The 57408-nt window shown below is 52.6% G+C and carries 55 protein-coding genes and 1 tRNA gene (1 of these 56 only partly in view); 37 read left to right on the top strand and 19 right to left on the bottom strand.

All coding sequences use genetic code 11. The annotated features are described in order from the left end of the window. The 3 genes from EU556_RS00280 to EU556_RS00270 form a co-directional block, all read left to right on the top strand. Positions 1-476, top strand: partial view of a polyprenyl synthetase family protein gene (locus tag EU556_RS00280; RefSeq protein ID WP_135429855.1) — the end only. 496 nt of this gene lie to the left of the window's left edge; 476 of the gene's 972 nt are visible here — the last part of the coding sequence; the start codon falls outside the window, past its left edge; the stop codon is at positions 474-476. 87 nt (positions 477-563) lie between these two features. Next, the gene (locus EU556_RS00275; protein ID WP_135429853.1) at positions 564-1202 is read left to right on the top strand and encodes a rhomboid family intramembrane serine protease; all 639 of its coding nucleotides are present in this window, start codon (positions 564-566) and stop codon (positions 1200-1202) included. A 110-nt stretch (positions 1203-1312) separates the two neighbouring features. Further along, positions 1313-1591: a PLD nuclease N-terminal domain-containing protein gene (locus tag EU556_RS00270; RefSeq protein WP_135429851.1), complete on the top strand. Its 279-nt coding sequence runs from the start codon at positions 1313-1315 to the stop codon at positions 1589-1591. A gap of 72 nt (positions 1592-1663) precedes the next feature. On the opposite strand, the gene EU556_RS00265 is transcribed toward EU556_RS00270, so the two are convergent. Beyond that, positions 1664-2287: a DUF2939 domain-containing protein gene (locus EU556_RS00265; protein WP_135429849.1), complete on the bottom strand. Its 624-nt coding sequence runs from the start codon at positions 2285-2287 to the stop codon at positions 1664-1666. Between the two features lie 125 nt (positions 2288-2412). On the opposite strand from EU556_RS00265, the gene EU556_RS00260 reads away from it, so the two are divergent. From EU556_RS00260 to EU556_RS00250, 3 genes are all read left to right on the top strand, one after another. Then, entirely contained in the window at positions 2413-3243 is an 831-nt protein-coding gene (locus tag EU556_RS00260; protein WP_135429847.1) for a glycerophosphodiester phosphodiesterase family protein, read from the top strand. Between the two features lie 356 nt (positions 3244-3599). Continuing rightward, the gene (locus tag EU556_RS00255) at positions 3600-3998 is read left to right on the top strand and encodes a helix-turn-helix domain-containing protein (protein ID WP_135429845.1); all 399 of its coding nucleotides are present in this window, start codon (positions 3600-3602) and stop codon (positions 3996-3998) included. Positions 3999-4308: 310 nt separating this feature from the next. Continuing rightward, positions 4309-4806 (top strand): acyl-CoA thioesterase, encoded by a 498-nt coding sequence (locus tag EU556_RS00250; protein ID WP_135429843.1) that lies wholly within the window; start codon positions 4309-4311, stop codon positions 4804-4806. Positions 4807-5230: 424 nt separating this feature from the next. On the opposite strand, the gene EU556_RS00245 is transcribed toward EU556_RS00250, so the two are convergent. Together EU556_RS00245 and recF are read right to left on the bottom strand one after the other, a co-directional pair. Further along, positions 5231-5554 (bottom strand): DUF721 domain-containing protein, encoded by a 324-nt coding sequence (locus EU556_RS00245; protein ID WP_135429841.1) that lies wholly within the window; start codon positions 5552-5554, stop codon positions 5231-5233. A gap of 77 nt (positions 5555-5631) precedes the next feature. After that, positions 5632-6744 (bottom strand): DNA replication/repair protein RecF, encoded by a 1113-nt coding sequence (gene recF, locus EU556_RS00240; protein ID WP_135429839.1) that lies wholly within the window; start codon positions 6742-6744, stop codon positions 5632-5634. A gap of 66 nt (positions 6745-6810) precedes the next feature. Between recF and pdhA the strand changes: the two genes are divergently transcribed. From pdhA to recJ, 12 genes are all read left to right on the top strand, one after another. Beyond that, a complete protein-coding gene (pdhA, locus tag EU556_RS00235; RefSeq protein WP_135429837.1) occupies positions 6811-7980 on the top strand; it encodes a pyruvate dehydrogenase (acetyl-transferring) E1 component subunit alpha in 1170 nt (389 codons plus the stop codon). A 49-nt stretch (positions 7981-8029) separates the two neighbouring features. Continuing rightward, on the top strand, positions 8030-8803 hold the full coding sequence (locus tag EU556_RS00230) for a tetratricopeptide repeat protein (protein WP_135429835.1): 774 nt from the start codon (positions 8030-8032) through the stop codon (positions 8801-8803). A gap of 175 nt (positions 8804-8978) precedes the next feature. Next, on the top strand, positions 8979-9455 hold the full coding sequence (gene ribH, locus EU556_RS00225; protein WP_135429833.1) for a 6,7-dimethyl-8-ribityllumazine synthase: 477 nt from the start codon (positions 8979-8981) through the stop codon (positions 9453-9455). A 273-nt stretch (positions 9456-9728) separates the two neighbouring features. Further along, positions 9729-10112: a TraR/DksA family transcriptional regulator gene (locus EU556_RS00220; protein WP_135429831.1), complete on the top strand. Its 384-nt coding sequence runs from the start codon at positions 9729-9731 to the stop codon at positions 10110-10112. A gap of 165 nt (positions 10113-10277) precedes the next feature. Then, positions 10278-12149 carry a pseudouridine synthase gene (locus tag EU556_RS00215; protein ID WP_135429829.1) on the top strand — a complete coding sequence of 624 codons (1872 nt, stop codon included), beginning with the start codon at positions 10278-10280 and terminating at the stop codon, positions 12147-12149. 160 nt (positions 12150-12309) lie between these two features. Next, positions 12310-13053: a type III pantothenate kinase gene (locus tag EU556_RS00210; protein ID WP_167855390.1), complete on the top strand. Its 744-nt coding sequence runs from the start codon at positions 12310-12312 to the stop codon at positions 13051-13053. Beyond that, positions 13040-14383 (top strand): OmpP1/FadL family transporter, encoded by a 1344-nt coding sequence (locus tag EU556_RS00205; protein WP_135429825.1) that lies wholly within the window; start codon positions 13040-13042, stop codon positions 14381-14383. Before EU556_RS00210 ends, EU556_RS00205 begins: the two co-directional genes overlap by 14 nt. A gap of 7 nt (positions 14384-14390) precedes the next feature. Continuing rightward, positions 14391-14966: an LPS export ABC transporter periplasmic protein LptC gene (gene lptC, locus EU556_RS00200; RefSeq protein WP_135432526.1), complete on the top strand. Its 576-nt coding sequence runs from the start codon at positions 14391-14393 to the stop codon at positions 14964-14966. A gap of 9 nt (positions 14967-14975) precedes the next feature. Next, positions 14976-15248 carry a hypothetical protein gene (locus tag EU556_RS00195; RefSeq protein WP_135429823.1) on the top strand — a complete coding sequence of 91 codons (273 nt, stop codon included), beginning with the start codon at positions 14976-14978 and terminating at the stop codon, positions 15246-15248. Between the two features lie 249 nt (positions 15249-15497). Beyond that, positions 15498-17627 (top strand): peptidylprolyl isomerase, encoded by a 2130-nt coding sequence (locus EU556_RS00190; protein WP_135429821.1) that lies wholly within the window; start codon positions 15498-15500, stop codon positions 17625-17627. Positions 17628-17784: 157 nt separating this feature from the next. Beyond that, positions 17785-19605: a tetratricopeptide repeat protein gene (locus EU556_RS00185; RefSeq protein WP_135429819.1), complete on the top strand. Its 1821-nt coding sequence runs from the start codon at positions 17785-17787 to the stop codon at positions 19603-19605. Positions 19606-19946: 341 nt separating this feature from the next. Beyond that, on the top strand, positions 19947-21668 hold the full coding sequence (gene recJ / locus EU556_RS00180; RefSeq protein WP_135429817.1) for a single-stranded-DNA-specific exonuclease RecJ: 1722 nt from the start codon (positions 19947-19949) through the stop codon (positions 21666-21668). A 31-nt stretch (positions 21669-21699) separates the two neighbouring features. Here recJ and EU556_RS00175 read toward each other — a convergent pair whose 3' ends face one another. Then, positions 21700-22221: a hypothetical protein gene (locus EU556_RS00175; RefSeq protein ID WP_135429815.1), complete on the bottom strand. Its 522-nt coding sequence runs from the start codon at positions 22219-22221 to the stop codon at positions 21700-21702. Between the two features lie 90 nt (positions 22222-22311). Then, complete coding sequence (locus tag EU556_RS00170) at positions 22312-22956, bottom strand: hypothetical protein (protein WP_135429813.1); 645 nt, start codon at positions 22954-22956, stop codon at positions 22312-22314. Positions 22957-23169: 213 nt separating this feature from the next. Here EU556_RS00170 and EU556_RS00165 point away from each other — a divergent pair, with 213 nt between their 5' ends. The 4 genes from EU556_RS00165 to EU556_RS00150 all read left to right on the top strand — a co-directional run bounded on the left by EU556_RS00165 (position 23170) and on the right by EU556_RS00150 (position 28125). Next, positions 23170-25008 (top strand): M61 family metallopeptidase, encoded by a 1839-nt coding sequence (locus EU556_RS00165; RefSeq protein ID WP_135429811.1) that lies wholly within the window; start codon positions 23170-23172, stop codon positions 25006-25008. A gap of 119 nt (positions 25009-25127) precedes the next feature. After that, positions 25128-25859 carry an LPS export ABC transporter ATP-binding protein gene (gene lptB, locus EU556_RS00160; RefSeq protein WP_135429809.1) on the top strand — a complete coding sequence of 244 codons (732 nt, stop codon included), beginning with the start codon at positions 25128-25130 and terminating at the stop codon, positions 25857-25859. Between the two features lie 199 nt (positions 25860-26058). After that, a complete protein-coding gene (locus EU556_RS00155; protein ID WP_135429807.1) occupies positions 26059-27585 on the top strand; it encodes a GH3 auxin-responsive promoter family protein in 1527 nt (508 codons plus the stop codon). A gap of 114 nt (positions 27586-27699) precedes the next feature. Further along, positions 27700-28125, top strand: a complete 426-nt coding sequence (locus tag EU556_RS00150) for a toxin-antitoxin system YwqK family antitoxin (protein ID WP_135429805.1) — start codon at positions 27700-27702, stop codon at positions 28123-28125. A gap of 395 nt (positions 28126-28520) precedes the next feature. Here EU556_RS00150 and EU556_RS00145 read toward each other — a convergent pair whose 3' ends face one another. From EU556_RS00145 to EU556_RS00120, 6 genes are all read right to left on the bottom strand, one after another. Then, a complete protein-coding gene (locus EU556_RS00145; RefSeq protein ID WP_135429803.1) occupies positions 28521-29303 on the bottom strand; it encodes a TIGR00266 family protein in 783 nt (260 codons plus the stop codon). A gap of 208 nt (positions 29304-29511) precedes the next feature. Further along, positions 29512-29886 (bottom strand): hypothetical protein, encoded by a 375-nt coding sequence (locus EU556_RS00140; protein ID WP_245327339.1) that lies wholly within the window; start codon positions 29884-29886, stop codon positions 29512-29514. A 195-nt stretch (positions 29887-30081) separates the two neighbouring features. Beyond that, entirely contained in the window at positions 30082-31623 is a 1542-nt protein-coding gene (gltX, locus tag EU556_RS00135) for a glutamate--tRNA ligase (protein ID WP_135429801.1), read from the bottom strand. A 172-nt stretch (positions 31624-31795) separates the two neighbouring features. Beyond that, positions 31796-32404, bottom strand: coding sequence for a pentapeptide repeat-containing protein (locus tag EU556_RS00130; protein WP_135429799.1), 609 nt, complete (start codon positions 32402-32404; stop codon positions 31796-31798). Beyond that, the gene (locus EU556_RS00125; RefSeq protein WP_135429797.1) at positions 32404-32598 is read right to left on the bottom strand and encodes a hypothetical protein; all 195 of its coding nucleotides are present in this window, start codon (positions 32596-32598) and stop codon (positions 32404-32406) included. Before EU556_RS00125 ends, EU556_RS00130 begins: the two co-directional genes overlap by 1 nt. An 81-nt stretch (positions 32599-32679) precedes the next feature. Continuing rightward, entirely contained in the window at positions 32680-33066 is a 387-nt protein-coding gene (locus EU556_RS00120) for a RidA family protein (RefSeq protein WP_135429796.1), read from the bottom strand. Between the two features lie 60 nt (positions 33067-33126). Here EU556_RS00120 and EU556_RS00115 point away from each other — a divergent pair, with 60 nt between their 5' ends. Beyond that, entirely contained in the window at positions 33127-33807 is a 681-nt protein-coding gene (locus tag EU556_RS00115; RefSeq protein WP_135429794.1) for a 3-hydroxyacyl-CoA dehydrogenase family protein, read from the top strand. A 55-nt stretch (positions 33808-33862) separates the two neighbouring features. On the opposite strand, the gene glmS is transcribed toward EU556_RS00115, so the two are convergent. From glmS to EU556_RS00100, 3 genes are all read right to left on the bottom strand, one after another. Beyond that, positions 33863-35698, bottom strand: a complete 1836-nt coding sequence (gene glmS, locus EU556_RS00110) for a glutamine--fructose-6-phosphate transaminase (isomerizing) (protein WP_135429792.1) — start codon at positions 35696-35698, stop codon at positions 33863-33865. A 104-nt stretch (positions 35699-35802) separates the two neighbouring features. Further along, the gene (locus tag EU556_RS00105; RefSeq protein WP_167855388.1) at positions 35803-37275 is read right to left on the bottom strand and encodes a DUF4270 family protein; all 1473 of its coding nucleotides are present in this window, start codon (positions 37273-37275) and stop codon (positions 35803-35805) included. Further along, positions 37259-38071, bottom strand: coding sequence for a glycogen/starch synthase (locus EU556_RS00100; RefSeq protein ID WP_135429788.1), 813 nt, complete (start codon positions 38069-38071; stop codon positions 37259-37261). Before EU556_RS00100 ends, EU556_RS00105 begins: the two co-directional genes overlap by 17 nt. 119 nt (positions 38072-38190) lie before the next feature. Between EU556_RS00100 and panC the strand changes: the two genes are divergently transcribed. The 7 genes from panC (at position 38191) to EU556_RS00065 (ending at position 44310) form a co-directional block, all read left to right on the top strand. Further along, a complete protein-coding gene (gene panC / locus EU556_RS00095; protein ID WP_135429786.1) occupies positions 38191-39042 on the top strand; it encodes a pantoate--beta-alanine ligase in 852 nt (283 codons plus the stop codon). A gap of 75 nt (positions 39043-39117) precedes the next feature. Beyond that, positions 39118-39465, top strand: a complete 348-nt coding sequence (gene panD / locus EU556_RS00090) for an aspartate 1-decarboxylase (RefSeq protein ID WP_135429784.1) — start codon at positions 39118-39120, stop codon at positions 39463-39465. 61 nt (positions 39466-39526) lie between these two features. Then, the gene (locus EU556_RS00085; protein ID WP_135429782.1) at positions 39527-40579 is read left to right on the top strand and encodes a lysylphosphatidylglycerol synthase transmembrane domain-containing protein; all 1053 of its coding nucleotides are present in this window, start codon (positions 39527-39529) and stop codon (positions 40577-40579) included. Next, positions 40569-41054: a D-glycero-beta-D-manno-heptose 1-phosphate adenylyltransferase gene (gene rfaE2, locus EU556_RS00080; protein WP_135429780.1), complete on the top strand. Its 486-nt coding sequence runs from the start codon at positions 40569-40571 to the stop codon at positions 41052-41054. The genes EU556_RS00085 and rfaE2 overlap by 11 nt, the downstream gene beginning before the upstream one ends. A gap of 12 nt (positions 41055-41066) precedes the next feature. After that, the gene (locus tag EU556_RS00075) at positions 41067-41762 is read left to right on the top strand and encodes a zinc metallopeptidase (RefSeq protein WP_394346100.1); all 696 of its coding nucleotides are present in this window, start codon (positions 41067-41069) and stop codon (positions 41760-41762) included. A 328-nt stretch (positions 41763-42090) separates the two neighbouring features. Then, complete coding sequence (locus tag EU556_RS00070) at positions 42091-43230, top strand: acyl-CoA dehydrogenase (RefSeq protein ID WP_135429778.1); 1140 nt, start codon at positions 42091-42093, stop codon at positions 43228-43230. A gap of 156 nt (positions 43231-43386) precedes the next feature. After that, complete coding sequence (locus EU556_RS00065; RefSeq protein ID WP_135429776.1) at positions 43387-44310, top strand: helix-turn-helix domain-containing protein; 924 nt, start codon at positions 43387-43389, stop codon at positions 44308-44310. 84 nt (positions 44311-44394) lie between these two features. Here the strand turns inward: EU556_RS00065 and EU556_RS00060 are convergent, their stop codons facing one another. Genes EU556_RS00060 through EU556_RS00050 form a run of 3 tightly spaced genes read right to left on the bottom strand, consistent with a single transcriptional unit; the run spans position 44395 to position 46323 of the window. Next, the gene (locus EU556_RS00060) at positions 44395-45174 is read right to left on the bottom strand and encodes a geranylgeranylglyceryl/heptaprenylglyceryl phosphate synthase (protein WP_135429774.1); all 780 of its coding nucleotides are present in this window, start codon (positions 45172-45174) and stop codon (positions 44395-44397) included. After that, positions 45152-45925, bottom strand: a complete 774-nt coding sequence (locus EU556_RS00055) for a hypothetical protein (RefSeq protein WP_135429772.1) — start codon at positions 45923-45925, stop codon at positions 45152-45154. The genes EU556_RS00060 and EU556_RS00055 overlap by 23 nt, the downstream gene beginning before the upstream one ends. 8 nt (positions 45926-45933) lie before the next feature. After that, on the bottom strand, positions 45934-46323 hold the full coding sequence (locus EU556_RS00050; RefSeq protein ID WP_135429770.1) for a phage holin family protein: 390 nt from the start codon (positions 46321-46323) through the stop codon (positions 45934-45936). 148 nt (positions 46324-46471) lie between these two features. Here EU556_RS00050 and EU556_RS00045 point away from each other — a divergent pair, with 148 nt between their 5' ends. Continuing rightward, positions 46472-47767 (top strand): J domain-containing protein, encoded by a 1296-nt coding sequence (locus tag EU556_RS00045; protein WP_135429767.1) that lies wholly within the window; start codon positions 46472-46474, stop codon positions 47765-47767. Here the strand turns inward: EU556_RS00045 and nagB are convergent. Continuing rightward, positions 47691-49610, bottom strand: coding sequence for a glucosamine-6-phosphate deaminase (nagB, locus tag EU556_RS00040; protein WP_135429765.1), 1920 nt, complete (start codon positions 49608-49610; stop codon positions 47691-47693). The genes EU556_RS00045 and nagB overlap by 77 nt on opposite strands. A gap of 439 nt (positions 49611-50049) precedes the next feature. Between nagB and EU556_RS00035 the strand changes: the two genes are divergently transcribed. Next, positions 50050-50418, top strand: coding sequence for a hypothetical protein (locus tag EU556_RS00035; RefSeq protein ID WP_135429763.1), 369 nt, complete (start codon positions 50050-50052; stop codon positions 50416-50418). Positions 50419-50721: 303 nt separating this feature from the next. Here the strand turns inward: EU556_RS00035 and EU556_RS00030 are convergent. Then, positions 50722-50794: transfer RNA gene (locus EU556_RS00030), tRNA-Phe, on the bottom strand. Positions 50795-50958: 164 nt separating this feature from the next. On the opposite strand from EU556_RS00030, the gene EU556_RS00025 reads away from it, so the two are divergent. The 5 genes from EU556_RS00025 to EU556_RS00005 all read left to right on the top strand — a co-directional run bounded on the left by EU556_RS00025 (position 50959) and on the right by EU556_RS00005 (position 57021). Next, positions 50959-52362, top strand: a complete 1404-nt coding sequence (locus EU556_RS00025) for a 4Fe-4S dicluster domain-containing protein (protein WP_135429761.1) — start codon at positions 50959-50961, stop codon at positions 52360-52362. 109 nt (positions 52363-52471) lie between these two features. Continuing rightward, entirely contained in the window at positions 52472-53326 is an 855-nt protein-coding gene (locus EU556_RS00020; protein ID WP_135432522.1) for a (Fe-S)-binding protein, read from the top strand. A gap of 140 nt (positions 53327-53466) precedes the next feature. Then, positions 53467-53949 carry a hypothetical protein gene (locus EU556_RS00015; protein WP_135429759.1) on the top strand — a complete coding sequence of 161 codons (483 nt, stop codon included), beginning with the start codon at positions 53467-53469 and terminating at the stop codon, positions 53947-53949. 113 nt (positions 53950-54062) lie between these two features. After that, positions 54063-55994 (top strand): OmpA family protein, encoded by a 1932-nt coding sequence (locus EU556_RS00010; RefSeq protein ID WP_135429757.1) that lies wholly within the window; start codon positions 54063-54065, stop codon positions 55992-55994. A gap of 739 nt (positions 55995-56733) precedes the next feature. Then, positions 56734-57021, top strand: coding sequence for a DUF4476 domain-containing protein (locus tag EU556_RS00005; RefSeq protein WP_135429755.1), 288 nt, complete (start codon positions 56734-56736; stop codon positions 57019-57021). Positions 57022-57408: the final 387 nt, after the last annotated feature.

Here is a 57408-nt window from a genome sequence, read left to right as displayed (position 1 = left end):
TGAAAACGGCCGTGCTCCTGGGCTTTGCCTTGGAGCTGGGTGCCCTGCTCGGCGGTGCTTCCCGTGAGGATGCCGACCAGCTCCGGCAGTTTGGCGTAGGCATTGGCGTGGCCTTCCAGCTGCGCGACGACCTGCTGGATGTGTACGGCGACGCCGCCACCTTTGGCAAGCGCGTGGGCGGCGACATCGTGTCGGATAAAAAGACTTTCCTACTGCTCACAACCCAGGCTCAGGCCACGTCGGCCCAGCAGGCTATCCTGGCCCAGCACGTAGGCCAGCCTGTGCTGGATGCCGATGCCAAAGTGCAAGCTGTGCGGGCTATCTACGATGAGCTCGAAATACGCCCTCAGACGGAAGCTCTCATCAATACTTACTTCCTAGATGCCTTGCAGCATTTGGAACGCGTGACGGCCTCCGCAGAGCGTAAAAAGCCCCTGCACCAGCTTGCCCTCCAACTCATGGACCGCGAGCAGTAGCTACTTTGTTGTTGATTGTGAGTTGTCAGTTGCTTGCTGTTTCAACCCATCAACAACTGACAACTCACAATCAACAACCAAAAACGCATGCTCAATCTTAGTCCTACGCTGGTGCTGGTTGCCCTCACCTGCGGTATTTCCATGTATGCCTGGTCGAGCCAGGAACTCATGGACAGCTGGATTCTCAATCCCTACGAAGTGCGTAAGCGCAACGAGTGGTACCGCTTCATTACGTCCGGTTTCCTGCACGCCGACTTCGGCCACTTGCTCTTCAACATGCTGGCCTTTTATTCCTTCAGCCAGATTGTAGAGCAGGTCTTCGTGAGCTTCTTCGGTACTACTACCGGCATCCTGTACTTCCTGTTGCTCTACATCGGGGGCATCATCGTTTCGGATATTCCCACCTATCTGCGCCACCGCGACGACCCCGACTACCGCAGCCTCGGGGCTTCGGGCGGGGTGGCCTCTGTGGTGTTCTCGGCCATTCTGTTTGCGCCCACCAGCAAGATTGGCGTGTTCCCGCTGCCACCTAGTCTAGGCATTCCGGGCTTCATCTTCGGCTTCCTATACCTGGCTTATTCCTACTACATGGGCCGCCGCCGGGGCGACAACATCAACCACGATGCCCACTTTTATGGCGCATTGTATGGCTTGGTGATAACCCTTATCCTGGTTCCTAAGGCTGGCCCGTTCTTTTGGCGCCAAATCCAAGGTTTTTTGAGTTAATAAATTGATTATCAAGTAATTAAATATATTTATATCATTACTTGAATATCCATTTGGCAGAATGCGCGTAAAGAGTGTCTGAAATCCCTTTTCACCTACTCTCTTCAACCATGAACAAGATTGCTCCTTATATCAGCCGGCTTGCTTCCGCGGCCCCTTTACTAGCGCTGATGCTCGTTGTTTCTTCTTGCAGCCGCTACAGTGCCGATGGTAGCCTGGCTACTTGGGGATATGTTCTGCTAGCTCTCGACATTCTAGCTCTGTTTGACGTCTTTCGTCAGCCTTGGTCAATTGGCAAGAAGATTCTTTGGGCTGCCATTATCTTCTTCTTCCCGCTAGGTGGTTTGATTGTGTACTACCTCTTCGCAGGTCGCGGTAAGGCTTCCTAGGCCTCTAGACACCCCATTAGAAAGGCCCGGTGCACTTAGTGTACCGGGCCTTTTTGTTTGCGCGTGGTAGCGCTAGTTACTGGTTTGTATTCGCTGCTTTTCAAGGCGAGCAATGCTCTTGACTAATGCGCCAGTATTGGCAATTTCAGTGGCCTGCCAATGGTCGCCTTGCTGGCGCATCTTTACCTCTACTACCAAAGTAGTGTCGTAGCGCGGCTGGCTTATCTCCAAGCCAATGATGGCTTGGTCGCCTTGCTCGTGCGTGTATTTAATGCCTTTGAATTGGCTCCCCGGGCTGGCTACTGCGCCCATCACTCCCAGCACGGGCATCTGAAGAATACCTCCTGTGCTGGCTTGGCTCGATGCTTCTATAGAACCGGTTTCTATGTACCGCTGCACTTCCTTGCGTGCCGCCTCAGTGAGTTGGGACTTTAATAAAGGCAATGTGGCTTTGAGCGCGAAGCTGCGTGGTACGAAGCTGTCGAGGGCTTCACTTTGCTCAACTAGCTGATCAATCATGTTGCCGGCCACGCTTCGCACATCAACGTAGCGCTCAAACTCGGCCATGTTGTGGGTTTGGGTAGCCTTGGCGGCTTGCATAAGGGAGTAAGTGGGGCCAGTGCTCAGGCTGCGGTAGTATAGGTAGCCTGCGAGGGCTAGGCCAGCCAATACCAGCAGGATGATTATTCTTTTCATGTGTGGACGCTAAGGAGGAAGTAAGGGAGTAGTACAAAGGTAGGATGGCGGCCAAGGCTGCTTGTGGTGCGGCAGTGGCCTAGCTAACTTCCTACGTATAACGAGCCCGTTTTATTCCCTGCTTCATGACTAAAAAAACCTTTCCGGCTATTCACGGCCATCGTGGCTGCCGTGGCTTACGCCCCGAGAATACGTTGCCGGCCTTCCGCCATGCCCTAGTGTTGGGCGTCGATGTGCTAGAGCTAGACGTTGTCATTTCGGCTGATCGGCAGGTAGTGGTATCCCATGAGCCGTGGTTTTCATCTGCTATTTGCCGCACTCCCCAAGGCCAACCTATCACGCCCGCGACCGAGCACCAGCACAATCTATACGAGCTTATCTACGCCAATATCCGGCAGTATGATTGCGGCCTTTCCCAGCACCCTGCCTTCCCGCTACAGGAATCCGAGCCGGCCTACAAGCCCCTGCTCCGTGAGGTGCTACACGACTCCGAGCGCTACGCTCAGGAGCTTGGTCGGCCGCCTGTGCACTACAGCATCGAGGTAAAAAGCTCGTCCGCCGGCGACAGTATTTTTCACCCTGCCCCTGCCGACTTTCTGGCACTCGTGCTTGCCGAAATTTCTGCTGCTCAAGTAGGGGAGAGGACCACCCTTTTGTGCTTCGATAAGCGCGTCCTGCAGGTGGCCCGACAGCAGGTTCCGCAGCTCTCGTTATGCCTCTTGGTAGAGGATGAAAAGCCTGCTCAAGTACACCTGCAGGAGCTCGGATTTTTACCCGCTGTTTATGGCATGCACTACCCCTTGCTGACCCCTGGCCTAGCTGAATTTTTGCGCGAGCAAGGGGTAGACTTTGTACCCTGGACGGTAAACCAACTCGACGACATGCGCCGTGTTTTGGCGCTTCAACCTGCTGGTATAACCACCGACTATCCTGACAGACTTTTGGCTCTGCGGTAGTCTGCTATTGCAAGCCCGAAGCTTTACACTCCAGTTATCTAAGCATCGTGTTCCTGCTGGAACTCAGGGTGGCCTAACACTAGACTACTGAAAGCAGCAAGTTCTGTAAGCCCTATTTAACAGCGGCCAGAATAGCTTAAATGAGCTGTTCTGGCCGCTTTTTACATCGTTGTGTTACAATGATACACTGTGTAATGTGACAATATGTTGTTACAACTTGTTATGTGTTACGTGTATCATGTGTAACACATTAATACTGTTACACATGATACACGTGTCTTATGTTACGTAAAAGTGTTTGGCTGTTTGAAACAGTTTTTACATATTTACACTATAAAAAGTAACACCCCCTGCACATGCCAAATCAAGGCGAAATCCTTCAGGAAGCCATTAAAAACAGCGGTATTTCCATTACGCGTATCGTGGAGGAATTGGGTATTACACGTCCGACCATTTATCGTAAGTTCAAGGAGGATACACTTGATTACGCTTTTGTAAATAGAGTCGGTGAAATTATCGGACACGACTTTTCTCAAGACTTTACAAGTTTACAACAGGTGTCTTTGCCATTTGTAACACCTGCTGTATCATCTACTGTATCACCGGTGCCATCTTTGGGTGTAACACATAAAGCTGTTACACCTTCTGTGCCTGAATCTGACCCTGTAAAGCAACTTTTGGCCCTTCAGGCTAAGTATATCGCGCTGCTAGAGTCCTACAATGAACTACTGTTACGGGTGTATGGCCCTAAGTGACAGATTTGTTCCACGTGAAACATTTTTGTTTTGCCTTCCATCCATGGGCGTTTACCGAGAAGGCTATAACAGTAAGTAGGAGGGAGTCGAGGGAGCATACAGATCGGACGACATGTAAGCGACGAGGCGCAGCGAATGACGGAACGCTGAGGCATATTGTGCCACGAATACATAGCCGGTAAGCGGGCTCAACGATGAGCTCAATCCTACCATCCAATTACACCTCTCAACCCGAGCTACAGCAATGGCTAATTCAGTGCTTCCGGACGTACGCCCGGTGTCCTATTCTCGCGTTACTCTTACGGAGCTGATGATCCCTTCATATGCCAACTTTGGTGGCAAGATTCACGGCGGAATTCTGCTCTCGCTGATGGACAAAGTGGCCTACGCGGCGGCCTCTAAACACGCCGGTAATTACTGCGTGACGGTAAGCGTAGACGGCGTGAATTTTCTGCAACCTGTGGAAGTAGGAGAGCTGGTTTCACTGCTCGCCTCCGTGAACTACGTAGGTCGGACTTCCCTGCTAGTAGGCATCAAGGTGATTGCCGAAGATGTGCGCACCGGCACAGTGAAGCATACTAATACTTGCTACTTCACGATGGTGGCCAAAGACGACGCCGGCAAGCCTACTCCCGTGCCAGAGCTGCTACTCGAAACCCCGGAAGACACCCGCCGGTTTCTGGAGGCCATCAAGCGGCGCGAGTTCAATGCCCAGTACCGGGAGCAGTTCGATAATGCCCGCACTAAGCTGGCCGCTGAGGAGCAGCTTCACCTCTTACAGCAAGAGCGGTGTCAGCTCGGGTATTAAATAATTGGAAGGGAATAGACAGTCAACTAGGAGAGGCCTTCCAAGCGGCATAACAGCCTTTGAGGTCAGATGTCTCGCAGGTATCGGCGGGTGCTAGGGATGCCGACCAAGACTAGTGATAGCAGAGTAAGGGCGCAAGTGAGAGACAGGGTATCCTAAGGTACTTGTCTACACTAATAGGATATGGGCAGTTGAGTGTATCTCTACCGCACCTGATAAGCTAGACCATCCTCCTCCCTATACTTGATAGGCCTACTCTATCGAGCTCGGCCGGGCTAATGTGAGCAAGGGTGAAGCGAAGTATCTATGCTTGGTGAGTAAGGAGGGCTCAAGCTGGAGGCCTTGGGTAAAGCAAGATCAAGTAAACAGCTTGCTCGGGGCAGGCAGACGAAACGATGTGGATAGGTAGGATAGAATGGCAGACCTAGAGGAAAACTACCTCCTTAATTACTTCCTCCCCAACTTCAGCATTGATAATTTCAAGGACGCGGGTCTTGGCCATGAACAGCTCGTGCTTGAGTGGGGCCGATGAGAGGCGAACAAAAAGCTTACCCTGGCTGACGTACACCTCCTGAGTCTTCATGGCGACGGCCTTGCCCATTACCCGCTCCCAGCTCGATACTACCACTACCTCGTTGAGCTTGCCCTGCAACCGATATGCTTTCAGCAAAGCCTTAATACCATCCTTCAGCGGAACTATGTCCGACTGACGGGAATTTTCAGGTGAATAAGGTTTTTTAAAAGCCATTTTTGTAAAATAACGCGCGAAGAAACAGCCGTTGCTAGACTACAACGGAACTACCACAAAGGTAACTCTAAGCTAGGCTAGAGCGGTGTCACTTTGCCCGAATCGACCCGGAACCGACGGATGTCATCGGAGAGGGTTGAGAGAATCCGGTCGGTGCGTTCGAGGTGGGTGTCGGTAAGAAAGATCTGCCCGAAGGTCTGGTTCGCGACGAGCTGCATGAGCCGGGTTATTCGCTTCTCATCCAAGCGGTCGAAGATGTCGTCCAGCAGGAGCAGGGGCTTGTGATGCTTGCGGGCAGCCAGCACCTCAAACTGCGCGAGCTTAAGCGCAATGGCAAACGACTTCTGCTGTCCTTGAGAGCCGTAGCTTTTCACCGCTAGGCCATCCATTAGGAAGGTCACATCGTCGCGGTGCGGACCAAGAGTAGTGCGTTGCAAGGAAATGTCTTTGCGCTCTTGCAGGCGGAGCAGCTTGAGGAAGTCGGCACTAGGTAGCTCACTCTTATAGGTTAGCGTTACGACCTCCCGAGCATCCGCTAGCTGCTCATAGTGACGCTGGAACACGGGCTCGAACTCTTGTAGGAACTCTTGCCGACGCTTAGCCAACTGCTCACCTAACGGAGCCAACTGCTCATCCAGCACTAATAGGTAGTCGCGGTCGTACCCCCCTTGCCGGTCGGTGGCCAGCTTGAGCAAGGAGTTGCGCTGCTTGAGCAAATGGGAGTATTTGATCAGAACTTCTAGGTACTCGTGGTCGAGCTGGGAGATGAGGCTATCGAAGTACTTGCGCCGTTCTTCACTGCCCTGCCGGATGAGGTCGGTATCGTAGGGAGAGATAAGCACCACGGGAAAGCGCCCTATGTGGTCGGAGATTCTATCGTAGGCCTGCTTATCGTGGAGGACTGACTTCTTCTGACCGGTGCGCAGGCTGCACTGAATCGTTTCGCCCTTATCCTCGGCAGAAAGTTTAAACCTACCCCTCACCACAAAGAACTCTTCTCCTTGTTTTATGCTTTGTGCATCAGAAGATGTGAAAGCACTTTTGGTGAGCGATAAATAATGGATGGCATCTAAGAGGTTGGTCTTGCCACTACCGTTGTCGCCCACAAAGCAGTTGATGTGGGGGGAGAGTAAAAGGTTTGCCTCGTCGTAGTTCTTGAAGAACAATAAATGCAGGTTTTCTAGAATCATGCGCGGTTCGGAATTGCAATCCTTTTACGTACTTTCGCATCCCAAACGCGAACAACCGAGAGCAAGATGGCGGAGACGAAAGTAAAGGCTGCCTCCAAGGCTTCCAATTCGACGAAGAAATCGTCGACCCCTAAAGCTGCATCCTCTAAGGACACCAATACGGTGAAGCAGCCCGATCCGGTATTGCCGCCAGCGAATGCTGAGGCAGAAGCCGCAACCGGCGCCCCCAAGGCTACTACGCCGGCCAACCCCGAATTCCCAAAGGAGACCTACCTGCAGTGGTATGAGCAAATGCAGCTCATGCGCAAATTCGAAGAGAAGGCAGGTCAGCTTTACGGTCAGCAAAAGATCAAAGGCTTCTGTCACCTCTACATTGGCCAAGAGGCTTGCGTAGCTGGTGCCGTGTCGGCTTTGACTAAAGGTGACAAGTGGATTACGGCTTACCGTGACCACGCGCACCCACTGGCTCTGGGTACTTCGCCTAACGCCATCATGGCCGAGCTGTTTGCGAAAGCTACCGGCTGCTCTAAGGGCAAAGGCGGCTCGATGCACATCTTCGATAAGGAGGTAAACTTCATCGGTGGTCACGGCATCGTAGGCGGTCAGGTTCCGTTGGGAGCTGGTATTGCCTTCGCCGAGAAATATAACAAGACCGGCAACCTCTGCATCTGCTACATGGGTGATGGTGCCGTGCGCCAGGGTGCCCTGCACGAAGCCTTTAACATGGCAATGCTGTGGAAGCTGCCCGTGATCTTCGTAGTAGAGAACAACGGCTACGCCATGGGTACCTCCGTGCAGCGCACCTCTAACGTAACCGAGCTTTACACGTTGGGTGAAGGCTACGACATGCCGTCGGAGCCGGTGAATGCCATGAATGTAGAGGATGTGCACAACGCCGTAGCTCGCGCCGCTGAGCGGGCTCGCGCTGGTGAAGGTCCCACGTTCTTGGAGTTCAAGACCTACCGCTACAAAGGTCACTCCATGAGTGACCCCGCTAAATACCGCACCAAAGAGGAGCTGGAGGACTACCGTTCCCGCGACTCTATCGAGGCAGTTCGTCACACCATCCTGACCCACAACATGGCAACGGAAGAAGATCTGGCTGCAATCGATGAGAAGATCAAAGGCCAGGTTCAGGAGTCAGTGGAGTTTGCTGAGAACTCGCCTTATCCTACCGCCGACGAGCTGTACAAAGACGTGTACGTGCAGCAGGACTATCCTTACATCCGCGACTAGTCAGCGGAAATTTAACTAGCCCCACGTAGCTGCTTTTTAAGCTAACTCCATGTCGAAGATTCCTTTTACGGGCAAGAGTCCCCAGGCTCGCCAGCAGAAGCAGGTAGTGTCCTCGGACCCGCTGCAGCCGGCGGAAGCCTATAACCCGGAGCACCCGCTCCTGGAAGACCCAGACGCACTGGCTATCCGCCTGGCTGAGTCGGAGGACTTCCTGCGTCGTAATAAGAACGTCTTGCTAGGCCTAGCGGCCGTGGTGATACTGGCCGTGGCTGGTGCCTTCGGGTACTATCTGTGGCGGTCTTCACAGGACACTAAGGCGCAAGCTGCCATGTTCCGGGCAGTAAGCTATTGGGAAGCTGACTCGCTACAAAAGGCTATGAAAGGCGACGGCCGCAACCTGGGCCTGGAGCGTGTAGCCTCAGAGTACAGCGGAACGGCTGCCGGTAACCTGGCGAACTTCTATGCGGGCGTAGCTGCCCTGAAAGAAGGCAAGTACAAAGAGGCCGTTGATTACTTGGAAGACTTTAGCTCGGATGACCTGCTGGTGCAAGCTCGGGCGTATGCTCTGCTGGGCGATGCGCACCTAGAGCTCAACCAGCCCAAGGAAGCCGCTGACTTTTACAACAAGGCGGCCAACCACAATGCCAACGAGTACTTCTCGCCCGGCTACCTGCTGAAGGAAGCTACGGCTCGTGAGCTGGCCAAAGACTACGCGGGTGCTGTTACGGCCTACGACAAGATTCTGAATGATTACCCCGCTGCTGCTGAAGCAGGCGAGGCCAAACAGTATAAGGCTCGTGACGAAGCCATGTCTGGTAAATAGACATGACGCGTTGATAAGAACAGAAAAGGTGGCCTAGGCCACCTTTTCTGTTTATGAGCGGCACGGCTAAAACAAAGCCGAGCTGTAATAGTAGGTAGGCAAACCGTGGTCAACTTTCTAAACGCCGCTCATTGGCGCTAGGCCACTTCACTCAGATTTACACCCCCAGAACCCCATGGCAACCGCACTAAAGAATCTCAGCGACTACACCTCTGACAACTTCATTGACATTTCTGACAAACGATTTGGGTTAGTAGTGGCCGAGTGGAACCGCGAGATTACGGATACCTTGGCCCGCGGGGCCTACGAAACCCTAATCAAGCACGGCGCTAAGCCCGAGAACATATTCCGCAATACAGTGCCTGGTAGCTTCGAGCTAACTCTAGGTGCCCAACTGCTGGCCCAGCATGAGGAGATTGATGCAGTCATCTGCTTAGGAGTCGTAATCAAAGGAGAGACTAAGCACGATGATTATATCTGCCACGCGGTGGCAAGCGGCATCACGAACGTGGGTTTAAAATTTAACAAACCAGTAATCTTTGGTCTGGTAACTACTAACACGCTGGAGCAAGCTTGGGACCGAGCAGGCGGAAAGCACGGCAATAAGGGAGTAGAGGGGGCCGTAGCAGCAATTCACATGCTCGGCTTTTAATGGATTACCTATTGCAATATACAGCTGGCTTAGGCGTGTAGATAGGAGCTGCTGAGGCTAATCAGACTGAACTGTAGCTCGATAAGCTACAAAACCGTAGCTTTGCGGCCATAAATGCAGTGTTGGAAGACGCTAAATGGCTAACTAACCTACCGGCCCAGGAAATCCTAAACTAATTTCTTGAGCAAGCTGTTGGGAGCACAAGTAGCTATTCCGCTGTCCTGCAGTCGTTGCTAACTTTTCTTATTATCTCTCTAATCTCCCTGCACCAACATGAGTGACGAATCCCTACGCTATTCCAGGGAAGAACTGGCTGAGTTTGAGCAAATCATTCAAGATAAGCTCACAGCCGCTCGTAAGGAAGTAGCGTTCATCAAAGAAACGCTGAGCCGCAAAAACGATTCGGGTACCGACAACACGGCTTCCTCCTCAAAGGTGCTGGAAGATGGTGCGGATACGGCTGAGAAAGAAAGCCTGAACCAGCTGGCCTCTCGCCAGATGAAGTTCATCCAGCAACTCGAGAATGCACTCGTGCGCATTAAGAATGGTACCTATGGGGTATGCATTGGTACTGGCAAGCTGATTCCGAAGGAACGCCTGCGCGCTGTGCCTCATACGCAGCACTCTATTGAGGCCAAAATGGCCCGTCGCGACTAGCGCAGCACCACACCACATTTCTGCCCGGACCCACGGCCGGGGCTCTTTTAGAGCCGCGCCGCTGGTCCGGGCACTGTTTTCTGCCGCCTGTGGTTTCCACAACTCGGCACCACCTTTTGACACTTCACCCGTACCGTAGCGATACGGCACTTATGCTTTTACTCCATGGGTAAGCAACACAACTCCGACGAAACATCAGGCCGCAACGGCCGCTCCAATTATCGCCCTTCAGGTAGCTCTAGCAGCCCCGAGGGCTTCCGCCGCTCTGGCGGTACAGGTCGTAACCGCGATGACCGCCCTGCTGGCGGTAACCCTCGCTTCGGCGATGCGCCTCGTGGCAACAGTTACGGTGGCCCCAAGAAATTTGGTGGTAGCGGTACTGGCTTCGGTGGGCCAAAGAAGTTTAACTCAACAGGTGGAAGCTTCAACCGCGGCGGCGAAGGCCGGCCCAGCGGTGGTAGCTCACGTCCCTACGGCAACCGTGAGTATGGTAACGACCGTCCGCAGCGTTCCTTCGACCGTGACGCGCCGCGCCGGTTTGATGACCGCCGGGAAGGCCGCTTCGACCGCGACAATGACCGCCGTGATGAGCGACCAGCTCGCCCGTACGAATCTAAGGCCAACTGGCCCGGCCAGCCCTACCGTCAGGAAGGCAAGCCAACGGTACCCCGTGGGGCAGCTGGTGAGCGTAACCGCAAGTTCAATAAGAAAAACCCCTTCGAGCAGGATGCCCCCCAAGCAGACCGCTTTCAGTCGCGCCAGGAACCAACGGCTCCGCGTCGGGACTATGACGCTGGCCCTGACCGGGAAATTCGTCCGGCCCGTCCATTTGATTTCCGGGGCCGTCCAGAAGGGTTAGACTCGGATGAGCGCGCGCCGCGCCGCGAAGGGTTTGCACCTCGCGAAGACCGTTCGGCTCCGCGCCAGGAGGGTGGTTTCACGCAGCGCCATTACGGCGAGCGGAAGGAAGGTGGCTTTGGGGGTGGCAGCTTCGGCGAGAAGCGTACTGCCCGCCCTAGCAGCTTCAACACCGACCGCCGCGATGAGCGGTCCGCTAGGCCAGGTAGCTTCGGTGACCGGGACAGCCGCGGTACTGGCGACAAGCGTTTCGGCGACCGGCGCGAAGAGCGTTCAGCTCGCCCATACGGTGACCGTCCGGAGCGCACCATCAACAAGCGCACTGGCCGCGACCTAGACTCTAATCAGGCTGGCAAGCGCAAGTGGGGAGAGGTAGCCGGCGAAGCCCCCGACTACAAGAACCTGAAGTTTTACGAGGATGACAAAACCCGTGGTAACAAGCGCCGCCGGGAAGAGGACGACTCGCAAAATGACGAAACTCGCTTAAACCGATACATCGCCAACGCGGGCATCTGCTCCCGTCGGGAAGCCGATTCGCTGATTGCGGCAGGTGAGATTAAGGTGAACGGCCAAGTAGTAACGGAGATGGGCTACAAAGTGAAGCCTACCGATACGGTGCAGTACGGCAAAACCAACCTCAACCGTGAGAAGCTGGTGTACGTGCTGCTCAATAAGCCGAAAGACTTCATCACAACCACGGAAGACCCTGAAGGTCGCCGGACGGTAATGGAGCTGGTGGCAGGTGCTTCTAAAGAGCGCATCTTCCCCGTAGGCCGCCTCGACCGGAATACTACAGGCCTGCTGCTGTTCACCAATGATGGCGAAGTGGCGCAGAAGCTTTCGCACCCTTCACACCGCAACAAGAAGATCTACCAAGTAGAGCTTGATAAGCCATTAAGCGAAGAACACCTCGGGCAGATTGCTGCTGGCCTAGAGCTAGAGGATGGCAAAGTGGAAGTAGATGACGTAGCTGTAGTAGCGGGCAACCCGCACTTCGTGGGCATCGAGATTCACATTGGCCGCAACCGCATTGTGCGCCGCATTTTCGAGCACCTGGGCTACGATGTAGTTTCCCTGGACCGGGTGCAGTACGCTGGCCTGACCAAGAAAGATCTACCCCGCGGTAAGTGGCGCTTCCTCACCGAGAAGGAAGTTATCCGCCTGAAGTATTTTATGTAAGCACGCAACCGCTCGGCTACCGAGCGGCTCTCAATGGTGAAGTTGTGTAAGGTGTAGTGGGAGAGGAGGCAGTTCTTTCGAACTCTTCTCTCTTGCTTCAGCAAAACGCAGCTTCACCATTTTTGTAGATCAGCTAGTCTCAACTCTATCAGCTTACCGCTTGCGTACCTTTTCCCTTGATATTGGCAACACGGCCGTGAAGTATGGGTACTTCCAGGACGACGTGCTAGTGGAATCGGCCACGCATCAGACGCCGGACCAGGTACGTGCGGCTGTTCAGCGCCTGCAACCCGAACACGCTATTGTAGCCTCGGTAGCCGAACCTACTGCAACATGGGCGACAGAGCTCTGTGATACGCTACCTGGCCTAGTGCTGGAGTTTGTCCCGGCAAGTACACCACTTCCCATTCAGAATGGTTACGCTACCCCCCACACGTTGGGAGCCGACCGGCTGGCGGCGGCGGTGGGGGCTGCTTGGTTACTACACGGCCGCAACGTGATGATTATTGATGCCGGCACTGCTATCAAATGCGACTTGGTAGATGCCAACGGGGTATTTAGGGGTGGTAGCATCTCGCCGGGCTTGGCTATGCGGTTTCAGGCCTTGCACACGTTTACCGGCCGATTACCGTTAGTAGAACGCCCAGCCAATCTAGTTACGCCGATAGCCTTTACTGGCGACAATACGCTCTCAGCAATTCAAAGCGGTGTGCTGAACGGTGCTGCGGCTGAAGTGCGTGGATTTGTGGAGGAGTACCGAGCCCAATACCCTGGCCTAGCGGTAGTCTTGGCAGGGGGCGATGCGGCTTTTTTCCATGCCCGACTGAAAGGCTCTATCTTTGTCATACCGGAGCTCGTGCTACTGGGGCTTCACCGAATTTTAGTACACCATGTCTCAACCTAATTTCGCCGGCCTCGCTGGTGGTATTTCACTGCTAGGCCTCTTGGCAGCTTCGTCGGTACACGGGCAGGGCCTCGGTAACTCGCCGTATTCACGCCTAGGCCTCGGCGACGCGAACAGCAACCTAGGCGGTATCCGGCAACTGAGCATGGGCGGAGTTGGGATTGCCGCTCCCAACAATGTCAACGTAAACGAGCTGAACCCAGCACTGCTGTTCTACACTTCTCGCACTACGTTTGAGGCTGGCTACACGGCGCAGGTGAAAACGCTACGCAACGGGGTTAGCTCGCAACGGACAGGATCGGCTAACCTTGGTTACTTGGCTTTATCCGTACCAATCAACAGCCGTTGGGCAGGGGCTATTGGTCTCAAGCCGTATAGCACCGTTGATTACGAGTCGAACACTACCACCAATATTGAAGGCGACCCGACGGCGCAGGCTCAAAACCAGTACAAGGGTAGTGGTGGCCTAGCCGAGGCCTATACTAGTCACGCCGTAAAAATTGCGAAAGGGCTTACCCTAGGAGCCTCCGCAGGGTACGTGTTTGGCAGCATCGATCAGCAGGCTAGCACTATAGTCATTAACCCAACGTCTACAATTAATAATACCGACCGCAATATATATCTGCAGCATGTGCACTACTCGGACTTTACTTTCCGGGCAGCTGCGCATTATCGAGGCAAGCTCACTGATAAAGTAAACTTCAACTTGGGCGGTGTATACAGCTTTCAGTCCAACATTGATGGCGAGCGTACCCTTTCGCTAAATCGGGAAGACGCCGAAGGCTTGCCTATTTCTTCGCTAGCAATAGAAACTGATGTGAAAGGAAAGGCCACTGTGCCTGGCCTGACACAGGTAGGTATCAGCCTCGACAATAACAGAAACTGGAGCGTGAACCTAGATGGTTCGCGGCAGGAGTGGTCGAAGTTCAGGGCCTTCAATGAGGCAGGCGGGTCTTCGGGCATTCCGCTCAGCGACACGTACCGGGTAGGCCTGGGCGGTGAACTTACCCCCGACGCTACCTCAGTAGATAATTACTTTAACCGGGTAACGTACCGCTTGGGCTTGAATGTGGCACAGCTACCTTACCGCCCCGGCGGCAACACTCTTTATGACCGGTCGGTGAGCTGGGGCTTTGCCTTGCCATTACCTACGGCCACACCTCTAGAAGCTACTACTATCAGCTTAGGATTCCAGTATGGCCGCCGCGGTAACACTGACTCCCGCACCGTAGGGAGTAACGTGGAGCGCAACGTGCAGGAAAGCTACTTGAAAATGCAGTTGGGCGTAACGCTCAACAACCGGTGGTTCTTGAAACGCAAGATTGAATAACCGAAAGATGAAGCGGCTGGCAAAGTATATACTGGCCTACAGTCTGGTATGTTCAGGACTAATGAGCTGCCAGAAGCAGGAAGAAGTTCAGAAGAAAGTCGTGAAGTATGCGGGCCCCATGCTGGAAACTTCCAACGTGCTTACCCTCATGAGCGACTCCGCCCAACTGCGTCTTCGGCTGAAAGCACCTTTGGAGCAGATCTTCGACAATGGCGACCAGGTGTACCCGAAAGGGGTAAATCTGACTTTCCTTGACAAGGATGGTGTTACGGTAATAAACACCATTAAAGGAAATTATGGTAAGCTGGACAAAACTAAAAACCTCTACGTTGTGCGGGGCGATGTGCAGGTAACTAATGTAGAAAAGCAGCAACGGATGAATACCGAGGAAGCCTTCTACGATAAGAACAAGGCACTTATTTATACCGAGAAAGAAACGGAGGTACGCGTTACCACGCCAACAGAAAGCCTAACTGGGCGAGGACTGACGGCCAACCAAGACTTTTCGCGCTACACCATTCTGACTCCTACGGGCGTATTCGCCGTTGACCCTGCCGCCACTGCCCCGGCACCAACTCGTTAACTTCTTTACATGAAACGTTTCTGGGACCCCGGCATTGAGCGTACTCTGCTGTTTACGCTGGCCATTTTCACCTTCGTCATTGCCACCTATCAAACGTTGGCCGAAGGGAACATGGAAGGGCTCTACCATAATTACTGGCTCTACATGATTTCCTTCGGGGCCATTATTTACTACCGCTACCTCAAACAGCGCCACAAGGAGGCAGTTGCTGAAGCAGAAGCAGCTGCCAAGACGGCCGCTAAAGCTCAAATCAAGTCAAAAGGCAAAACCAAGAAGCGGTAGCATAGCATGGGTATACCGCCTTTAGGCAAATGACCTTGTTCCGTTGGAGCGCGCTGCCGACCGACTGAACAAGGTCATTTCCTTTCCTGACACCAGTAATATTCTCCCGATTCTTCTGGTCTGCTTCTCAATGGCTTCCGCTCAACGGCATCGCTAGGCCACTCGTTAGGCGCTCAGCTTTGAATGTCCGCGGTATTCTGGTTATTTTGCACCTCAATCACCTTTCTACCTGTGCTTTTTTTCAAGTAAATGGCATTAATTAACACGATTCGCGAAAAATCGGGCTGGGCAGTCGGGGCCATCATTATCGGCCTGCTGCTTTTCATGCTGGGAGGAGACTTCCTCTACGGTCGCAATAGCTTTTTCAAAGGCAATGACCGCGTAGTAGGCGAAGTAGCCGGGGAGAAAGTGGAGTACGAAGACTTCAACGCCGCCCTGGAGCAAGCCAAGCAAGGGTTCATTGCCCAGCAGGGTCGTCAGCCCGATGAAAATGCCATGGGCTACCTGCGGGAGCAGGCCTGGAACCAGATCCTGTATCGGATTGCCTTCCAGAAGGAGTTCGATAAGCTGGGCCTAAAGGTGTCGGACGAGGAGCTTACCGACATGGTGCAGGGCGAGAACCCTCATCCCAGCATCCGTCAGGCTTTCACTGACCCTCAGACTGGAAAGTTCGACCGCACGAAGGTTATTGAGTATCTGCGCAACCTCGACAAGTTGCCTCCGCAGAACCAGGATGCCTTCCGCACTTTTGAAGCCAATCTGACGCCAGAGCGTTTGGCTACCAAATACAACAACCTGATCAAGCAGAGCACCTATGTAACCTCGGCCGAGGCTAAGCGCTTCGACGAAGCACAGAACACCAAGGCTAGCCTCCGTTACCTGCTCGTTCCCTACTTCACGATTTCGGATTCGAGCGTGAAAGTAACCGACGACCAAATTCAGGCCTACATCGACAAAAACAAGGGTCGTTATAAAGTAGAAGATGGCCGCGACATTGAGTACGTGACTATTCCCGTCGCTGCTTCTGTAGAGGACAGCGCCGCCGTACGCAAGAACATAGACGAGTTGGCTACGCAGTTCACCACGGCTCCCAACGACTCGCTGTTTGCTAAGCTGAACTCTGACCAACCCTACAACGGTGCGTACCTCTCGCCAGCTGATATGCCCGAGAAGCTACGCAACCAGCTGCCCCTGCAGGTAGGTAAAGTATACGGCCCCTTCGCTGAGAATGGCACCTACTCGTTGTTTAAGGTAACGGGTCAGAAAGCAGGCACGCAGGCTGCGGCTCGTGCTAGCCACATCCTCATCAAGCCCGAAGGCACCACGCCCGAGGCCGACGCGGCTGCAAAAGCAAAAGCCACCGAGGTACTGAACAAAATCAAAGGCGGCGCTGACTTTGCTGCAATGGCTCGCCAGTACGGCACCGATGGCACAACCGCTACTGGCGGCGACTTAGGCTGGTTCCAGCAAGGTCGCATGGTACCCGAATTTGAGAAGGCTGTGTTTGGTGCTACCTCCGTAGGCCTGTTGCCTGCTCCCGTGAAGACTTCGTTCGGCTACCACATCATCAAGATTACGGCTCCCAAGACCACCCAGACGTATCAGGTGGCCGCCGTACAGAAAACCATTCAGCCCACTGATGCAACCCGTGACGCCGCTTACCAGAAGGCACAGCAGCTGAAAGGCCAGGCTTCGAGCATTGAATCGTTCCGCACTGCTATTGCCAAAGACAAGAGCCTGCAGAAAGTAGAAGCCAAAGGCATTGGCCGCGGCGACCAGGCTGTAAATAACTTACAGGGTGCCCGCCAGCTAGTACGTTGGGCCTACGGCGTAAACCCCGAAGGTGGTGCCGAAACCAAAGTAGGCGACGTGTCGGAGGTGTTTGAAATTGGCGACCAATACGTAATTGCCGTGCTGACCGGCGAGCGTAACAAAGGCACCGCCAATGTAGCCAGCGTAAAGCCCGAAGTTTCGGCGCTGGTGCGCAACGAGCTAAAAGCTGAGCAGATCATAAAGAAGCTAAACGCTTCGAAGGGTACGCTGGAGCAAATTGCCCAGGCCTACGGCAGCAACGCCCAAGTGAAAACGGCTGATAATGTGGCACTGGGCACTGGCCTGCTGCCCGGCCTCGGCAACGAGCCCCTGGCTGTAGGCAAAGCCTTCGGTCTGAAAGCTGGTCAGAAGTCAGCCCCCTTCCAGGGCGAGCAGGGCGTACTGATTGTAGAACCCGTAAGCGTACAGAAGCCCACGACTACTACCGACGTGAAAGCGGTTCGTCAGCAACTGACGGCCCAGCGTACCGCCCGTGTAGATGGTTTGACGTATGAGGCGGTGAAGGCTCACGCCAATGTGAAAGACAACCGCACCAAGTTCTTCTAGGCCACTTCAGAGGTCTATTTTTAAACGGACCGCGCCGCAAGGTGCGGTCCGTTTTTGTTGTACCCATAATAGCAGAAGTCAACCCACCGCCAAGATTTCCTGCTTATCTTGAAATGAATCCGGGCTTTGGTCCGTTGCTGCTGAATATCCTGTTTGTATGCGCTGCCTTCGTCCTATTCTACTCTCTGTTGCTCTTTTAACCGCCGCTGCTCCGCTGCATGCCCAGCAAGAGTCAGAAGGCAGTGCCATCAGCTTAGCCCGCGAGTACGTACGCAAGGGTGAGAATGAGAAGGCTGTATATCTGTTCGGGCGGCTGCGTAACGAAGAGCAAACGTCCCCGAACGTTCTACCCGATTATCTAGCTTCATTGCAGGCTTTAAAGCGTTATAAAGACGCCGAGAAGCTTATCAAGCGTGCGCAACGCCAACGCCCCGACGACCCAGTGCTGGGCGTGACCCTAGGCCTTGGATATCTCAAAGCTGGCGACGAGGCAGCAGGGCAGAAACAGTTTGAGCGAGTGCTAGGCCAGTTAACCGCTGCACAAGTGGTGCCAGTAGCCATGGAGTTTCAGCGGGCCGGTCAGCCGGACTGGGCAGTGCGTACCTATTTGCGTGGCCGCGAGCTGGCCAAGAGCGAGACGGAATACTCGCCCCAACTTATTCAGCTCTACACCCAAGCGGGCCAGCAAAGCAAAGTGGTAGTGGAAACACTGCGCCTTGTGCAGGATGACGAGCGACAACTGCCCTTTGTGCGCAACATGTTGCAAAACACCCTGCAGGACGACAAAGACTTTGCGGCGCTGGAAAAGGAGCTGCTAGGCCTCGTGCAAAAGAATCCCGACCGGACTGTGTACAGTGAGCTACTACTGTGGCTACAGGTGCAACGCCACGATTTCACAGGAGCCTTGGTACAGGCCAAAGCCCTCGACCGGCGTAGCCGCACCGAAGGTCAGCGGGTGCTGGACGTAGCCGAAATTGCCCGCCGCAACAAAGACTATGAAAGTGCTATTCAGGGGTATGAGTACGTGGCGCGCGAATACAAGACTCCACCATGGTACGCTATTGCCCGTCAGCGTCTTGTGCAGACTCGTGAAGAGCAGGTTCGCAACACGTATCCCATCAACCCAGCGCAGCTGCAAAGCCTGTTGCAGGAATATCAGCAGGTGCTTACCGACTTGGGCCGCACCCCGGAAACGGCTCCCGTGCTACGGAGCATGGCCTCATTGCTAGCGTTTCAGCTCGATCAAAAAGCCAAGGCCATTACATTGCTGAACGAGGTCATCAACATGCCCCGGGCCAGCCTCGATGTTGTAGATCAGGCCAAGATTGACTTAGCCGATATCTTTCTGCTGCAAGGCGAGCCTTGGGAAGCAACACTGCTATACTCGCAAGTTGAGAAGTCGCATAAGGATACCCCCCTGGGCTATGATGCCAAGCTGCGCAATGCCCGCTTAAGCTATTTCGCCGGAGATTTCAAGTTGGCCCAAAGTCACCTGGATATTCTGAAGCAGGCAACCAGCCGCGAAATTGCCAACGATGCGATGCAGCTCAGCCTGCTCATCACCGATAATACCTCCATGGATACGGCAGGCGTGGCGCTGCGTGATTATGCTGCCGTGGAGCAGCTCGTATTTCAGAATAAAATTCCGGAAGCGTTGCGGGGCATTGACGCGCTGCTGCAAAAATATCCCGGTCATGCGTTGCAGGATGAGTCATGGTACCTGAAGGCTCAACTCCAGCGCCGCACCGGCGACTATCCTGGGGCTCTGGCTACCCTTGAGAAGATTACGGCCAACCCCAAAAGTGACGTCCTCAGCGACGATGCACTGTTTCTGGCGGCCAGCATTCTGGAAGAAAACGTACAGGACCGCGAGAAAGCACAGCAACTTTATAACCAAGTGTTAGTGAAGTTTCCGGGCAGCATTTACGTGGCAGAGGCACGCAAACGGTTCCGCAAGCTGCGCGGCGACGCCCTCTAGGCCACTAGAACTGTCATGCTAGCTGCCGAAAGAAGCTGGGTTACTGGCCTAGAGGTTTGCTCCAGACTTCTTCCTCTGCTCAGAATGACAGAAAGAACTTAGGAAAAGAACAAGAACATCAGGCTCAGAATCGCGAAGAACGCCAGATACATCAGCCCGTCGGTAAGAATATACTGGCGGTATTGCTGATAGAATTCGCGGAGTTTCTTCATGGAAGCGGAGTGGTGAGTGGCAGCGGCAAAATTACGGAAGGTGCAATTCGCGGAGAGAAATAGGCGCGGCAGGCGCCGTTTTTCTTCGTACTTTTGAAGATACAGCCCATAGTTGGCTCTTGGCAGAATATGGAAAAAAGATGGATCCGCAAGCCCGCGCCCGACCCTGATAAAGTCCGGCACTTGGCCGACGCCCTACGCGTCAACGAGGCTATCATTTCCCTGCTCTGCCAGCGCAAAGTGTGTACGTTCGAGGAAGCTCGCGCGTACTTCCGCCCGTCCCTCGACTCCTTGCCCGACCCACTGCTGATGCGCGACATGGACCGGGCTGTAGACCGCCTCGTGCGGGCCCTGCACCTAGGGGAGAAAGTGCTAGTATTCGGCGACTACGACGTGGACGGTACTACCTCAGTAGCGCTCGTATACAGCTACTTGCGTAACTTCTTCGGCCCCGACCGCATCGATTACTACATTCCTGACCGGTATAAGGAAGGCTATGGTGTGTCGGATGCAGGTATTGATTTCGCTGCTGAAAACGAGTATGAATTGATTATTGCTCTCGACTGCGGTGTGAAAGCAGTGGAAAAGGTGGCCTACGCTAACCAACGCGGCGTTGATTTCATCATCTGCGACCACCACTTGCCCGGCACTGAACTGCCGGAAGCCGTGGCTGTGCTGGACCCCAAGCGTGCCGACTGTCCGTACCCGTTCAAGGAGTTATCAGGATGCGGTGTGGGCTTCAAGCTGATGCAGGCGTTTACTCAAAACCAAGGGCTGCCGGAAGAGCCGCTACACGAGCTGCTAGATTTAGTAGCCGTGAGCATTGCCGCCGACATCGTACCCATTGTGGGCGAAAACCGCACCCTGGCCTATCATGGCCTGCGTTTGCTTAACGACCGCCTGCGCCCTCAGCGAGCAGGCCTAGATGCGTTGCGTGAGTTAGCGGGAATTCAGAATGCCGAGCTCAACATCAGCAGCCTAGTATTTGGATTTTCGCCGCGCATTAACGCCGCAGGTCGTATGGGTGATGCCAAGCGCTCGGTGGCTATGCTGCTGGCTGAAAGCACCGAGGAAGCCAAAGAAAAGGCTGGTGTGGTAGACAAGACCAACCAAGAGCGCCGCGGCTTCGACACCAGCATCACGAAAGAGGCGCTGGAGATGATTGAGCAGGACGCTATGCTGCGCACTGCCAGCACCACGGTGCTATTTAAGCAAGACTGGCACAAGGGAGTGGTAGGCATTGTAGCCTCCCGTTGCCTCGATAAATATTACCGCCCTACCATTATCCTCACCGAAAGCAACGGCAAGGCTACGGGCTCGGCCCGCTCGGTAGTAGGGTTCGATGTGCACCAAGCCATCGAAGAGTGCTCAGAACTGCTTGATCAGTTTGGCGGGCACATGTACGCCGCCGGCCTTACGCTGCCTGTAGAGAATGTACCGGCCTTCCGCGAGAAGTTCGAGCGCATTGTAGCCGGCCGGATTTTGCCCGAGCAGATGATTCCGCCGGTAGAAATCGACCAGAAGCTCCAGCTCAGCGACATTACGCCCAGCTTCTTCAACTTGCTTCGGCAGATGGAGCCATTCGGCCCCGGCAACTCTAATCCGGTATTCGAGTCGGAGCAGGTGTACGTCACGCCCGATTCGGCCCGCATTGTGGGCAACTCCCACCTTAAGCTCACGCTTACCCAAGACGGCCGTCACACCGTAGATGCCATCGGTTTTGGGCTGGGGGAGTACCTAGAGGAAATTCGGCAGGGGCAGCCTTTCCACGTGTGCTATACCGTGGAGATGAATGAGTACCGCGGTGTGAAAACGCTACAGCTCCGGGTAAAGGACATCCGCTGGGAGTAATAGCTGTTCCGTACTCAAAGCTCCAAGTGGCCTAGAGGGTTTTAGGTAGGGCATACAGTTGCCCGTTCCAAATAAAATACCCGTCGCGCGTATAGATACCGCCAATGTACTTGTTGGTGGCAGGGTTCTTATTGAACAAGTCTAGGCCACGCGCCAGCTTCATCCAAGTGGTAGTGCCATTCAGCCTTCGCTCTTGCAGAATTTTCTGGTTGTTGACCTGCGCCACATATTTTTCTTTGATCTGCCCATTGCGGAGATAGCGCGTGGTCTGTTTCCAAACATAAAGGCGCTTAACTCGATCTGCGGGTAGCTTATTAGGGTTAGCCGCAAGGGTGTAGCCCTGCACTACATGTCGGCGCAACCCCATGCGAGGGGCTGAAATCTCAAACTTGGTTGTCTGACTTAGCTCTTGGCGGGTGCTAGCCGCCATTTGCAATAGGGAGTCACGGGCAGCGGTGGCTTTGGGTACGTCAGTTACTGCTTGTGCTTGCGTTGCAAGAGGCCGTAGAAAAAAGGCTGTAGCAACAATGAGTAGAGCAGTGGTCTTCTGCATGTAATAAAGGGTAAGGTAGTAATAGAATATACAAGTCTCGTAGCTACTGAAATACGGCACCGCATCGGCTGAGCTTCACCTGCCAGTAGCTTAGCGCACTACCGGTGGCGTAGGATAGTGATAGAACTCGCGTGCTGGCTTTTGCTCTTTGGGTAAAAACAAAGGATTGAACTGACGAGTAATGCTTAGGTAATCACCCTGCACAAACTCAACAATTTCTTTAGGCGACTCCTTAGTAGGAGTTGGTATAAAAGTGAATTTGGCCAAATGCCCGTTCTGATATTCTTCACGGAACTGCTTTTGGCCCCGGTTGAAATAGGTAACTTTCTCCACTAACGCGCCGGTGGTTTTGTGCTTCACCACATGCTTTTTCGCCAAGACAAAGACTGTATTATTCACAAGCATGTAGCTCTTAGTAACAGTGCGCAAGCCACGGATAGCAAAATGGTGCGATTTAAAGCGGGTAACACGGCTACTACCTTCTAATCGGACGGCCGCTACTTGTGCAAATACAGAATCGCGGACGGATAGGGCTTTGGCTGAGGGAGCAGTAGTGGTTTGGGCCTGGGCACTAAGGAGGGAGCCAACACTCACACTTACTAGAGTAATAAGCTGTTTAATCATTTTTCTAAGTAAAAAAGCAATAAAAATAGAATTGCGCGGGCAAATATAGTGGCCTAGCTCAACGGCGCAACGACAAGATATAACTGCGTTTTGCTCATTCAGTAGTGCCATGGGCACACTTAGAAATGTCGACAAACCTACTACTCTTCATAGTGTCCGAACTAACCTGGCTCGAAACATAACATACGCTTAATATGCCCAAGCCTATTGATGGCCGTCTAAATGAGACCATTGCTAGCAGAAGGCCGCTAGGCCACTAGCCCGCCACAATGCGTACCTTGCAGCAGGCGTTATAGCCCCTCATTCACTATCCATAACTACTTGATGAAAACGTTCTATCTGGCCCTCGGGCTTGGGTTGGCCGCGGCTGGAAAGGCCCAGGCCCAGCAGCCGGCCGGTTATCAGATTTCGCTCGACCTACAAAACATCCAGAACGATAGGGTGAAGGTGGTTGTGAATACACCTCCAGTAAAGGAAACGCAGGTAACCTACGTCATGCCGTCGGTGGTACCGGGTTCTTACTCCAAGAAAGACTATGGCCGCTTCGTTACCAACTTCAAAGCTTTCGATAGCAAGGGCAAGCAACTGAAAGTAAAGAACAACGGCCCCAATCTGTTCATCATCGACAACGCCAAGAACCTGGCCCGCCTGGAATATTTGGTAGATGACACCTGGGACGCCAAGCAGGACGACTCCTTCATCTTCCAGCCCGGTGGCACCAACATTGATGCCGGCCGTAACGTGACCATTAACCACTACGGCTTTTATGGGTACCTAGAGGGCTACAAGATGCAGCCCTACCAAGTGAGCGTACAGAAACCTGCCGACTTCTACGGGGCCTCTGCCCTGGATGTCCGCCATGAGTCGCCTACCAAGGACGTATTTACCGCCAACAGCTACGTGACGCTGGCCGATGGCCCGGTGCTCTATAGCAAGCCTGATACGGCCAGCTTCAGCACTGGCGGAGCCCGCATATCAGTGGCAGTACTTTCGGAAGGTGGCCTAGTGAAGGCGGCACAGGTAAGTGAAATGCTGCGGCCCATGTCGGAGGCGTTGACCAAGTTTTTCGGGAAGATGCCGGTGCCGAAGTATCAGTTTCTGATGTATTTCCCCGGCCTGAACTCCCCGCTCAACAGCAAAAACGGTGGCTATGGCGCCATGGAGCATAGCTATTCCTCGCTGTATTTCCTGCCCGAAATACCCGACCCTGACCGCATGCGCAGCATGGTGCTGGAGGTAGCCTCGCACGAGTTTCTGCACATGCTGGCCCCGCTCAATATCCATAGCAAGGAAATAGGTGAGTTCGACTTCCAAAACCCCAAAATGTCGCAGCACCTGTGGCTGTATGAGGGCGTCACGGAATATGTATCGCAGTTAGTACAGGTGCGCGGAGGCCTGATTACGCCCGATGAGTTTCGGGAGCGGATGAAAGACAAGATTGATAAGGCACAGAAGTTCCAGGATGTATCGTTCACGGAAATGAGCCGCAAGATCTTAGAGCCGCCCTACAAAGACATGTACAACAACGTGTATGAGAAGGGCGCTCTGATAGGCCTACTGCTGGATATCCGCATCCGGGAGCTCAGCCAGGGCCGCCAAACTCTGCGCGACGTGCTACTGGCTCTGCGCGAAAAGTATGGTCCCGACCGCTCTTTTGAAGACAGCCAGCTCATTCCGGAAGTAGTGGCCCTCACCAACCCTCAGGTGCAGCAGTTCTTCGACCGCTACGTGATTGGCGCCGAGCCGCTGCCCCTTACGGAATACTTGGGTAAAATTGGCTGGGTGTACGCGCCCGTAGGCCAGGCTAAGGTGAAGGCTTTCGGCAATATTGGCTTCGGCTACGATCAGGCGAAAGACCAGTTCCGAGCAATGAAAACCAAGGCCGACGAGAATGCCTTTGGCCTGAAAGAAGGCGACGTGATTGTGGCCGTAAATGGCCAGGCCGTGAACATGCAAACGGCGGAGAAGCTGTTGCGCCCCCTGGTAGAACCTAAAACTGCCGACCCAGTTCGCGTAAAGTTCCGTAGCGGTGCCACCGGCCCCGAGCAGGAGCGGCAAGCTACGCCGCGAGAGTTTGACGTGGAAGTAAAGAACCTAGTGGAAGCCATCCCAACTCCCACACCTACCCAGCAGGCCCTGCAGGATGGATTGTTGAAGAGGTGAGCCAACTATCCAGCGACGATGTAATGGGGTGAGAAGTAGCACAGGCGTTATCCTTCTTACCCCTTACCTCGTTACCTCTCCACTATTCTCCTCATCAGCTCCCTTACCTTTGCGCCACAATGATATTACGCGCCGAACACCTGGTTAAAAAGTACAAGTCGCGCACGGTGGTGAACGATATGTCGCTGCACGTGGAGCAGGGCGAAATCGTAGGCCTGTTGGGCCCGAATGGGGCCGGCAAAACCACGTCGTTCTATATGACGGTGGGCATGGTGAAGCCCAATGAGGGCCGTATCTTCCTTGATGATCAGGAAATAACAGACCTGCCTATCTACAAGCGGGCCCGCTTGGGTATCGGCTACCTCGCACAGGAGGCCAGCGTGTTTCGCGACCTGAGCGTAGAGGAAAATATTCTTTCCGTACTGGAAATGACAGACCTGCCGAAGCAGGCTCAGCGCGACAAAACCGAAGAGCTACTCAACGAGTTTAGCCTGACGCACGTGCGCAAAAACCTGGGCCGCGTGCTGTCGGGCGGGGAGCGGCGCCGCACCGAAATTGCCCGTGCGCTGGCCGTCGACCCCAAGTTTGTGCTGCTGGATGAGCCCTTTGCCGGCGTCGATCCTATTGCTGTGGAGGAAATTCAGGGCATTGTGGCCAAGCTCAAGCATAAGAACATTGGTATTCTCATCACCGACCACAACGTGAACGAGACGCTCAGTATCGTGGACCGCGCTTACCTGCTCTTTGAAGGCAAGCTGTTGAAGGCTGGCACTGCCGAAGAGCTGGCCGCCGATGAAATGGTACGCCGGGTGTACCTGGGCAAGCACTTCGAACTAAAGCGGAAAATTTAAGACTAGCTAAGAGGCCTAGAGCCATCGTTCCGGCTGGAACGGGTAAGTGGAGTTACGTAGTAGTAGCCACCACATTGCCCGTTTCAGCCGGAACGATGGCTCTAGGCCTCTGGGCATTTCTAGTAACTTTCTGCCGCTACCTGCGGTAGAGAACCTACTCTCGCCCTTCTTTGTCTATGTCCCACCTATTCCCGCCGCTGTGATTAGTACCGTACTCACGTGGGCCGTGCAGCGCCGCCTGGATGATATTGAGCATTTCCGTCAGCACCCGCACGAGGTGCAACAGGCCCTGCTGAAAAGCCTGCTGCGCACCGCCCGCGACACCGAATGGGGGCAGCGCTATGGTTTCCCTGATGCCCCTTCGGCGCGGGAGTTTGCCCAGCGTGTACCTATCAGCAGCTACGAAGACCTATATCCGCACCTAGAGCGCGTGCTGCAGGGGGAAAGCAACGTACTTTGGCCTGGCACAGTGCAGTGGTTCGCAAAGAGCAGTGGGACTACTAACGCTCGCAGCAAGTACATTCCCGTCACGCGTGAGTCGTTACAGGATGGGCATTATCGCGCCGGTCGAGACATGTCGGCCATAGCCACCTACTTATATCCAGAAGTGGATATTTTTGGTGGTAAAACGCTTTCCCTGGGTGGTACGCACCACGTCAATCCGTTTCGTGAGGAGGGCTCTGGCTCTAGGGTGGGCGACGTGTCGGCGCTGATTATGCAAAACCTACCCGCTTGGGCGGAATTTGTGCGTACACCACCCCTTGAACTGGCCTTGTTAGATGAGTGGGAGGAGAAAATAGAGCGCATTGCCCAACATGTGCGCCACGTGGATGTACGGACGCTAGCTGGCGTGCCCACTTGGATGATTGTGCTGATTCGGAAGGTGGTGGAGCTGACAGGGGCTCAAAACATTCGAGAAGTATGGCCTAACCTAGGCCTCTTTCTGCACGGCGCCGTGGCTTTTGGACCCTATCGTGAGCTGTTCCGGCAATTAATTCCGGGTGAGCAGATGCACTATCTTGAAATCTACAACGCCTCCGAAGGCTACTTGGCTTTTCAGGATGAACCGAATTCGGAGGATATGCTCCTGCTGCTCAATCACGGCATCTACTACGAGTTCTTGCCCGCCGACCAGTGGGACGCGCCAGAGCCACAAGCTATAGGCCTAGAAGCCGTAGAACTAGGCCGTAGCTATGCCGTTATTATCAGCACCAACGCGGGCCTGTGGCGCTACAAGATTGGTGACACGGTACGCTTCACCAGTCTGGCTCCGTACCGCATCCGAATTTCAGGCCGCACCAAGCACTTCCTAAACGCCTTTGGGGAAGAAGTAGTAGTGGAAAACGCCGAGGCTGCTGTGGCCGCCGCCTGCCAGGCTACTGGCGCCACCATCCGCGACTTTACGGCCGCACCCATTTATTTTGCTGCCGATAATGGTGCCTCTCGCGGTGGCCATCAGTGGGTGCTGGAGTTCGTGCAGGCTCCTTCAGATGCCACGCGCTTTACTGACGTTCTCGATCAGACCCTGCGCCAACTTAATTCTGACTACGACGCCAAGCGTCACCGCGATATTGCCCTCACTCCTCCCGATGTGATAATTGCTCCGACGGGCACATTTGAGCGGTGGCTGGCGCGTAAAGGCAAACTAGGGGGGCAGCACAAAGTACCTCGGCTGAGCAATTCCAGAGAGTTTATCGATGATATTCTATTAGAACTAAAAAATTAGTTATATATTCCTTCATCATCGATCTACCTCCGTTACATGATGGAGCCACAGAAAGAATTATCTCACTACTTGAACTCGACGGACAGTTTGCCGCATAGGTATACTGTAGCTCTCTTGGGGCTTGTTGCTATGCTCGTGGCGTCGTGTACTTCATTACCCGTAGGCCACGCCCGCAACCGCTATGATGCGAAGGGGCAGCGACACGGGTACTGGCAGGAGTATTTTGATGCGGCTGAAATGCACGTGGCCAACCGGGGGCGCTATCGGCATGGGCGGCCGGTAGGCCTGTGGCGCTACTACACCCCCGCGCAGCAGCTAGAGCGTAAGGAGCGTTACCTGCGCATCCCGGCTGGTCAGCTATCAATTACCTACTATCACCCAAATGGTCAGATTGCTCGGCAGGGGAGAGCCCAGTATGTGTTGCGGCCCGACGGGGCCCAATTTTATTGGTTTGGAGAATGGAAACGCTATTCGGCGATAGGTAGGGCTGAGGCTTCAGAATACTATGTAAATGGCCAGCTACTACATAAGAATCAATAGCTGAATAGTTGTCTATATCGAAGGGTAATGAAGACTTGAAAAAAATATAAGTAGGATTTATTCGTGTAAGTCGAAAATTATATATTAGTGAATTGTTTCTCATTCAATTCACGAGCGTGTCTACTGCAACAACTTCTACCCACACCCTGGCAGCACGGCGTAGGCGCCGCCGCACCCCCGAAACTCCCACACTTCTAGGTACTCGTACTATTATAGTCTTTCTAGGCCTATTAGGGTTAGCGCTATTGATGAGCCTAGGTGTTATTGCCGCCAATTTGGTCACTTGATTAATAAGGCCTGATAACTGCTGTGGCAATAATTGGATTCGCCCTGCTTGAGGTTGTACTTGCGCAATAGTACATCCCCAAGCAGGGCGAGCTTTTCTACCTAGGCCACTATTCGTCAAAGATGCCGCCTACCATATTCCCCAAGACGCTGCCACTTTCTTTACGGCTGTTGCTCCCGTTGGGCGCTAAAGCCTGAATCAACTTCTTCACGGGCATTGATTGTAACCACACCCGGCCCGTACCACGCAACGTGGCTAGCAGTAAGCCTTCGCCCCCAAAAATCATCGACTTCAGGCCGCCCGCGCGGGCAATACTAAAATCAATGCCCGGCTCGAAGGCAACTACGCAACCCGTATCTACGCGCAGGAGCTCGTTGTTCAGGTACTTTTCAATAATGGTGCCTCCAGCATGAATAAACGCTTTGCCGTCGCCGGTCAGCTTTTGGAGGATAAAGCCCTCACCGGCAAATAGGCCTGTGCCCAGCTTCTGGTTGAAATGAATATTCATTTTGGTGCCCCGAGCCGCGGCCAAGAACCCATCTTTCTGCACAATCAGCCCCTGGGGCAGAGTCCGCAGGTCTAGCGGTATAATGGTGCCTGGGTAAGGTGCTGAAAAGGCTACTCTGCTCTTTCCATAGCTACCACGGTGGGTGAAGTGGGTCATAAACAACGATTCGCCCGTGAGCAAGCGCGTGCCCGCCGAAAATAGCTTGCCCATAAACCCTTGGTCTGGCTCTGAGCCGTCGCCCATTTTGGTCTCGAAAGCAATGGCCTCATCCATGTACACCATGGCTCCAGCTTCAGCAATTACTGTCTCATTCGGGTCCAGCTCTACTTCGAGTACCTGAATATCATTGCCAAGAATTTTGTAATCAACGTCGTGAGATTGCATAGTAAAGGAAGTGAATGAAAGGACTTTCAAGTATAGCAAAACGCGCATTTATTCTCCCGCCCCTGGCCTAGCGGATGAGCTACGAGTAGCCTTATAAATAGTACACGCGAAAACGTACTGCGCCGTGTAGCTTCCGCTGGCCAGCACTAGTAAAGGCTGACTTACAGATGATACACGGCGCGGTACGCGGCTAGTTGTTTAGATAGTGCTACTCGTCGTCTTCAGTGGTCTTCTCCAGGTCTTCGTCGGGTTCGGCCTCCGCTTTCGGGCCTTTCTTCTTGGCTTCCTTACTCGTGCGGCGCATGAAGTCCTCGTCAGACTCTTCCGGCTCCTGCGCGCCTTCTTCCAGCGGGAAATCATCTTCCTCTTCATCCTTCTCCCCAAACTGTCCGTCGCGATTTACCAGCTTTTTATCGCGCACGTGGCGGTTCAGGAATTGATTGATGTCCTCAATAGAATAGTTGGAGGTGATTTCGCCCAGAGGATTTACCTTGATTTCAAAGCCCTCTAGTTCTTTGTGTACCCGGGCTTTCTTTTCCGGGTCGTTCTTTTTCTTCTTCGGATTAACAGGTTTCTTGGCCATAATGCGGGCAGCTAAAGTCAGTTCAACAGCAAGCGACCCAGCAGTTCACAGTCGCCTTGAAAGAACTAGTACGATGCGTTCTTCCCGTCGGTTGGCATGGTGGCCTAGAAGTCCGGAACAACAAGTTCTGACTCACAAAAAAGCCCACCCGACGTATCATCGTCGGGTGGGCTTTTGCTGCTAGGCCAGTGGTAGCTAAGCGGGCAATTGCTGAATAGCAGCATCAATGCGCTCAGCCGTTTCCTGCGCACCCAGAATGCTCATGATGTGCATCAGATCGGGGCCGGCGGCAGCACCGGTAACGGCCACGCGCAAGGCTTGCAGCACCTGACCAATCTTGATGCCCTGGCGCTCCAGTACCTGCGTGAGCAAGGCTTTTATAGCATCCGGGGAGGCATCCGTTGCAGCAGGTAGCTCCCGGGCAAATTCCGCGAGGGCCCCGGCAACTTGCGCATTCCACTTCTTGCTGATTACCTGTTCGTCGTAGCTCGTGGGCCGCACAAAGAACAGTTGCGCCTCCTTGGCCAAGTCGGCGGGGAAGGTAGCACGTTCTTTTACCAGTGCTGCAATCTGCTCGGCTTTGTCGGCGGGCACTTCTAGGCCCTGCGTTTGCAGAGCTTCCGAAAGGTACTGGGCCAGTTCGCTGTCGGGCTTAGCGCGCAAGTACTGCTCATTGTACCACCGCACTTTATTCTGGTCGAAGCGGGCCGGCGACTTGCTAACGCGCTCAATGGAGAAAGCCTCAATCAGTTCTGGCATCGTGAAAAGCTCCTGCTGACTGCCGGGGTTCCAGCCCAGGAAGGCCAGGAAGTTGATGAAAGCATCGGGCAGGTAGCCGCTTTCACGGTAGCCGCTGCTCACAGTAGGTTCACCAGTCTCAGCGTCTTTGCCGTGCCACTCCAGCGGGAACACTGGGAACCCCAACCGGTCGCCGTCGCGCTTGCTAAGCTTGCCCGTGCCATCGGGCTTGAGCAGCAGGGGCAAGTGGGCAAACTGTGGCATGGTGCTTTCCCAGCCCAAGTAACGGTACAGGAGCACGTGCAACGGTGCCGAGGGCAACCACTCCTCACCCCGGATTACGTGAGTGATTTCCATCAAATGGTCATCCACGATGTTGGCCAAGTGATAGGTGGGCATCCCATCTGACTTCATCAGCACCTTATCATCAATGGAAGAGGAGTGGACCACTACCCAACCACGGATCAGGTCATTGAAGCGTACTTCTTCTTTGCGGGGCACCTTCAGGCGGATAACGTACTGTTCACCGCTCTCCAGCAATTGCTTTACTTCCTCAGCCGGGAGGGTCAAAGAGTTGCGCATCTGCGCCCGCGTGATGCTGTTATACTGGGGGTTAGGCACCTTGGCAGCCGTCAGGCGGGCGCGCATGGCATCTAGTTCCTCGGGGGTATCAAAGGCGTAGTAAGCGTAGCCGCTGTCGATGAGCTGCTGCGCGTACTGCATGTACATGGGCTTACGCTCACTCTGGCGGTAAGGGGCATGAGGGCCACCGTTCCAGGGGCTCTCGTCAAGCTCAATGCCGCACCACTCCAGGCTCTGCCGGATGTAGTCTTCGGCGCCCGGTACAAACCGGTTTTGGTCGGTATCTTCAATGCGCAGCAGCATTTTGCCACCCAGCTTCCGGGCCAGCAGGTAGTTATAGAGTGCAGTGCGCACGCCGCCAATGTGCAGCGGACCAGTGGGGCTGGGTGCAAAACGTACCCGTACTTCTCTTTCCATACAAACAGCAGATTTGCGCCCGGTTCAAGTCCGAAACGCGCCGCAAAGGTAGGCAATTAGCGGGGGAGCGGGAAGGATATAATAACGAGCATCTGGAGCTGATTACATGTCCGCGGAGGGGGAAACCTCTAGGCCAGTGACCAGCGGAGCTGCCTACTGGCCTAGAGGTTTTTCAAACAACAATTAGCTCGTGCTTACTCAATAGCCCCGGCAAAGTAGCTAAGGCAAAGCGTGCCTGCTTCAGCTCGTTTACTTCTGGGTCAAGCACCACATGTTGGGCCGTGGTAAAATCGGCGCCAGCCAAGTTGGTTTGGTGGAATATTGCGCCCGATAAGTCACACTCCGCAAATACAGCTTGGGTCAGGTTAGCTCGACCAAACTCTACCTCCCGCATAGAGCAGCCCACAAAGCGTGTATTCGGCAGAGCTTTTCCAGCAAACGAAGCGTAGTCTAAGTGGCACTTATCAAAGTGAACAGCAAACAGGAAGTCTCGGCAAGAGTGAAATTGCAGGCCTAGTAATTTGCACCCCTCAAAGGCCACATTTTGCAGCGCTGTGTTGCCAATACTCGCGCCCGCCAGGTTACAGTTTTCAAATAGGCAGTCGCTGAATATCCTGCCTGCTAAGTTTGCTTGGGTCAGGTCGAAGTTGATAAAGTGGTAGTGCTCAAACTCCTGCTGACCTACTAAGTGCGGCGGCAGCGCGCGTTGAAGTATGTTCTCAGCGGGAAAGAAATCAGGCTTTTGCAGGGCCTTCGCTGGCTTACGAAATGGGCGCCGCACTACTCCTTATTTTTAAACGACAGCCACAGCACTAGGCCAAGCAGGCTAATGCCAACTCTGATAACCCAGGCTATAGTGTTGCCCCAGGTATGAATCCAGTCGAAGAAAGGAAACCGAAAGTTGCTTGGTAGCAGCAGTGGGGCTACCATAGCCAATAAGCCCGCTACAAATAGAAAGATGCCTAATTCTCGCATGAGTTGGATAAATAAAAAGTAGATACAGTAAGCGGACTTGTTATTAACCTCAACTTACTATATCTACTTTCTAGTACACTGCTACTGCACTGCGATGCAAGAAATTTCTACTTGCACATCTTTGGGTAGGCGGCTTACTTCCACCGTTTCACGGGCCGGGGCATAATCGGCCTCGAAGTAGCTGCCGTAGATTTCATTGATCAGCCCAAAGTTGCCAAGGTCTTTCACGAAGATGCTGCACTTTACCACATTGCGTAGCGTAAGGCCAGCCGCTTGTAACACTGCCTGAATGTTGCGCATTACCTGGTGCGTTTCCTGGGCCACGTCACCTTCGCCAACAAGCTGGCCCGTCGTAGAGTCAAGAGCTATCTGCCCAGAGACGTACACGGTATTGCCAGCTTGGATTGCCTGACTGTAGGGGCCAATAGGAGCGGGGGCCTGGTCGGAATAAACAACTGTGTTTGCCATATGGGTGGAGTGGTTGCGAAAAGAGAAAGTCTATCTTAAGCCAAAGTAAGGGGAAAATTTATGCACCTGTTCATCGTTGGGGGCGAAGCCATGGAGGCCGAACTGCGCGCCAAGTTTGGAGTAGGCCACACCTACGATTTTTGTGATGCCGCTGCCCCCGACTTGCTTACTCGCCTAGGAGCCGCCGACATAGGCTTTGATCTACGAGAGTGGCCTGAACTGCATTACGAGCAGCCACGACAACCGCTCTTCTATGGCACTCATACCAAAAGCCTAGCTCAACTCTTCCACAAGGAAATACCGCCTTTCGGCGCCGTGTTTGGTTTTTGTGCTCTGCCAACCATGCTAAACCGGGAGCAACTGGAGGTTAGCTTGTTCCGGACTGAAGACGCAGCCCACCTTGCACAGGTATGTTCCGCTTTGGGTACGAGCTACTGCCTCGTGCCCGACCGTGTAGGCCTCTTGTCACCTCGTTTAGCGTGTGTATTCCTTAATGAGGCGTTTCATTTGCTCCAGACAAGTGTAGCTTCAGCAGCCGACATTGAGCTAACCATGAAACTGCGTTTTTATGCGGAGGAAGGGCCATTTGCTTGGGCTAATCGCATAGGCTTAGGCCTCCTTTATCAGACGTTAGAAGCGCTGTACCAGGATACCCATGAAGACCGTTATAAACCTAGTCCCTTGCTAAAAGAGCTGTTCTTACGCGGGAAGAGCTTTGTGGTGCCAATGGATGAGGCCTAGAAATAAAAAGCCGCTTCAGTTTCCTGAAGCAGCTTTTTGTCAAGTATAGAAAATGTTATTCTACCGTCACTGACTTAGCCAGGTTACGGGGCTGATCTACGTTGCAACCACGCATTACAGCGATGTGGTATGAGAGCAGCTGCAGCGGAACTACTGATACCAGTGGCATCAATACTTCGCTAGTAGCAGGAACCTCAATCACAAACTCTGCCATCTGTGGAATTACATCATCGCCTTCTGTTACAACGGCAATGATGCGGCCTTTACGGGCTTTTACTTCCTGAATATTGCTAACCACCTTTTCGTAAGAGCTGTCCTTGGTAGCAATAACCACCACGGGCATATTCTCGTCGATAAGAGCAATCGGGCCGTGCTTCATTTCAGCGGCTGGATATCCTTCGGCGTGGATGTAGCTAATTTCCTTCAGCTTCAGCGCGCCTTCCAGAGCAACCGGGAAGTTGTAGCCCCGGCCCAGATACAAGAAGTTGGCTACATCCTTGAAGATTTCCGCTATCTGCTCAATCTCCGTATTGAGCAATAGAGCCTTTTCTACCTTGGAAGGGATGTTGTTAAGCTCCATCATGAGCTCACGAAGCTTGGTATCGGAAAGCGTACCGCGCTTGTGGCCTACAATCATTGCGAGCAACGTAAGTACGGTTACCTGCGCCGTGAAAGCCTTGGTAGAAGCTACGCCAATCTCGGGACCAGCGTGTGTATAAGCGCCGGCATCCGTAGCGCGAGCAATGCTGCTGCCAACTACGTTGCAAATACCGAAGATCGTAGCGCCTTTGCTCTTGGCTAGTTCAATGGCTGCCAGCGTATCGGCCGTCTCACCCGATTGCGAAATTGCAATTACGATATCGCGTTCCGTGATGATGGGGTTCCGATAACGGAATTCAGAAGCGTATTCTACCTCAACCGGGATGCGTGCCAAGTCCTCCAGCAGATATTCTGCTACTAGGCCAGCATGCCAAGAAGTACCACACGCCACGATAATAATACGGTCGGCCGTCATAAACTTCCGCTCGTAGGCGCGCACACCTCCCATGTTTAAGTGGCCAGCTTCCAACTCCAAACGGCCCCGCATAGAATCGAGAATAGAGCGTGGCTGCTCAAAAATCTCCTTCATCATGAAGTGCTCGTAGCCGCCCTTCTCGATGCTATCAAGCGCCAGTTCCAATTTTTGGATGTAAGGAGTTTGTTGCACATCCTCCTTGGTACGGATATCGAGCTTACCGTCTTTGATTACCGCAATTTCGTAGTCATTCACATAAACTACTTCATTGGTATACTCAATAATTGGGGTGGCATCCGAAGCTAGGAAAAACTCGTCTTTTCCAACGCCAATAACCAAAGGTGAGCCTTTACGAGCAGCTATCAACTGGCCAGGCTCGTCTTTGCTAAGCACTACTATAGCATACGCTCCTACCACTTCATGCAAAGCCAAGCGTACAGCTTCTTCCAGAGTGCAGTGGTTTTGCTTCTGAATTTCCTCAATCAGATTAACAAATACCTCGGTGTCCGTATCAGAATGAAACTCGTGGCCTTGCTGCTGCAAGTGCGTCTTCAACGCTGCGTAGTTTTCAATGATACCATTGTGAATAATGGCAATCCGCTCTGAAGTAGAGTAATGAGGATGCGCATTTACATCGTTAGGTTCCCCGTGAGTAGCCCAGCGAGTATGCCCCATACCGATGTTAGCATGAGTGTCTTTATCGGAAATGAAGGCTTCTAGTTCAGCCACCTTTCCTTTTTTCTTATACACGCTAAGCTGGCCATTAAGCAGAGCTACACCGGCTGAGTCATAACCACGGTACTCAAGGCGACGCAGGCCTTTTATAATAATGGGGCAAGCCTCACGGTGCCCAATGTAAGCGACAATTCCGCACATAGCTGGATGGTTGTGTCAGAGCAAATTTTGAGAGAAACAAAATCGGGCGGCACTGGCAAAAGCCGTGCCGCCCTGTTTGTACTGGCGGTTTTCCGCTAGCAATGTTATTTAAGCTGTGAAAAGTACACTCGTAGCTTAATGCCAGAGGCATCAAGAGTGGTACGGTTTAAAGTTAGGCTTGAACTGCTACGCAGGATAGGCGACAGAACTAGGCCCGAAGGAAGCTCACCATCTAGACGGTTAAGCAAGTAGGATTGCAAATAGCTAGTAAGCGGCACCGAATAATATTGTGGCTCAGAATAACTAGGATAGAGCGTGGCTGCCGCTGGAGAACCTACTGCAGTAGGTGGCACGGCAACTCCCTGAGCTGTTTTCTCAATCTGAATTAGCCGCTCGTATTCTGTTGCCCCTACTGTACGAGTTAGAATTTGGTTGGTCGCGTTTACTTCCTGTAAGTACACATTGCTGGCGTATGGAAATAAGCCATTGGTGTACTGTTTAATTGGGATGCGCAACTCAGCTCGGTTAATATTCAGTTGGGCATTATTTCTCAGATCATCAAGACCCTGGAACTCAATTCGAGTACCTAAGCCTACGCCTTCCTGCAAGTAGGTCTCTTCACCAGTAGCGCTAGAAGGCACCTGCTGAAAAGGTGTTGCTAGGCCACTAAGAGGCTGAGCTAACGTTGTAGAAAGCTGAGTGAAAAACTTCGCATCAGCCGGAAGCTGGTTTGGGTTGTTCCCGAAGTAAATGGCATAGACGTGGCGTCTTACTGTCTTGCCACTAGCTTTACCCTGGAAATAGAAGGCTAGTCTGGTATCATAGTTCCGGCTAAAGCCTACTATGTTATCCTGAGTTTGTGCGTTGGCAGCAGGCGTTATTGCTAAGCCCTTGACCACTGCGTCTAAGCGTGCCTGATCGAAGTTCGCTTCGTTAAGCGCCGCGAAGGTTGCGTTAGCAAAGGCAGCTGCTTGAGGGTAACGTAGCAGTCGCATCCGAATTACCCGGTCAGGCACACGCACTGTAACACTGTCAGTAGTGCTTCCTGCAACTACTTGCCGCACTGATTTGTCACGGTTTAAAACACCCACAAAATCAGAAACCAAGGGGCTGCCCGTAGCGACTTGCGACTGTGAATTATACACAGTTCGCTCACCCAGTGGCTGTTGCAGCTGCGACAAATCGAAGCGCAATGGCCGTGCAGCCGTACCATATACTTGATCAAAGCCTAAGCTCAGAACGACTGAATCCAGCTTAACTTCCGTGTACTTACTAGGCAGCGAATCAGAAGGCATGCCGATCTGAACGTTCAGAAACGACTTCGCGGTGGTGACCCCAACTTTGGTATCCGCTACTCGCCCTACGAGGAAGTGATCCGCCTTAATAGTTTCTACCGGCTGTTGCCGTACCGTATAGGCCGTAACAGGGAAATCGCGGTAATTGGAATTGATAGGAGAGGTACCGGGAAGTTCTAGGCCTAGGTCATTCGCCTTTTCGCAGGCAGTAGTGAGGCCTAGAAGAGTTCCGGATAGGAGGGTAACCGACGCTAGTCGGATGGCGCTAGCTGGCCAGTTCATTATAGAGCGCGTAGTAAGAAGTAAGCAGGTTTTCATCGGCACCTACTTGTCCAATTTGTTTCTTCTCCGAGTACTCGGAAAACAGCGTGTTGAGGTTGTCGCTGAAATCTTCGTCCGATTTCACCACGGAATCAGCGTATTCCATCCCTACTTTGATAAAGCCACCAAAGTCAGCAGATTTCAACGCCGCCAGCATATCATCCTCGATGTCCAGCATTTTTGCCTTCTCAATAATGTCGCCGTCGAACTTATGATCGAACTCATTATTGTAGATGGTGAAAACCGACTTGGCGTCCTTGAAAATCGGATCCTTCTTGTAGGTCGTTTTCAAGTACATCGGAATCAAGCCCGTCATCCAGTCATTGCAATGCACAATATCCGGCGCCCAGCCTAGCTTCTTCACCGTTTCAAGTACACCTTTGCAGAAGAAGATAGCCCGCTCATCATTATCGGAGTGGAACTTGTCGTTCTTGTCTACCAGCACCGACTTGCGGTGGAAATAATCTTCGTTATCAATGAAGTACACCTGTAGCTTCGCGTTCGGAATAGAAGCCACTTTAATAATTAGCGGTTTCTCGTCCTCGCCCACCGCGATATTGATACCCGACAGGCGAACTACTTCATGAAGGCGGTTCTTACGCTCATTGATGATGCCGAAACGGGGTACGAAAATGCGAATTTCCATCCCCATCTCCTGCATTCCCTGCGGCAAACGCCGCAAAAACTCCGCTACCTTAGTGGTCTGCAAAAACGGATTGATTTCCGTGGCAGCATAGAGTATTCTCAACTTGGACATACTGGGTCAGTTGGTGTGAATGGGAGAGGGCAACACTTTGGGATGCACAAAATTAAACATTTTTGAGGGATTTTTCAACTAAACTCACCTGCCGGTATTCTGGTAGGCCTCTTCTTTCTATGCAGATACTGCAAACGGCTGCTGCGTTGCAAGCTCAAACAGAAACTTGGCGCCGCGAGGGGCAGCGCGTTGGACTAGTGCCCACAATGGGGGCACTGCATGAGGGGCACTTGCAGTTGGTGCGCGCAGCCGCCCAAGAATGTGATGTAGTGGTAGTCAGTATCTTCGTAAACCCAACCCAGTTTAATAACCCCGAAGATTATCGGTTGTATCCCCGTCTGCCCGAAGCGGATGCCGAGCTACTTGAGCCAGCTGGCTGCACCGCATTATTTCTACCTTCGGTAGAAGAAATGTATCCTAGGCCTACGGTTTTACATTTCGACTTTGGCAGCTTGGAGCGGGTGATGGAAGGAGCGCATCGGCCCGGGCATTTTAATGGCGTGGCTACCGTAGTAAGCAAGCTATTTCATTTATGCCGCCCCCACCGAGCCTACTTCGGGCAGAAAGATTTTCAGCAGGTAGCTATTGTCCGTCAACTCGTGCAAGACCTGTCGTTTGACCTAGAACTGGTTGCCTTTCCTACTATTCGAGAAGCAGATGGCCTAGCCATGTCTTCCCGCAACCGGCGTTTGACACCAGAAGCCCGCACCGTTGCACCAATGCTTTACCAAGCATTGCAGCAGGCTGAGCGCTTGGTGCATGAACAGGCTACGCCTGATGCCGTGCGTGTAGCTGTGAGTGAGCTACTAGGCCAGGAGCCCAGCATTACCCTGGAGTATTTTGAAGTAGCCGACGCTGAAACCCTACAACCCGTAAGTGAGTGGCAACCCGAGCAAACGGTGGCACTATGTATAGCTGCGCATTTAGGAGGAGTACGCTTAATTGATAACGTAGTCGTAAAAACTGCCTAGAACCATGCGAACCGGCTGGCTTCGAATAGGGTTTCCTATCTTTGTAGCCTTCTTTTTCATTCGCATTTATCCCTCATGCATATAGAGGTTCTGAAGTCCAAAATTCACCGCGTAAAGGTTACGCAGGCGGAACTGCACTATGTCGGTAGCATCACAATTGATGAAGACCTGCTAGATGCAGCGAATATGGTAGAGAACGAAAAAGTTACCATTGTAAACATCAACAATGGAGAGCGTTTCGAAACATACACCATTCGTGGGGAGCGAGGTTCGGGAATGATTTGCCTAAATGGTCCGGCGGCTCGGCGCGTGGCCGTTGGCGACATCATTATTATTATCTCCTACGGCTTGGTTGATTTTGCGGAGGCAAGGGCGCATAAGCCCACCATTATTTTCCCTGATCAGCATAATCGCTTAGGTTAAGCAACCTCGCTACTGGCTAGGCCACTCGGCATCAGCCAGCTGTATTTTCAACTGCTACCACGTGAAGCATCTTCTCACTGTACTTAAATACGCGTTGCTACTCGCCGTCTCGGGCCTGCTGATGTGGTACGCTATGCAAGGACAAAACCTCGAGCGAATCGGGGCTTCAATCCGAGAAGCAAATTACTCGTGGCTGGTTGTTACCATGATCTTGTCGGCGCTGGGCTATTTTAGCCGGGCGTATCGGTGGAAGATGCAGCTAGATCCAACGGGTTACAAAGCATCTTACTGGGACATCTACCACGCTATGATGGTAGGCTACTTGGCTAACTTGGTGCTGCCACGTATGGGAGAAGTTATCCGGTGCTCAGTGCTTCGGCGCACGAGTGGCGTACCCGTGCAAGTAGCTCTAGGTACCGTTGTGACAGAGCGGGTGATTGACGTGTTGGTGCTGCTAGGCCTATTGGGCTCAACGCTGCTCCTTGACTTTAACACCTTCTGGGTGTTTGTGACGGATAAGTTGCTGGGTGGGCGCTACGATTCCCTGTCCCGCAACCGTACCCCACTGCTGATAGCTGCCGCTATTGCGCTGGTGCTCTTAGTAGTAGCAGTCTATACTTTGTTTAGGAACCTGGAGCGGCTGCGGCAAAACACTTTCTTTAATAAGGCGGTAGCATTTTTGAAGGGGCTGTTGGCGGGCGTGTTTAGTGTACTGAAGTTGAAGAACAAGGGCTTATTCCTGTTCCATACCTTCTTCACGTGGGCGGTGTATTACCTGATGGACTATCTCGCCTTTTTCTGCTTCCCGGCTACCTATAACCTCGACATGCGAGCTGGCCTAGCGGTGCTCACCTTCGGGGCCTTTGGGATGGCGGCACCCGTAGCGGGCGGCATCGGGCCATTCCACGTAATGGTGCAAAGCATCTTACTGGCCTACGGCATCAGCAAAGATGCGGGTATAGCCTACGCGCTAGTAGTGCATGGGTCGCAGACATTGCTCGTGATACTGATGGGAGGCATTAGCTTCGTGGCAAGCATGGTAAAATCTGGCCGCGTTGCCCGCCGGAGCGGGGCCGTAAAAGCAGCGCTAGCTGTTCCTGTCAATGTGGAGTAAAGACAAAATACTAGCCTTAGAAGCTGTACTGCCTGTGGTCGCCGATTGGAAAGCGCAGGGGCAGCGGGTAGTTTTTACAAATGGCTGCTTCGATCTACTGCATCTAGGCCACGTTGATTATCTAGAGAAAGCCCGGCATTTAGGCGACCGACTGGTGGTAGGCCTTAATACCGATGCTTCAGTAAGCTGCCTGAAGCCCGGCCGGCCGCTCCAAGACGAAGTGTCACGCGCTCGGGTGTTGGCCTCTCTTTTGTTTGTGGATGCAGTAGTACTCTTCGACGAGCAGACGCCGCTGACACTGATAAAAGCCATAGTACCAGATATTCTAGTCAAGGGTGATGACTATACAATCAGTGGAATTGTAGGGCACGAAGTGGTGTTACAAAACGGCGGGCAAGTCCTGACCGTACCACTTGTAGCCGGTTACAGCACGACGCGCATCGTCGAGCGTATCCAGGCGCATCTCACTCCCTAAGACCTTTCCACCATGTATTACCCAATGAATCCGGCCTACATCATCGTTATCATAACGATGATTGCAAGTTGGCTCATTCAGCGCCGCTTGCAAAGCAAGTTTGAGCGCTACTCGCAAGTAGGCCTACAATCTAATTTATCCGGCAAGCAGATTGCCGAACTAATGCTTGCCGACCACGGCATTACGGATGTCCGGGTTATCTCGACCCCCGGTAGCTTGACTGACCACTATAATCCAGCCGACAAGACCGTTAACCTCAGCGAAGCGGTGTATGCTGACCGCTCAGCGGCGGCGGCGGCCGTAGCGGCCCACGAGTGCGGCCACGCGGTGCAGCATGCTACTGCCTACGCAGCGCTGCAATTCCGCTCGGCAATGGTACCCGCCTTGAGTGCGGTTTCGAAGTTCATGCCTATTCTTTTATTTTTGGGCGTGATTATGCTGAATAACACGCCACTTCCTCTGAAGATTGGAGTGGCTATGTTTGCTCTGACCACCCTATTTAGTTTTGTCACCTTGCCCGTGGAGTTTGATGCCTCTAAGCGGGCTTTAGCATGGATTGACCGTCGGGGTATTGTAACTCCTCAGGAGCATGCTATGGCAAAGGATGCCCTGAAGTGGGCTGCGCTAACATACGTGGTAGCAGCCCTTGGTTCTCTGGCAACGCTCTTATATTATGCATCTTTCCTGATGGGACGCCGCCGCGACTAATGGGTATTTGAAAGCTGAGTAACTCAACCGCCGCTCCAGTACTTGGGGCGGCGGTTTGTATTGGTAGGCCAGTCTACTTGCCTTGTTCAGCCATAGCATCCTACTATAGCTATGTAGTGTAGAAAGGCGACAACCAGCAAGTTGCTCTTCGCTGAAAAAAGATTGGTAGGAAACAAAAAGCTGATCCATTGCCTTATCAGCTGTAAGCGCATCGAAAAAAACTACCTAGTCTGCGTTATCTGCAAACTCAGGCGCTTAATTTTGAGGGTTGCTAGCGAATATACGCTGTGCTCCCTGACGATTTTTCCCACCCCACCCTTACCACCGCATGAATTTTCAGCTCACTGAAGAACAACTAGCCGTTCAGGCTGCTGCCCGCGACTTCGCCCAAAATGAACTATGGGCTGGGGTTATTGAACGCGACGAACACCAAAAATTTCCCGCCGAGCAAATCAAGAAAATGGGTGAGCTGGGCTTTATGGGTATGATGGTAAGCCCCGAGTATGGCGGCGGCGGCATGGATACGGTAAGCTACGTGCTGGCTATGGAAGAAATTTCCAAAGTAGATGCTTCCTGCTCCGTTATCATGTCCGTGAACAACTCACTGGTGTGCTGGGGTATCGAGAAGTACGGCACCGAAGAGCAGAAGCAGAAGTACCTGACTAAGCTGGCAACCGGTGAAATTATCGGCGCGTTCTGCTTGTCGGAGCCAGAAGCCGGTTCTGATGCCACAATGCAGCGTACTACTGCCGAAGACAAAGGCGACCATTACCTTATCAACGGCACGAAGAACTGGATTACCAACGGTTCTTCCGCCTCGGTATACATTGTTATTGCCCAGACCAACCCAGAGCTGAAGCACCGGGGTATCAACGCCATCATTGTGGAGAAAGATACTCCTGGTTTTGTAGTTGGTCCGAAAGAAAATAAGCTGGGTATTCGCGGTTCCGACACGCATTCGTTGATGTTTACGGACGTGAAAGTGCCTAAGGAAAACCGCATTGGCGAAGATGGCTTCGGCTTCAAGTTCGCTATGCAGGTACTAGCAGGTGGCCGCATTGGTATTGCTTCTCAAGCATTGGGTATTGCTTCGGGCGCTTATGAGCTGTCGCTGAAGTATGCCAAAGAGCGCAAAGCGTTTGGTGTGCCAATCTCTCAGCACCAAGCTATTCAGTTCAAGCTGGCGGATATGGCAACCAACATCGATGCAGCTCGCCTACTGTGCTTGCAGGCCGCGAATGACAAAGATGCCCATCAAGATTACGCGAAGTCTGGTGCTATGGCAAAACTGTTTGCCTCTAAGGTAGCCATGGACACTGCCGTTGAGGCGGTGCAGGTGCATGGGGGCTACGGATTCGTAAAAGAATTCCACGTTGAGCGTTTGATGCGTGATGCCAAAATCACGCAGATCTATGAGGGAACCTCTGAGATTCAGAAAATTGTAATCTCTCGTGAAATCCTAAAGTAGGATTAGATTTGCCTAAAAGCCAGAATCATTGCATTAAACCCAGTCAATTTTTGGCTGGGTTTTTCTTTTTGTGAATTTTTATATGTTATTTTGCATTACATAAGTCGGGGGTGCTATTTCTCCGATCCACTTACGTTACACAGTCACTCGCTGCAGATGGAAGATTATAATAAAGTGATAGAGTCGCTGGGTGTTCGTTACATCAAGGCGAAAAACTTAGTGTTGCAACAGCCTTTCACTGTGCGCAACTACTACGACGTGGGCAATAACCTTATTCTACTACACAAAGGGCGTATTACCTTCGGCGACGAGGAGCAGGTGGTAGAAGAGGGGGAGATGCTGTTTATTCCGGGTGGCCGGGCCACGAAAGTGTCCTATGGTGAGACATCTTCGAAGAGCATCACGAATGATGATCTTATCAGCAATAAAGACAAGTTCTTTCACTCCAATACTGACCTAGATCTGATTGGGGATGCGGAGGAGAGCCACAGCCACGTAAGCTTCGAAGCCAAGGTATTTGACTCCGTTAACTTCTTTGCCTCACTAGACGTACCGGCTTTCTTAATCACGGGTAACTCTAAGTTGGCTAACCTTATCATTAAGGTAGTAGAAGAAAGCTTGCAGGAATTGCCTGGTCGCGAGCGTCTCATTACAATTTACACGGAGAATATTGTAGTAGAGATTGTGCGTTACATCTTGAAAAACAAGATGTTCGTGGAGCAATTGGCTACAAATAGCACCTATTTCAAGGATCCGCGCCTCATCGATTTGTTCAACTACATCAAGGAGAACATTGGTGGCGACTTGTCGAACAAGGTGCTTTCGGGTGTGGCTAACGTAAGTGAAGACTACGTAGGCCAGTACTTCAAGATGCTCACGGGCATCAACCCGCAAGATTACATTGAGTACCAGCGCATGGAACGCGCCGTATTCTTGCTCCGAACTACTAAGAAGAGCATCCGCGATATTGGTAAAGAGGTAGGCTACAAGGATACAGCCTATTTCTGTCGCCGCTTTAAAATGATGTTTGGTATTCCGGCCGGTAAAATGCGCCGCCGCGAATCTGCTATGAACATCTAATTGCAGTAAGCTGGCAACGGAAAGCGCCGCTCTCATTTATGGGAGCGGCGCTTTCCGTTACTAGGTGGCCTAAAGCATGTGTATTTACTGTGGCTCTGGACTCATATTCTTGATGGCATTAAAGCTGCGTACCACTTTCGATACTTCCCCCAAGAAGTCACGGTTTTTCTCTATTTGATTACCTACTACTATCACATCGGCTCCGGCTACGAGCGCTGCTTGAGCCTTATCAACGGTATTGATACCGCCCCCAACAATCAGAGGTACCTCAGTTGCTTGCCGTACCGCCCGAATCATGGCCGACGACACGGGGTACATAGCTCCACTACCGCCATCTAGGTACATCAAGCGGAGGCCTAGCTGCTCGCCGGCCATCGCAGTACAGGCAGCAATAGCGGGCTTATCGTAGGGTAGGGGAGTGGTGCCGCTCATGTAGCTAGCCGTAGTCTGTCGCCCGGTGTCTACCAGCATATAGCCAGTAGGCAAAATCTGCAGGTTACTCTGGCGCAGTAAGGGCGCTGCAATAACGTGTTGGCCGATCAAGAAATCGGGGTTACGGCCAGAAATCAACGACAATAGCAGAATGCCGTCGGCTTGCTCATCGAGGTGTAGACTGTTGCTGGGGAAAAGCAGAACAGGTACGCTCGACCGGCTCTTTATGAAACGAATGAGGGCAGCCTGGTGAGAACTCATCACCAGACTGCCGCCCATAAAAAAGTAATCGACCGGATGTTTTTCGCTTAGCTCTAAAATGTGCCGGCAATTTGCCTCATCCAAATGGTCAGGGTCAAGTAAAATTGCCAACGACTTCTGGCCGTGGTTGCGGCGTTTAGTCAGGGCATCATAAAGACTGGTGAGGCGCATCCGCGTCGTCGTCGTGGTAAGTAAACTCTACATCCCGGGTCTCCGGCTCCGTATGGTAGCCGTTAGCGGAAGATGCAAGGTCGGGATTTTTAAGGATAGGCAAATAGTCGCCAGCTTTCTTTGCAACGTAGGCCATCAGCACGGCCGAAGCCTGGGCTACTAGCATCTTGCCCGTATCCGACTGCAGAAACGACTTGAGCGCTGATGCGACTATGGAAGAAGCCTCTCCTTGCGGGGCCGGCTCCTCTTCTTCGGCTTGGTAACGATAAGCGGGTATCCGGTCGGAGCTGGCAGCGTAGTTTACTGGGGCGAAGGGGTCGGCGTCGGTGTGGTACACCTCGGGAGCGATATGAGCCCGGCCATGTGTCTGACCTCGGTCGTACTGGTGATGACCAGTACCAAAGCCCAAGTCATCGGCCACAGCAGTATCTACGCCAGTTAAAGCGGAAGGACGCTGCAAACGGGCAGCACTGCCGCGCAGTCGGCGACCAGAGGTATTAGTAGCTAAAGCTTTTTGCTGGCGCCGGCTTTTCTTTCCAGGTCCTAACTCCTTCTTTTTGCTTCCAAACGCTTTAGATAATAGCCAAATCCCACCTAATACACCAGCTCCAATAGCCGCGTATTTACCAACGGTCTGGGTTTTAGCTTTAATTACCTCAACGTCTCCCTTCAGGGCGCGTTCATATTCAAGTTTCTGGCGCTCCAAAAACTCCTTTTCGTCCTCAAACAGCGGGTTATGCAGATCAGCCATGTGTTCGATTAAGCTTGGCGTTTGTCGGATTTATAAATCGTGTTGTCCAGCAGCTTGTCAGCCAATCCCTGGAACATTTTTTTGTCGACTCCTACAATGAAAATGATAAGTAGAAGTAGATAGAAGGCAGCTACAATACCAAAACCCCAGAAAGTGCTGTCTAATACATCATTCAGCAGCAGGGCAATGAACACATTCAAAAACAAAAAGAACATCAGCCCAATGGTAGCCATGGCTACCCCGTGCATAGTGCCTATGAAGACGTGTTTTACCTTCTCCTGAGTCTCTAAACGCACTAAATCAATACGCGTATCGAGGTAGCCCATCAGGTTGCTCACCATATTGTCGGTGCGCGGCGTTTTGCTGGTATCGTCGTCGTCAGTGGAGAAGAGGCCCATACGATAAAGAGAATTGAACAGGGAACAATGGTACAGTGTCAGGCGTCAGAAAGCAGGATAGGAGCCTGCATTTCAAAGAGCTTCTTCATACGGAAAAGTGTACGTAGTGTCTGAAAATTGACGTACTTTTACTATATATTGTCGCATTTTGAGCCAGAATCATTACCAGGTTTTAGGAGTATCAGCTACCGCCTCGGCTAGTGAGATCAAGCTGGCTTACAAGCGCTTAGCTATACAGTATCACCCTGATAAACACGGGGGAAGTACGTTGTACGAAGACTTGTTTAAGGCCGTAGCGGCTGCGTATCATGTGCTCGGAGAGCCCCGCCGACGTGCGCAGTACGACTACCAATTGAGCATAGCCGCTCGTCGTGCCGAGGAGCTTCGTCGGCAACAGCAGTTCCGGGCGCAGTCACAGCATCTCTACGGCGTGCCTATGCCTCCGCCCGCGCCTCTGCGCACTCGTCGGCCCGCTGGGTCGGCGGAGAGGTCGTATCATAATATTTCGCGCAAACGGGTAAAATTCACCAGGCGCGACTATTGGCTTCTGAGCTTATTGCTGCTAGGCCTGCTTTTGTTCATTGCTTCTGTGAAGGTGACAATGGACTACATAACGGCCACTAGCAATTACGACGATGGCATAGAGGCTTACAGTTACGGCGAATGGAGCACCGCTCACAATTACTTTTCTGAAACGCTGGAGTTTAAGCCTCGCCATGTGCGGGCGCTCCAGCGGCGGGGTGAGATTTCGCAACTCATCTACCACGAGTACGAAAGCGCCCAGCAAGACTACCGGACCGCGCTACAAGTAGTAACAGAAGCGCCGCAACAAGCTATGCTGTGGTGGCGACTAGGCCAGTGCCATGCGATGCTGCATCAGCCCGACTCCGCACAAATAGCCTTCGAGCAAGCCTTATCACTCGACTCTACTCTGGCTGGGGCCCGTTTGGGGCGGGGAGAAGACTTGTTGTTTGTAAAAAGACGCTATTCAGGTGCAGTCCGTGATTTTAGCATTGGTCTACGTTATGCTAAGCACCCTACCCTTGTAGCTCGTTTATTATTATACCGAGGCCTAGCCAGATATAAGCTACGGGATTTCGCCGCCGCTCGTGCCGATTACTGGCAGGTTTTGACTCTTACTCCGCGCAGCGGCCAAGTGTATTTCTTGCTCGGAAGAGTAGCTCAGCAGGAAGGGTCGGTAGTTGATGCCTGCGAGTATTTTCACAGAGCCATAGTGCAGGGCTACCTGTTTGCGCAAACGGCTCAACAGGAAGCTTGCTGTATTCCGGATAGTGCTCAAGTATTACCACGCAGCCAAGCCAAGCAGCGCATTGAAGTAGTAGCGCCACCTGACTCGACCTCTGGGCTTAGAAGTGCCAGCGGACAAACGCCTCAATCGCCTCATATTCCGGGAGGCCTAGTAAATCGTAGAGCTGCGCGGTAGTACGGTTGCGGTCTTCAGCACGCTGCCAAAACTCACGTTGGTCGGCGCCCGGAAATAGAGGCCGGTCTTTCTGTGATTGGTGCTTGAAGATTGCGCGGCGTTTACGGACCAGCTCCTGCGGAGAAAGCGGTATTGCCATTTCAATCTGGTCGATGTCCCACTCCTGCCAGGCGCCCCGATACAACCACAGCCAGCAATCCGGAAGCCACGAAGTGTTATTGGCTTTCAACCGCCGAAGGGCTTCAAACACGGCCTGTAGACACACGCGGTGCGTGCCATGCGGGTCAGATAAGTCGCCGGCAGCGTAAATCTGCTGCGGGGCTATCTGGTTCAGAAGTTCTATTGTGAGGCGAATGTCTTCTTCCCCAATCGGCTTCTTCCGAACCCGGCCTGTTTCGTAAAAGGGCAAGTCAAGGAAGTGTATGTTCTCATCCGGGATGCCTGCGTACCGGCAAGCGCTTTTTGCCTCGCCCCGCCGAATAAGGCCCTTAATCTGTTGCACTTCCTCTGAGTCTACCTGGCCTGGTGCTTTGTGCTGGAGAAAATCTGTTACCCGGCGGTACAGTGTTTCGGCTGGTTGCTCATCTAGTCTAAACGCTTCGTCATACTCCGCCACAAATTCTGCAAATCGGATGGCCTCATCATCGAATACGGCAATGTTGCCGCTGGTTTGGTAGGCCACATGCACCTCATGCCCCTGGTCTACCAGCCGTAGCAAAGTACCTCCCATTGATATAACGTCATCGTCGGGGTGAGGGGAAAAGATAAGGACGCGTTTAGGAAAGGGAGCGGCCCGCTCCGGCCGGTTGGTATCGTCGGCATTGGGTTTCCCGCCGGGCCACCCCGTAATGGTACGCTGCAACTGGTTGAATACTTTGATGTTCAGATCGTAGGCCAGTCCTGATTCCGCAAGTAGCGCCGAGAGCCCGTACTCATTATATTCTTGGTCCGTTAGCTTCAGGATAGGCTTCTGTAGCTTGCGAGCCAGCCAAGTCACTGCCTTCCGACGGTTGGCATCGTCCTGCCAGTTAAGAGTAGCGCCTACTAGCCAGGGGCTTTTAATGCGGGTAAGTTCCGCGCTAGCTGCTTCATCTAGTACTACCTGCACATTCGGGTGCTTCTGCAGGTAGGTAGCGGGCACTGAGTCCGTCATTTCGCCTTCTACCATTCGCTTGACTACCGCAGCCTTACCCTCACCCCAGGCCAGCAATACCACTTGGCGGGCCTCTAGAATGGTACCTACGCCCATTGTTATGGCCCGGCGTGGCACGTTTTCCTCGCCATAAAAGTCTGAGGCCGCATCGGTTCGGGTAATATGGTCTAGGGTAATTAGCCGGGTTCGAGAATTAGCCCCCGAGCCTGGCTCATTAAAGCCAATGTGGCCAGTGCGTCCAATCCCCAAAATTTGCAGGTCAATGCCACCGGCGTCCTTTATCTGCTCTTCGTATTGCTGGCAGAATTCTGTTACCTGTTCTTGGGGCACCGTGCCATCCGGAATGTGAATTTGCTCTGCCGGAATATCGAGGTGGTCAAACAGATATTCGTGCATGAAACGCACATAGCTCTGCAAAGAGCTTGGGGGCATTGGGTAATACTCGTCTAGGTTGAAGGTTATAACGTGCCGAAAGCTTAGCCCTTCCTCGCGGTGCAGTCGAACAAGCTCTTCGTACAGTCGAGTGGGTGTAGAGCCAGTAGCTAGGCCTAGCACGCACGGACGCTGCTCATTGGCTCGTTGCTTAATAAGGTTAGCAATCTGTTGGGCTACTGCCACTGAAGCTTGCTCCGAGTCGGCGTAGATGGTAGTAGGAAGGCGCTCTGCGAGATGGGAATCTGAGGCAGTCATATCAGTAAGGTGAGGTGACGCCTCATCTTACTAGAAAAATATGTTATAAGCACTATGTAACTGTAATTAATAATGTTAGTCGGCGCCTACAAGTCAGTGCGTAAGTGGATATTCAACATCTAAACTCAAAGCCAAGAAACCCATGATTGAATGGTTGAGCTTTCTGTAACAGTATTTCTTCTCATGCAGATAATGTATAAGCAGAGAAATTAAGTAGAAACGCTACTACTTATCGGTCACAAATCAACAGAATGTATCCAGTTATTTGTGTAGTAAATACATGGCTATGATCTAGTGTAGGGACTTTTGCATAGCTAATTCGGGGTATATACTTTGTCACAATACACCACTAGTTGTCCTTTCAGAATCTTCTTAGAGTAAGCATCTTGTAAAGACCTGATGCTATAGTGCAGATGGAAGCTTCGTTGCACTGCTCTCTATGAACTTTTCTACTCTAAAAGATACCTATCTGCGAAAGCTCGGTTTTGTTAGGCTCTCTTTATATCGCTCTTGGGATTACCCAGTAGCTGCTACTGAAGCGGAGTTTTCTCCTGCTACCGATATGCGTTACCAACATCAGTTAATTGGCCGCGACGGTACTCGCCTATATGTTTGTTCTTGGATTCACGAGCCTGGCTATATGCTTACTACTGCGCAGCATGTATCATCATTGGCTCACGTAGTGGCTGAATTAGATAGCGATGATGTAGTGACCCTGCAAAATCACATTGAAGCTTTTTTTCTGCTGCATGGGGGGGGCGTCCATCCCAACGACCCCGGAAGCAAGCACCAACTTATGCTTTCCTAACTGGCCCACCGGGCTGCAGAAGGGGCTCTAGTGAATGCCCTTGCAAGAGCATCCGATTTACTCCAGCCGCTTAATCAGATTCTTCGCAAGTGCACTAAGTAGCAGGACGGTGCTTCTCCGGACTGTACAATAGTAGCTACATTGGCAAGTGTTGACCTACAGGATACACTCAGCAATGAGTTATAATTGTTTGATCATCAAAATCTTGATTCCTGCGTGATAATGGCGCGGTACTAAACGGGCAGAATGCTATAGCTACGAAATCAAAAAAGCCCTTCTGCACACTGCAGAAGGGCTTTTTAGTGGTAATGGTTGGAATCGAACCAACGACACCAGCATTTTCAGTGCTGTGCTCTACCAACTGAGCTACATTACCAGCTCTGGTTCCCGTGGGCCGTTGTAACCGTTGGGGAGCACAAAAGTAGTAAAGCAAAATCAACCTGCAATACTTCTGCAAAAAAAATCTTTCCGGGGAAATTTCCGTAATTTGTTATGCATACCGAGTATATTTCGGACTAAACCCCAAACCTACCCCATCCCGTGCACTTCTCCATTCAAAACATCCTCTTCCTGCTTGTCGCAGTAGCGGGCTTCGGTCTGTTCGCGTGGCAAGTCCGGAAGATACGAGCCAATATCCTGGTCGGGCGCGACCGAGATATGAGCGGCAACATCAATGAGCGGCTCTCAAAAACGCTGTTGGTAGCCTTCGGACAGCAGAAGATGTTTAAGCGCCTTACGCCGGCTATTCTTCACCTGATTGTATACGTAGGCTTCATCGTAATCAACATCGAAGTCATCGAAATTCTCATTGACGGCTTATTTGGTACGCATCGGGTACTACAATTTCTAGGCCCCTTGTATTCAGCCCTCACTGGCACAAATGAGATACTTGGAGCTTTAGTGCTGCTGGCGGTAGCGGCTTTTTGGTGGCGTCGGAATGTGAAGGGTGTACGCCGCTTCACTGGCCCCGAGATGCGCGCCTGGCCTAGATTGGATGCTAACATCATCCTGTATGTGGAGGTGATTCTGATGCTGGCGCTATTCACCATGAACACCGCCGACCTTAAGCTGCACCAGCTGGAGGGCCGCACGTTACCTGGCGCCTTTCCAATTAGCAGCCTCCTTACGGGCTTATTCCCTGAGAATACCACTGCCCTTGCCGTATTGGAGCGTATTGGATGGTGGGGCCACATTATCGGTATTCTGCTGTTCCTAAATTATCTGCCGAGCAGCAAACACTTCCACATCATCATGGCATTCCCGAACGTGTATTACTCGCGTTTGGTACCCCAAGGCCAGTTCTCCAATGTAGACAGCATCACCCATGAGGTGAAAGCCATGATGGACCCTAGTTATGAAGTGCCGGCTCCCCCCGTAGGCCCCGATGGCTCAGCCGCTGCGCCCACGCCATTTGGTGCCAAAGACGTGGATGATCTGGCCTGGACCAATCTGCTCAACGCCTATTCCTGCACCGAGTGTGGCCGCTGTACGTCGGTTTGCCCAGCTAACCTTACCGGTAAGCTGCTTTCGCCCCGCAAGATCATTATGGACACGCGCGACCGGGTGGAGGAGAAGTATAACTCGCCGCTGGTATTTAGCCCCAACCTCTATGGCAAAGAGGCTAAGCATGACTCGCAGGAGCAACTAGATGCCGAGAGCCACACGCTGTTGCGCGGCTACGTAACTCCGGAAGAGCTGTGGGCCTGTACTACCTGCAACGCTTGTGTGGAAGCCTGCCCCGTGAACATCAACCCGCTGGAGAGCATTGTGGAGATGCGTCGCTTCCTAGTGTTGGAAGAATCGGCGGCGCCCAACTCGCTCAACGTGATGTTCAGCAACATTGAAAACAACGGTGCGCCGTGGGCCTTCTCACCCTCCGACCGCTTCAACTGGGCCGATGACCTGTACGTGGCCGACAAATCTGCGACGTCAGTTGCTGGCTAGGCCACTTGTACGCTAGGCCTGCCAAGCCTTTTCCAATTTCACTCCCTGATTTTACATTCCCACTTATATGGCTGAGCAAACTGCCAAGCGTCCCGTATCTGTTCCACTAATGGCCGATCTGGCGGCGAAGGGTGAAACTCCCGAAGTGCTATTCTGGGTTGGTTGTGCCGGCGCCTTCGATGACCGTTACAAGCGTGTTACCCGTGCTTTTGTGCGCATTCTGGAGCACGTGGGTGTCAACTATGCTGTGCTGGGTATGGAAGAGAGCTGCACCGGCGACCCGGCTAAACGGGCTGGCAACGAGTTCCTGTTCCAGATGCAGGCCATGCAGAATATTACTACCCTCAATGGCTACGGCATCAAGAAGGTGGTAACGGCCTGCCCGCACTGCTTTAATACCATCAAAAACGAGTACCCCGCGCTTGGTGGCGAGTACGAGGTGATTCATCACAGCACTTTCCTGCAGCAGCTCATTGACGAGGGCAAGGTGAAGGCTGAAGGTGGGGAGTCCTTTAAGGGGCGGCGCATTACCTTCCACGATTCCTGCTACCTGGGTCGCGCCAACAATATCTACGAAGCTCCCCGGGCTGTACTGGAAGTGCTGGATGCCGACCTGCTGGAGATGAAGCGCTGCAAAACCAACGGCCTCTGCTGCGGTGCTGGCGGTGCTCAAATGTGGAAAGAGCCTGAGCCCGGCAAGAAGGATATCAACATTGAGCGTGCCGAGGAAGCATTAGCCACCCTCGATGGCGACGCCGATGTGCTCCTGAACCTGCAGGGCGTTGAAAGCACGGCCCCCGTGCTGCCTGCTGGCTCCAACCGCGGCGGTAGCGTTATTGCCGTAGCCTGCCCCTTCTGCATGACCATGATGGCCGACGGCGTCAAGAACAAAGAGCGTGAGTCGGATGTGCAGGTGTTTGACCTTGCCGAGCTTATTGCCTCCGCTGAAGGCCTGAACGCCTAAATCTGGAGCAGTCTAGGCCAGTAAAATTGCTTTTTGTGTGCAGCCTCGCCGGAACTTCTCGGCGGGGCTGTTTCTTTTACAAGAAAATAGGGCGGTCCATCGTTACTGATAGGCCAGTTGCTCTTCTGGAAATTTGAAGTATGTACGTTCCTTTCAATCAGTTACCCGCCTCAGCTCGGCTATGGATCTATCAAGCTAACCGGCCACTCACGGAGGCAGAGCTAGCCGCCGTGCAACCAATCTTGCAACAGTTTGCTGAAGAATGGACCAGCCACGGTCGTTCTTTGCAGGCATCAGCTGAAATTCTGCATCAGCAGTTTTTGGTGATAGGCCTAGACGAGGCCGTTGCTGACGCCAGCGGCTGCTCTATTGATGCTTCCGTCCGGTTTGTACGAGCTATAGAAGAACAACTTGGGGTGTCGCTGCTGGAGAAAAGCCAGCTGGCCTTTTTGCTCGATGGGCAAGTGCAGCTGCTTGACCGCCGGGAGTTGCGGGCAGCCGTGGCCGACGGGCGCTTGCTGCCTGATACCCTGTACTTCGATAACACCATCGGCCGCCACGCGCAACTCCAGACTGCTTGGCCTACGCCGGCCGCTGCATCTTGGCTGAGCCGCTATTTCTAACTCTGCGTACAAAAGCTCTGGGCCCTGTAAAAGTCCTACCTAAACTTAGTATTATTAGCACCACGTTGGTCAACTCACGCCCGGCTGGTTTCCCTACCTTCCTTTCCCCGCTTATGAGAACTTTTATCCTAGTATGTGCTGCTGCGGGCTCTGCTGCATTCTTAAGTGGATGCGCGGCGTCGGGCAGTATGAGCAAAGCGGATAAGCGCTTCGCCCGTGGCGAATACGAAACAGCTATTGCTCTCTATAAAGCTGACGTAGCCAAGGGTAAAAATATTGCCCAGTCTAATTACCGGGTAGCAGAATCGTATCGACTTTCTAACCGCATTGATCAAGCTGAAGAGTATTATAAAGCGGCAATTGGTGGTGGGGTTAAAGCAAGTGACGCCGCTTTCTATTACGGAGAGGCTCTCAAAGCAAATGGCAAGTTTGAAGAAGCAGCTGCGCAATTCGACTCGTATGCTCAGAACGGTTCTAACCGTACACTAGCGGCCCGAGCCGAGCAGGAAGCAAAAAATGCTCGTGCTTCTACCGCTATTGTAGCCATGCGCACGAATAGTGAGGTGATGGCGCTTGATCAGGTAAACACACCTTCTGCGGAGTTCAGTGCCACTATCCTGCCCGAAACCAAAGAGTTGATTTTTGCTTCCGGGCGTGAAGGCAAAGTGTATAAAGGCAATGGCGAAGGCTTTAATGATCTATACGCTGTCAAGTTTGACGATACGGATAAAATGACGGGGGGCACCGTTCGGAAGCTCGAACCATTGTTCAACTCCGATGACAAGCACGAAGCCAGTGCCACGTACACGCCCGATGGCAAGATGATGGTCTTCGCTCGGTCAAACAACGGATCCAAGAAGGGATATCTGAGCGTTGACTTATGGGTGTCTTATAATAAGAACGGTGCTTGGACTGAGCCCGAGATCCTACGCGTGGTGAACAGCAGCACAGCTGACGACTTCGCACCCTCTTTCTCTCCCGACGGCAAAACCCTCTACTTTACCTCTACCCGCAAAGGTGGACAAGGGGGGAATGATCTGTACAGGTCTACCATGGATACCCCAGGCCGTTTTTCTCCTCCCGAAAATTTGGGTGAGCAGATTAACACGGCTGGCAACGAGAACTTCCCAGCCATTGCCCCAGATGGAACACTGTATTTTTCCTCCGACGGACACCCTGGCCTAGGAAAGCTTGACATCTTCAAAGTTGAGAAAGGAAGAGTTATCAACTTAGGCGCTCCAATCAACAGCACCGGCGACGACTTTGCTCCATACTTCACCGGCAACAAGACCGGAGTGATGTCCTCTAATCGTGCCGGCGGTAAAGGCTCCGACGATTTATACCGGTTCCGTGAGAGCATTATTAAACTGGTGACCTTTATTGCTGATGGTACGCTGGTTGAGCGCAACGATAAAACGGGCCAGACGCTCCCTGTCGCTAGCGAAACTGTGACGCTCTACGATGCTAGAGGCCAGAAGCTGCAGGACGTTACTACTGACCCAGCGGGAAAGTTCAGCTTCAAGCTAGATACTGCCGCGGCTAACTATGCTCTCATTGCCAATCGGCAGGGCTACTTCACCGCCCGAAACTCCGTGAGTACAGTTGGCCAGAAGCCGCCGCAGGAGGCGCTTCCTAACCCAATGAATGAAGTGCGAATCCCCGTGACGTTGACGCTCACCAAAATCGTGAAGAACAAAGCCATCGTGGTTGAAAACATCTTCTACGACTATGACAAGGCAAACATTCGTCCTGATGCAGCTGTGGAGCTAGACAAACTGGTGCAAACGCTCAACGACAATCCTCAAATTACCATTGAGCTTAGCTCACACACCGACTCACGTGGTAAGGATGCATACAACCAAGCATTGTCGCAACGGCGTGCCCAGTCGGCTGTTGACTATATAATTTCCAAGGGTATTGATAAGAACCGTATCACTGCTCGCGGTTATGGTGAGACGCAGCCAGTAATCAAGAATGCGAAGACTGAGGAAGAATTCCAGCGTAACCGACGGACAGAATTCAAAGTGACTAAGATTGCTGAATAGACAAGCCTAACACTAGTTGCTTTAAAAAGCCCCTGCATCGAGAATGTAGGGGCTTTTTATTGCTAGTGTAGCGGGTAACAACTGATAAAGATCTATGCAATAGCGTTGGCTATGAAATTAGAACAGTATAGGCCTAGCACAAGAGGTGGAATATTCAGAGAATGGCATAATACTTGGCATTAGACAAGAGGGAAGCAGATGAATTGCTTTCATGTAATGAACTCTTGCCATGAAGAAGGTATACCTCCTGTGCATCGCTTTATTGTTTCTAGTAATGGGCAGCTTACAAGCTGCTCCAGCCAATGCTACTTTTTACTCAGAGCGAGGAGTCCCTTTTCAATTAATCTTTGATGGTCGTCCCTTAACTAGGGGAGGGGCAAGCCAAGTAGCTTTGGATAGACTACCCCCTGGCTACCATCTGGCTGAATTTATTATCCCGACTGGGTATGGCCGCAGTATTTCGTATCGTACGCAAGTATTTCTGGACAGTGGCCAAGAAAGCAGTTTTGTGCTGCTCACTCGCAGTGGCTTCCCTCCCGCATTGCGTAAAGTAGCTGCGGTTCCTATCCGGGGTAATTATCCACCTATCGGAGGATATGGTACTCCGTACCCCGGTGGAAATGGTCCCGGCGGCCCAACCTATCCTGCTCCTGGACCCGCATATCCCAGTGGGCCGAGTTATCCTAACAACTCGGGTTACCCTAATACTTACCCCAGCAACAGTCCCAACTACTACGTTATGTCTCCTCAAGACGTAAGTAGATTACTGCAAGCAGTGCAGCGGCAGTCATTTGATGACAACAAACTACCTATTCTGCGGGAGGCGTTACGAGAGTCGGCCGTAGAGTCAGAGGATCTAAAGCGTATTTTATCTACGCTTACTTTTGATCGTAACCGTGTCGAGCTAGCCAAATATGCCTATCCACGTGTTATTGATCCACAAAGATTCTATCAAGTGTATGAGGCTTTCGACTTTCAAGCTAACGTCCAAGAGCTACAGCGGTTCGTAGAAGGATATAATCGCTGATGAACTCTATAGTAGTAAAAGCCTCCCTCATGCATGCTGCATGAGGGAGGCTTTTACCTTTATTCCCATACTGATGTAGCGCCAACTTGATTTCTGTTTTAGCTCACTCATTTAATAATAGGTCTGTATCTAATATTTCTTCAATGCTCAAATGGTTGACAATCAATATATAAGTTTTGAAAAGCATTTTGATGTAATAAAAAGCAGTAAGTAGGCTTGCAAAAGCGGAAAGAAGCAGTGACTTTTGCACTCCCAAATCGAACGGAGGCGGGCTACGAACCGGGCGCAGAAAAAGTTGCGCGGCGCATTAGGAAAAGCAGAAACGCTCTGCGTACCTTTGCACCCCGCTTCAACCGGAAGCGCCGAGGCACACGAGACAGAAAAAAA

The sequence above is a fragment of the Hymenobacter fodinae genome (genome assembly GCF_004745825.1).
Classification (GTDB): domain Bacteria; phylum Bacteroidota; class Bacteroidia; order Cytophagales; family Hymenobacteraceae; genus Hymenobacter; species Hymenobacter fodinae.
The sequence above is the reverse complement of the archived record's forward strand: the minus strand, read 5'-3'. Positions and strand labels throughout refer to the sequence as shown.

Bases quoted from the DNA above. Each gene is read 5' to 3' on its own strand.
- EU556_RS00275 (WP_135429853.1), top strand. From the start codon at position 564: ATGCTCAATCTTAGTCCTACGCTGGTGCTGGTTGCCCTCACCTGCGGT.
- EU556_RS00270 (WP_135429851.1), top strand. From the start codon at position 1,313: ATGAACAAGATTGCTCCTTATATCAGCCGGCTTGCTTCCGCGGCCCCT.
- EU556_RS00265 (WP_135429849.1), bottom strand. From the start codon at position 2,287: ATGAAAAGAATAATCATCCTGCTGGTATTGGCTGGCCTAGCCCTCGCA.
- EU556_RS00260 (WP_135429847.1), top strand. From the start codon at position 2,413: ATGACTAAAAAAACCTTTCCGGCTATTCACGGCCATCGTGGCTGCCGT.
- EU556_RS00255 (WP_135429845.1), top strand. From the start codon at position 3,600: ATGCCAAATCAAGGCGAAATCCTTCAGGAAGCCATTAAAAACAGCGGT.
- EU556_RS00250 (WP_135429843.1), top strand. From the start codon at position 4,309: ATGATCCCTTCATATGCCAACTTTGGTGGCAAGATTCACGGCGGAATT.
- EU556_RS00245 (WP_135429841.1), bottom strand. From the start codon at position 5,554: ATGGCTTTTAAAAAACCTTATTCACCTGAAAATTCCCGTCAGTCGGAC.
- recF (WP_135429839.1), bottom strand. From the start codon at position 6,744: ATGATTCTAGAAAACCTGCATTTATTGTTCTTCAAGAACTACGACGAG.
- pdhA (WP_135429837.1), top strand. From the start codon at position 6,811: ATGGCGGAGACGAAAGTAAAGGCTGCCTCCAAGGCTTCCAATTCGACG.
- EU556_RS00230 (WP_135429835.1), top strand. From the start codon at position 8,030: ATGTCGAAGATTCCTTTTACGGGCAAGAGTCCCCAGGCTCGCCAGCAG.
- ribH (WP_135429833.1), top strand. From the start codon at position 8,979: ATGGCAACCGCACTAAAGAATCTCAGCGACTACACCTCTGACAACTTC.
- EU556_RS00220 (WP_135429831.1), top strand. From the start codon at position 9,729: ATGAGTGACGAATCCCTACGCTATTCCAGGGAAGAACTGGCTGAGTTT.
- EU556_RS00215 (WP_135429829.1), top strand. From the start codon at position 10,278: ATGGGTAAGCAACACAACTCCGACGAAACATCAGGCCGCAACGGCCGC.
- EU556_RS00205 (WP_135429825.1), top strand. From the start codon at position 13,040: ATGTCTCAACCTAATTTCGCCGGCCTCGCTGGTGGTATTTCACTGCTA.
- lptC (WP_135432526.1), top strand. From the start codon at position 14,391: ATGAAGCGGCTGGCAAAGTATATACTGGCCTACAGTCTGGTATGTTCA.
- EU556_RS00195 (WP_135429823.1), top strand. From the start codon at position 14,976: ATGAAACGTTTCTGGGACCCCGGCATTGAGCGTACTCTGCTGTTTACG.
- EU556_RS00190 (WP_135429821.1), top strand. From the start codon at position 15,498: ATGGCATTAATTAACACGATTCGCGAAAAATCGGGCTGGGCAGTCGGG.
- EU556_RS00185 (WP_135429819.1), top strand. From the start codon at position 17,785: ATGCGCTGCCTTCGTCCTATTCTACTCTCTGTTGCTCTTTTAACCGCC.
- recJ (WP_135429817.1), top strand. From the start codon at position 19,947: ATGGAAAAAAGATGGATCCGCAAGCCCGCGCCCGACCCTGATAAAGTC.
- EU556_RS00175 (WP_135429815.1), bottom strand. From the start codon at position 22,221: ATGCAGAAGACCACTGCTCTACTCATTGTTGCTACAGCCTTTTTTCTA.
- EU556_RS00170 (WP_135429813.1), bottom strand. From the start codon at position 22,956: ATGGCACTACTGAATGAGCAAAACGCAGTTATATCTTGTCGTTGCGCC.
- EU556_RS00165 (WP_135429811.1), top strand. From the start codon at position 23,170: ATGAAAACGTTCTATCTGGCCCTCGGGCTTGGGTTGGCCGCGGCTGGA.
- lptB (WP_135429809.1), top strand. From the start codon at position 25,128: ATGATATTACGCGCCGAACACCTGGTTAAAAAGTACAAGTCGCGCACG.
- EU556_RS00145 (WP_135429803.1), bottom strand. From the start codon at position 29,303: ATGCAATCTCACGACGTTGATTACAAAATTCTTGGCAATGATATTCAG.
- EU556_RS00140 (WP_245327339.1), bottom strand. From the start codon at position 29,886: ATGGCCAAGAAACCTGTTAATCCGAAGAAGAAAAAGAACGACCCGGAA.
- gltX (WP_135429801.1), bottom strand. From the start codon at position 31,623: ATGGAAAGAGAAGTACGGGTACGTTTTGCACCCAGCCCCACTGGTCCG.
- EU556_RS00125 (WP_135429797.1), bottom strand. From the start codon at position 32,598: ATGCGAGAATTAGGCATCTTTCTATTTGTAGCGGGCTTATTGGCTATG.
- EU556_RS00120 (WP_135429796.1), bottom strand. From the start codon at position 33,066: ATGGCAAACACAGTTGTTTATTCCGACCAGGCCCCCGCTCCTATTGGC.
- EU556_RS00115 (WP_135429794.1), top strand. From the start codon at position 33,127: ATGCACCTGTTCATCGTTGGGGGCGAAGCCATGGAGGCCGAACTGCGC.
- glmS (WP_135429792.1), bottom strand. From the start codon at position 35,698: ATGTGCGGAATTGTCGCTTACATTGGGCACCGTGAGGCTTGCCCCATT.
- EU556_RS00105 (WP_167855388.1), bottom strand. From the start codon at position 37,275: ATGAACTGGCCAGCTAGCGCCATCCGACTAGCGTCGGTTACCCTCCTA.
- EU556_RS00100 (WP_135429788.1), bottom strand. From the start codon at position 38,071: ATGTCCAAGTTGAGAATACTCTATGCTGCCACGGAAATCAATCCGTTT.
- panC (WP_135429786.1), top strand. From the start codon at position 38,191: ATGCAGATACTGCAAACGGCTGCTGCGTTGCAAGCTCAAACAGAAACT.
- panD (WP_135429784.1), top strand. From the start codon at position 39,118: ATGCATATAGAGGTTCTGAAGTCCAAAATTCACCGCGTAAAGGTTACG.
- rfaE2 (WP_135429780.1), top strand. From the start codon at position 40,569: ATGTGGAGTAAAGACAAAATACTAGCCTTAGAAGCTGTACTGCCTGTG.
- EU556_RS00075 (WP_394346100.1), top strand. From the start codon at position 41,067: ATGTATTACCCAATGAATCCGGCCTACATCATCGTTATCATAACGATG.
- EU556_RS00070 (WP_135429778.1), top strand. From the start codon at position 42,091: ATGAATTTTCAGCTCACTGAAGAACAACTAGCCGTTCAGGCTGCTGCC.
- EU556_RS00065 (WP_135429776.1), top strand. From the start codon at position 43,387: ATGGAAGATTATAATAAAGTGATAGAGTCGCTGGGTGTTCGTTACATC.
- EU556_RS00060 (WP_135429774.1), bottom strand. From the start codon at position 45,174: ATGCGCCTCACCAGTCTTTATGATGCCCTGACTAAACGCCGCAACCAC.
- EU556_RS00055 (WP_135429772.1), bottom strand. From the start codon at position 45,925: ATGGCTGATCTGCATAACCCGCTGTTTGAGGACGAAAAGGAGTTTTTG.
- EU556_RS00050 (WP_135429770.1), bottom strand. From the start codon at position 46,323: ATGGGCCTCTTCTCCACTGACGACGACGATACCAGCAAAACGCCGCGC.
- nagB (WP_135429765.1), bottom strand. From the start codon at position 49,610: ATGACTGCCTCAGATTCCCATCTCGCAGAGCGCCTTCCTACTACCATC.
- EU556_RS00035 (WP_135429763.1), top strand. From the start codon at position 50,050: ATGAACTTTTCTACTCTAAAAGATACCTATCTGCGAAAGCTCGGTTTT.
- EU556_RS00020 (WP_135432522.1), top strand. From the start codon at position 52,472: ATGGCCGATCTGGCGGCGAAGGGTGAAACTCCCGAAGTGCTATTCTGG.
- EU556_RS00015 (WP_135429759.1), top strand. From the start codon at position 53,467: ATGTACGTTCCTTTCAATCAGTTACCCGCCTCAGCTCGGCTATGGATC.
- EU556_RS00010 (WP_135429757.1), top strand. From the start codon at position 54,063: ATGAGAACTTTTATCCTAGTATGTGCTGCTGCGGGCTCTGCTGCATTC.
- EU556_RS00005 (WP_135429755.1), top strand. From the start codon at position 56,734: ATGTCTCCTCAAGACGTAAGTAGATTACTGCAAGCAGTGCAGCGGCAG.